This window comes from Halococcus salifodinae DSM 8989, assembly GCF_000336935.1.
Classification (GTDB): domain Archaea; phylum Halobacteriota; class Halobacteria; order Halobacteriales; family Halococcaceae; genus Halococcus; species Halococcus salifodinae.
On record NZ_AOME01000079.1, the window covers coordinates 1 to 54,058 of the forward strand.

At 66.9% G+C, this 54,058-nt stretch carries 64 protein-coding genes, 1 tRNA gene and 1 pseudogene (1 of these 66 cut by a window edge); 22 read left to right on the forward strand and 44 right to left on the reverse strand.

All coding sequences use genetic code 11. The features are described 5' to 3' along the window. From C450_RS23735 to C450_RS17355, 16 genes are all read right to left on the reverse strand, one after another. A partial coding sequence (locus C450_RS23735) for a 30S ribosomal protein S14 (RefSeq protein ID WP_005045604.1) occupies positions 1-187 on the reverse strand: 187 nt, incomplete at its 3' end. Beyond that, complete coding sequence (locus C450_RS17285; RefSeq protein ID WP_005045605.1) at positions 184-702, reverse strand: 50S ribosomal protein L5; 519 nt, start codon at positions 700-702, stop codon at positions 184-186. The genes C450_RS17285 and C450_RS23735, both read right to left, overlap by 4 nt. After that, complete coding sequence (locus C450_RS17290; RefSeq protein WP_049910374.1) at positions 699-1,520, reverse strand: 30S ribosomal protein S4e; 822 nt, start codon at positions 1,518-1,520, stop codon at positions 699-701. The genes C450_RS17285 and C450_RS17290 overlap by 4 nt, the downstream gene beginning before the upstream one ends. Beyond that, a complete protein-coding gene (rplX, locus tag C450_RS17295) occupies positions 1,513-1,869 on the reverse strand; it encodes a 50S ribosomal protein L24 (protein ID WP_005045607.1) in 357 nt (118 codons plus the stop codon). Before rplX ends, C450_RS17290 begins: the two co-directional genes overlap by 8 nt. Before the next feature lie 12 nt (positions 1,870-1,881). Further along, complete coding sequence (locus C450_RS17300; RefSeq protein WP_005045608.1) at positions 1,882-2,280, reverse strand: 50S ribosomal protein L14; 399 nt, start codon at positions 2,278-2,280, stop codon at positions 1,882-1,884. After that, on the reverse strand, positions 2,280-2,705 hold the full coding sequence (locus C450_RS17305; protein WP_005045609.1) for a 30S ribosomal protein S17: 426 nt from the start codon (positions 2,703-2,705) through the stop codon (positions 2,280-2,282). The genes C450_RS17300 and C450_RS17305 overlap by 1 nt, the downstream gene beginning before the upstream one ends. Then, entirely contained in the window at positions 2,696-3,052 is a 357-nt protein-coding gene (locus C450_RS17310; RefSeq protein WP_005045610.1) for a ribonuclease P protein component 1, read from the reverse strand. The genes C450_RS17305 and C450_RS17310 overlap by 10 nt, the downstream gene beginning before the upstream one ends. Continuing rightward, entirely contained in the window at positions 3,052-3,273 is a 222-nt protein-coding gene (rpmC, locus tag C450_RS17315) for a 50S ribosomal protein L29 (RefSeq protein WP_005045611.1), read from the reverse strand. Before rpmC ends, C450_RS17310 begins: the two co-directional genes overlap by 1 nt. After that, the gene (locus C450_RS17320) at positions 3,273-4,391 is read right to left on the reverse strand and encodes a 30S ribosomal protein S3 (RefSeq protein WP_005045612.1); all 1,119 of its coding nucleotides are present in this window, start codon (positions 4,389-4,391) and stop codon (positions 3,273-3,275) included. The genes rpmC and C450_RS17320 overlap by 1 nt, the downstream gene beginning before the upstream one ends. After that, positions 4,391-4,870, reverse strand: a complete 480-nt coding sequence (locus tag C450_RS17325) for a 50S ribosomal protein L22 (RefSeq protein WP_005045614.1) — start codon at positions 4,868-4,870, stop codon at positions 4,391-4,393. The genes C450_RS17320 and C450_RS17325 overlap by 1 nt, the downstream gene beginning before the upstream one ends. 14 nt (positions 4,871-4,884) lie before the next feature. Further along, positions 4,885-5,307 (reverse strand): 30S ribosomal protein S19, encoded by a 423-nt coding sequence (locus tag C450_RS17330; RefSeq protein ID WP_005045615.1) that lies wholly within the window; start codon positions 5,305-5,307, stop codon positions 4,885-4,887. Positions 5,308-5,310: 3 nt separating this feature from the next. Continuing rightward, on the reverse strand, positions 5,311-6,024 hold the full coding sequence (locus C450_RS17335) for a 50S ribosomal protein L2 (protein ID WP_005045616.1): 714 nt from the start codon (positions 6,022-6,024) through the stop codon (positions 5,311-5,313). Positions 6,025-6,026: 2 nt separating this feature from the next. Then, positions 6,027-6,278 (reverse strand): 50S ribosomal protein L23, encoded by a 252-nt coding sequence (locus tag C450_RS17340; protein WP_005045617.1) that lies wholly within the window; start codon positions 6,276-6,278, stop codon positions 6,027-6,029. Then, positions 6,275-7,015 carry a 50S ribosomal protein L4 gene (gene rpl4p / locus C450_RS17345; protein WP_005045618.1) on the reverse strand — a complete coding sequence of 247 codons (741 nt, stop codon included), beginning with the start codon at positions 7,013-7,015 and terminating at the stop codon, positions 6,275-6,277. The genes C450_RS17340 and rpl4p overlap by 4 nt, the downstream gene beginning before the upstream one ends. Further along, a complete protein-coding gene (locus C450_RS17350) occupies positions 7,016-8,029 on the reverse strand; it encodes a 50S ribosomal protein L3 (protein ID WP_005045619.1) in 1,014 nt (337 codons plus the stop codon). Between the two features lie 16 nt (positions 8,030-8,045). Continuing rightward, positions 8,046-8,885: a putative RNA uridine N3 methyltransferase gene (locus C450_RS17355; protein WP_005045620.1), complete on the reverse strand. Its 840-nt coding sequence runs from the start codon at positions 8,883-8,885 to the stop codon at positions 8,046-8,048. Positions 8,886-9,134: 249 nt separating this feature from the next. Between C450_RS17355 and C450_RS17360 the strand changes: the two genes are divergently transcribed. Beyond that, positions 9,135-9,205 (forward strand) — tRNA-Gly (locus C450_RS17360). 137 nt (positions 9,206-9,342) lie between these two features. Next, a complete protein-coding gene (locus C450_RS17365) occupies positions 9,343-10,218 on the forward strand; it encodes a homoserine kinase (RefSeq protein ID WP_005045621.1) in 876 nt (291 codons plus the stop codon). A gap of 45 nt (positions 10,219-10,263) precedes the next feature. Here C450_RS17365 and C450_RS17370 read toward each other — a convergent pair whose 3' ends face one another. The 7 genes from C450_RS17370 to C450_RS17400 all read right to left on the reverse strand — a co-directional run bounded on the left by C450_RS17370 (position 10,264) and on the right by C450_RS17400 (position 15,550). Continuing rightward, a complete protein-coding gene (locus C450_RS17370) occupies positions 10,264-10,779 on the reverse strand; it encodes a PH domain-containing protein (protein ID WP_005045622.1) in 516 nt (171 codons plus the stop codon). A gap of 355 nt (positions 10,780-11,134) precedes the next feature. Beyond that, entirely contained in the window at positions 11,135-12,475 is a 1,341-nt protein-coding gene (gene hemA / locus C450_RS17375; protein ID WP_005045624.1) for a glutamyl-tRNA reductase, read from the reverse strand. Next, positions 12,472-13,182: a precorrin-2 dehydrogenase/sirohydrochlorin ferrochelatase family protein gene (locus tag C450_RS17380; protein ID WP_005045625.1), complete on the reverse strand. Its 711-nt coding sequence runs from the start codon at positions 13,180-13,182 to the stop codon at positions 12,472-12,474. Before C450_RS17380 ends, hemA begins: the two co-directional genes overlap by 4 nt. Positions 13,183-13,480: 298 nt before the next feature. Continuing rightward, a complete protein-coding gene (ahbB, locus tag C450_RS17385) occupies positions 13,481-14,563 on the reverse strand; it encodes a siroheme decarboxylase subunit beta (RefSeq protein WP_005045627.1) in 1,083 nt (360 codons plus the stop codon). A gap of 93 nt (positions 14,564-14,656) precedes the next feature. Beyond that, entirely contained in the window at positions 14,657-15,052 is a 396-nt protein-coding gene (locus tag C450_RS17390; RefSeq protein ID WP_005045628.1) for a DUF5778 family protein, read from the reverse strand. Between the two features lie 106 nt (positions 15,053-15,158). Then, positions 15,159-15,353, reverse strand: coding sequence for a cold-shock protein (locus tag C450_RS17395; RefSeq protein WP_005045629.1), 195 nt, complete (start codon positions 15,351-15,353; stop codon positions 15,159-15,161). 2 nt (positions 15,354-15,355) lie between these two features. Continuing rightward, the gene (locus C450_RS17400; RefSeq protein WP_005045631.1) at positions 15,356-15,550 is read right to left on the reverse strand and encodes a cold-shock protein; all 195 of its coding nucleotides are present in this window, start codon (positions 15,548-15,550) and stop codon (positions 15,356-15,358) included. 122 nt (positions 15,551-15,672) lie between these two features. Here C450_RS17400 and uppS point away from each other — a divergent pair, with 122 nt between their 5' ends. Further along, positions 15,673-16,596 (forward strand): polyprenyl diphosphate synthase, encoded by a 924-nt coding sequence (uppS, locus tag C450_RS17405; protein WP_049910378.1) that lies wholly within the window; start codon positions 15,673-15,675, stop codon positions 16,594-16,596. Between the two features lie 24 nt (positions 16,597-16,620). Here the strand turns inward: uppS and C450_RS17410 are convergent, their stop codons facing one another. Then, the gene (locus tag C450_RS17410; RefSeq protein ID WP_005045635.1) at positions 16,621-17,016 is read right to left on the reverse strand and encodes a hypothetical protein; all 396 of its coding nucleotides are present in this window, start codon (positions 17,014-17,016) and stop codon (positions 16,621-16,623) included. 97 nt (positions 17,017-17,113) lie between these two features. Further along, positions 17,114-17,722, reverse strand: a complete 609-nt coding sequence (locus tag C450_RS17415) for an undecaprenyl diphosphate synthase family protein (RefSeq protein ID WP_005045636.1) — start codon at positions 17,720-17,722, stop codon at positions 17,114-17,116. A 128-nt stretch (positions 17,723-17,850) separates the two neighbouring features. Between C450_RS17415 and C450_RS17420 the strand changes: the two genes are divergently transcribed. Together C450_RS17420 and C450_RS17425 are read left to right on the forward strand one after the other, a co-directional pair. Then, positions 17,851-19,236 carry a DUF92 domain-containing protein gene (locus C450_RS17420; RefSeq protein ID WP_005045637.1) on the forward strand — a complete coding sequence of 462 codons (1,386 nt, stop codon included), beginning with the start codon at positions 17,851-17,853 and terminating at the stop codon, positions 19,234-19,236. Further along, on the forward strand, positions 19,233-19,751 hold the full coding sequence (locus C450_RS17425) for a GNAT family N-acetyltransferase (RefSeq protein ID WP_005045638.1): 519 nt from the start codon (positions 19,233-19,235) through the stop codon (positions 19,749-19,751). The genes C450_RS17420 and C450_RS17425 overlap by 4 nt, the downstream gene beginning before the upstream one ends. Here C450_RS17425 and dnaG read toward each other — a convergent pair. Both dnaG and carA read right to left on the reverse strand, forming a co-directional pair. Then, positions 19,682-21,217, reverse strand: a complete 1,536-nt coding sequence (gene dnaG, locus C450_RS17430; protein ID WP_005045639.1) for a DNA primase DnaG — start codon at positions 21,215-21,217, stop codon at positions 19,682-19,684. The genes C450_RS17425 and dnaG overlap by 70 nt on opposite strands. A gap of 135 nt (positions 21,218-21,352) precedes the next feature. Continuing rightward, positions 21,353-22,417, reverse strand: coding sequence for a glutamine-hydrolyzing carbamoyl-phosphate synthase small subunit (gene carA, locus C450_RS17435; protein ID WP_005045640.1), 1,065 nt, complete (start codon positions 22,415-22,417; stop codon positions 21,353-21,355). Between the two features lie 98 nt (positions 22,418-22,515). Between carA and C450_RS17440 the strand changes: the two genes are divergently transcribed. Then, entirely contained in the window at positions 22,516-22,929 is a 414-nt protein-coding gene (locus tag C450_RS17440; protein WP_005045641.1) for an Lrp/AsnC family transcriptional regulator, read from the forward strand. Between the two features lie 11 nt (positions 22,930-22,940). Here the strand turns inward: C450_RS17440 and C450_RS17445 are convergent, their stop codons facing one another. Both C450_RS17445 and C450_RS17450 read right to left on the reverse strand, forming a co-directional pair. Continuing rightward, positions 22,941-23,645: a hypothetical protein gene (locus tag C450_RS17445; protein ID WP_005045642.1), complete on the reverse strand. Its 705-nt coding sequence runs from the start codon at positions 23,643-23,645 to the stop codon at positions 22,941-22,943. Positions 23,646-23,703: 58 nt separating this feature from the next. Next, a complete protein-coding gene (locus C450_RS17450; protein WP_005045644.1) occupies positions 23,704-24,411 on the reverse strand; it encodes a CehA/McbA family metallohydrolase in 708 nt (235 codons plus the stop codon). A 53-nt stretch (positions 24,412-24,464) separates the two neighbouring features. Here C450_RS17450 and C450_RS17455 point away from each other — a divergent pair, with 53 nt between their 5' ends. From C450_RS17455 to C450_RS17470, 4 genes are all read left to right on the forward strand, one after another. Further along, the gene (locus tag C450_RS17455; protein WP_005045645.1) at positions 24,465-25,463 is read left to right on the forward strand and encodes a diacylglycerol/lipid kinase family protein; all 999 of its coding nucleotides are present in this window, start codon (positions 24,465-24,467) and stop codon (positions 25,461-25,463) included. A gap of 101 nt (positions 25,464-25,564) precedes the next feature. Next, positions 25,565-26,137 (forward strand): NUDIX hydrolase, encoded by a 573-nt coding sequence (locus C450_RS17460; RefSeq protein WP_005045647.1) that lies wholly within the window; start codon positions 25,565-25,567, stop codon positions 26,135-26,137. Between the two features lie 334 nt (positions 26,138-26,471). Then, complete coding sequence (locus C450_RS17465) at positions 26,472-26,819, forward strand: tRNA-binding protein (protein WP_005045650.1); 348 nt, start codon at positions 26,472-26,474, stop codon at positions 26,817-26,819. 68 nt (positions 26,820-26,887) lie between these two features. Beyond that, a complete protein-coding gene (locus C450_RS17470; RefSeq protein WP_005045652.1) occupies positions 26,888-27,787 on the forward strand; it encodes an HFX_2341 family transcriptional regulator in 900 nt (299 codons plus the stop codon). A 21-nt stretch (positions 27,788-27,808) separates the two neighbouring features. On the opposite strand, the gene C450_RS17475 is transcribed toward C450_RS17470, so the two are convergent. The 3 genes from C450_RS17475 to C450_RS17485 all read right to left on the reverse strand — a co-directional run bounded on the left by C450_RS17475 (position 27,809) and on the right by C450_RS17485 (position 30,828). Then, the gene (locus tag C450_RS17475) at positions 27,809-28,522 is read right to left on the reverse strand and encodes a DUF1405 domain-containing protein (protein ID WP_049910394.1); all 714 of its coding nucleotides are present in this window, start codon (positions 28,520-28,522) and stop codon (positions 27,809-27,811) included. 88 nt (positions 28,523-28,610) lie between these two features. Further along, positions 28,611-29,807, reverse strand: coding sequence for a cystathionine gamma-synthase (locus tag C450_RS17480; RefSeq protein ID WP_005045657.1), 1,197 nt, complete (start codon positions 29,805-29,807; stop codon positions 28,611-28,613). A gap of 40 nt (positions 29,808-29,847) precedes the next feature. Continuing rightward, positions 29,848-30,828, reverse strand: coding sequence for a PLP-dependent cysteine synthase family protein (locus C450_RS17485; RefSeq protein ID WP_005045660.1), 981 nt, complete (start codon positions 30,826-30,828; stop codon positions 29,848-29,850). 175 nt (positions 30,829-31,003) lie between these two features. On the opposite strand from C450_RS17485, the gene pdxS reads away from it, so the two are divergent. The 4 genes and pseudogenes from pdxS to C450_RS20980 all read left to right on the forward strand — a co-directional run bounded on the left by pdxS (position 31,004) and on the right by C450_RS20980 (position 34,237). After that, complete coding sequence (gene pdxS / locus C450_RS17490) at positions 31,004-31,912, forward strand: pyridoxal 5'-phosphate synthase lyase subunit PdxS (RefSeq protein ID WP_005045661.1); 909 nt, start codon at positions 31,004-31,006, stop codon at positions 31,910-31,912. Positions 31,913-32,248: 336 nt separating this feature from the next. Next, a pseudogene (locus C450_RS17495) lies at positions 32,249-33,556 on the forward strand (NAD-dependent succinate-semialdehyde dehydrogenase). Positions 33,557-33,594: 38 nt separating this feature from the next. Continuing rightward, complete coding sequence (locus tag C450_RS17500) at positions 33,595-34,041, forward strand: cytidine deaminase (protein WP_005045665.1); 447 nt, start codon at positions 33,595-33,597, stop codon at positions 34,039-34,041. A 40-nt stretch (positions 34,042-34,081) separates the two neighbouring features. Then, positions 34,082-34,237: an acyl-CoA dehydrogenase family protein gene (locus tag C450_RS20980; protein WP_005045667.1), complete on the forward strand. Its 156-nt coding sequence runs from the start codon at positions 34,082-34,084 to the stop codon at positions 34,235-34,237. Between the two features lie 117 nt (positions 34,238-34,354). Here C450_RS20980 and C450_RS17505 read toward each other — a convergent pair whose 3' ends face one another. Then, positions 34,355-35,707, reverse strand: a complete 1,353-nt coding sequence (locus tag C450_RS17505; protein WP_005045669.1) for an MmgE/PrpD family protein — start codon at positions 35,705-35,707, stop codon at positions 34,355-34,357. A gap of 111 nt (positions 35,708-35,818) precedes the next feature. Here C450_RS17505 and C450_RS17510 point away from each other — a divergent pair, with 111 nt between their 5' ends. Further along, a complete protein-coding gene (locus tag C450_RS17510) occupies positions 35,819-36,178 on the forward strand; it encodes a hypothetical protein (protein WP_005045671.1) in 360 nt (119 codons plus the stop codon). Between the two features lie 188 nt (positions 36,179-36,366). Here the strand turns inward: C450_RS17510 and C450_RS17515 are convergent, their stop codons facing one another. The 4 genes from C450_RS17515 to C450_RS17530 all read right to left on the reverse strand — a co-directional run bounded on the left by C450_RS17515 (position 36,367) and on the right by C450_RS17530 (position 40,357). After that, entirely contained in the window at positions 36,367-38,538 is a 2,172-nt protein-coding gene (locus C450_RS17515) for a hypothetical protein (RefSeq protein WP_005045673.1), read from the reverse strand. A 96-nt stretch (positions 38,539-38,634) separates the two neighbouring features. Then, positions 38,635-39,426, reverse strand: coding sequence for a hypothetical protein (locus C450_RS17520; RefSeq protein ID WP_005045676.1), 792 nt, complete (start codon positions 39,424-39,426; stop codon positions 38,635-38,637). A 65-nt stretch (positions 39,427-39,491) separates the two neighbouring features. Next, positions 39,492-39,818, reverse strand: coding sequence for a hypothetical protein (locus C450_RS17525; RefSeq protein ID WP_005045678.1), 327 nt, complete (start codon positions 39,816-39,818; stop codon positions 39,492-39,494). A gap of 245 nt (positions 39,819-40,063) precedes the next feature. After that, the gene (locus C450_RS17530; protein ID WP_005045680.1) at positions 40,064-40,357 is read right to left on the reverse strand and encodes a hypothetical protein; all 294 of its coding nucleotides are present in this window, start codon (positions 40,355-40,357) and stop codon (positions 40,064-40,066) included. A gap of 110 nt (positions 40,358-40,467) precedes the next feature. Between C450_RS17530 and C450_RS17535 the strand changes: the two genes are divergently transcribed. After that, positions 40,468-41,121, forward strand: a complete 654-nt coding sequence (locus C450_RS17535) for a MogA/MoaB family molybdenum cofactor biosynthesis protein (RefSeq protein ID WP_005045682.1) — start codon at positions 40,468-40,470, stop codon at positions 41,119-41,121. Between the two features lie 123 nt (positions 41,122-41,244). Here the strand turns inward: C450_RS17535 and C450_RS17540 are convergent, their stop codons facing one another. Then, positions 41,245-42,048 (reverse strand): HpcH/HpaI aldolase family protein, encoded by an 804-nt coding sequence (locus C450_RS17540; protein WP_005045683.1) that lies wholly within the window; start codon positions 42,046-42,048, stop codon positions 41,245-41,247. Positions 42,049-42,201: 153 nt separating this feature from the next. Between C450_RS17540 and C450_RS17545 the strand changes: the two genes are divergently transcribed. Next, the gene (locus tag C450_RS17545) at positions 42,202-43,182 is read left to right on the forward strand and encodes a Gfo/Idh/MocA family protein (protein ID WP_005045685.1); all 981 of its coding nucleotides are present in this window, start codon (positions 42,202-42,204) and stop codon (positions 43,180-43,182) included. 159 nt (positions 43,183-43,341) lie between these two features. On the opposite strand, the gene C450_RS17550 is transcribed toward C450_RS17545, so the two are convergent. The 4 genes from C450_RS17550 to C450_RS17565 all read right to left on the reverse strand — a co-directional run bounded on the left by C450_RS17550 (position 43,342) and on the right by C450_RS17565 (position 46,765). Next, on the reverse strand, positions 43,342-44,832 hold the full coding sequence (locus tag C450_RS17550; protein ID WP_152424529.1) for a fluoroquinolone export ABC transporter permease subunit: 1,491 nt from the start codon (positions 44,830-44,832) through the stop codon (positions 43,342-43,344). Between the two features lie 58 nt (positions 44,833-44,890). After that, positions 44,891-45,745: an ABC transporter ATP-binding protein gene (locus tag C450_RS17555; RefSeq protein ID WP_005045689.1), complete on the reverse strand. Its 855-nt coding sequence runs from the start codon at positions 45,743-45,745 to the stop codon at positions 44,891-44,893. Between the two features lie 97 nt (positions 45,746-45,842). Next, a complete protein-coding gene (locus C450_RS21295) occupies positions 45,843-46,076 on the reverse strand; it encodes a TrkA C-terminal domain-containing protein (RefSeq protein ID WP_005045692.1) in 234 nt (77 codons plus the stop codon). A 128-nt stretch (positions 46,077-46,204) separates the two neighbouring features. Further along, positions 46,205-46,765: a hypothetical protein gene (locus tag C450_RS17565; protein WP_005045694.1), complete on the reverse strand. Its 561-nt coding sequence runs from the start codon at positions 46,763-46,765 to the stop codon at positions 46,205-46,207. A gap of 172 nt (positions 46,766-46,937) precedes the next feature. Here C450_RS17565 and C450_RS17570 point away from each other — a divergent pair, with 172 nt between their 5' ends. Continuing rightward, a complete protein-coding gene (locus C450_RS17570) occupies positions 46,938-48,113 on the forward strand; it encodes an inorganic phosphate transporter (protein WP_049910382.1) in 1,176 nt (391 codons plus the stop codon). Between the two features lie 113 nt (positions 48,114-48,226). Beyond that, the gene (locus C450_RS17575) at positions 48,227-50,344 is read left to right on the forward strand and encodes a S9 family peptidase (protein ID WP_005045697.1); all 2,118 of its coding nucleotides are present in this window, start codon (positions 48,227-48,229) and stop codon (positions 50,342-50,344) included. A 6-nt stretch (positions 50,345-50,350) separates the two neighbouring features. Here C450_RS17575 and C450_RS17580 read toward each other — a convergent pair whose 3' ends face one another. Then, complete coding sequence (locus C450_RS17580; RefSeq protein WP_005045699.1) at positions 50,351-50,695, reverse strand: hypothetical protein; 345 nt, start codon at positions 50,693-50,695, stop codon at positions 50,351-50,353. A 270-nt stretch (positions 50,696-50,965) separates the two neighbouring features. Here C450_RS17580 and C450_RS17585 point away from each other — a divergent pair, with 270 nt between their 5' ends. Next, on the forward strand, positions 50,966-51,871 hold the full coding sequence (locus C450_RS17585) for an alpha/beta hydrolase (RefSeq protein ID WP_005045701.1): 906 nt from the start codon (positions 50,966-50,968) through the stop codon (positions 51,869-51,871). A 93-nt stretch (positions 51,872-51,964) separates the two neighbouring features. After that, entirely contained in the window at positions 51,965-53,248 is a 1,284-nt protein-coding gene (gene kynU / locus C450_RS17590) for a kynureninase (protein ID WP_005045702.1), read from the forward strand. A gap of 333 nt (positions 53,249-53,581) precedes the next feature. On the opposite strand, the gene C450_RS17595 is transcribed toward kynU, so the two are convergent. Continuing rightward, positions 53,582-53,896 (reverse strand): cupin domain-containing protein, encoded by a 315-nt coding sequence (locus C450_RS17595; RefSeq protein WP_005045704.1) that lies wholly within the window; start codon positions 53,894-53,896, stop codon positions 53,582-53,584. Positions 53,897-54,012: 116 nt separating this feature from the next. On the opposite strand from C450_RS17595, the gene C450_RS17600 reads away from it, so the two are divergent. Further along, positions 54,013-54,058 carry the 5' end (the start) of an aldo/keto reductase gene (locus C450_RS17600; RefSeq protein WP_005045706.1) on the forward strand. Its footprint extends 773 nt past the window's final position, so the window shows 46 of its 819 coding nt (coding positions 1-46); the start codon lies at positions 54,013-54,015; its stop codon lies beyond the right edge, outside the window.

Below are 54,058 nucleotides of genomic sequence, written 5' to 3' on the forward strand. Positions count from 1 at the left end.
TACACGACGCTCTTCCGATCTGTCGATTTAACCCTATGCCGCGCGCGATCTCGCGGAAGCACTGTCGGCAGAGCCAGATGTCGTACTTCCCGACGAGGCCCTGCTTGCGCCCGCAGCGCTGGCAGTCCTCGATCTGGCCTGTTCGCTTCGTCGCGTGTTCGCCGGTGTCGGTTTCGCTCTCGCTCATTGTACCTCCACGTCGAATTCGTTTTCGAGGAACGTGATCGCGTCCTCGACGTCGAGCCGGTGACGGCTCGGCAGCTGGCGTGTGGCCTTGTTCCGTCGTTTCACCCGTGCGCCGGGCCGGTTGAGGTTGACCGTGACGTCGAGCCCGTAGATCCCGATGCTCGGATCGTACTCCTGGTCGGGGAACTCGGTGTGCTCGGCGACCCCGAAGCTCACGTTGCCGGTCTCGTCGAACTGGGTGCGCGAGATATCGGCGAGGTCGAGCGCGGTGGCGAGGAACGTCTCGGCGTCCTCGCCACGCAGCGTGACCTTCGCGCCGATCGGATCGCCCTCGCGGATGTCGAACTCGGGCTCGGTCGCCTTGGCGCGCGTCCGGACGCTTTCCTGGCCGGTGACGGCCTCCAAGATCTCTTCGGCGTTCGCGAGCTCGCGACCACCCTCACCGACGCCCATGTGGACGACGATCTTCTCGACCACGGGTTCGCGCATCGCGTGGAACTCCGCGGCTTCGCTCACTCGTCGTCACCTCCGTCGTCGGCGTCGGTCCCGTCGTCTTCCGCCTCTGCCCCATCGTCCGCGTCCTCGGTGGGGTCGTCGGTGGCGTCGGTGTCCTCGCCGGCGGCCGTGACGGTGTCGTCGTCGTCCTCGTCGACGAAGTTCTCGTCGATGACGACCACGTACTCAGCGACCGTCTCGAACCCGCCGTCGTCCTGGGTGATGGTGACGTTGTTCGAGGAGCTGCCAGGCGTGACCTGGATGTCGTCGATCTCGCCGATCTCGCCGGCGTGACGACCCTCGACTGCGGTCACCAGCGCACCCTCCTCGTAGGGGAAGTGCGCGAGGATCTCGTCGTCCTCGTCGACCACGATCGAGTCGCTGCCGGCGTACTCGCTCGCGTCGTCGATCTCGAGGGTGCGGCCGTCGTGGAGCGCGAGCTGTGTCGCGCCGCCGGGCACCTGCTGTTTGCCCTCGATCTTGCCGAGTTTCGAGTCCGCGTCGTCGGCGTCGATCGTCGTCAGCGCGAGCCGACCGCCCTCGTCGGGGAACACTCGGTAATGCTCGTTTCGCTCGACGAACTCGAGGATGTCGAACATCCCGATCGGACGTTCCTCGTCGTCGAGCGTGTCGCCGTTGACGAGCACCGAGCCCTGATTCAGCGCGTAGCGCGCCTCTTTCCGGGAGTCGACGTAGCCGAGCACGTCCCGCAGAACGACGAGCAGCGGAACCCCGCTCTCGCCGTGCGGGCCCGCGCCCGCCTTCACGGTGAACGTCTCGGTCTTGCGCTCGACGGGCCACGAGTTCGGCACGGAAAGTCGCTTCTGGTGCTTACTCATCGTCGGCCTCCAGGCGCTCCTCGCGCCGGTCGTCCTCCAGATCGAGGTCGGTGATCCGAAGGTTGCTCGCGTCGAGCGGTCGGGCGACCTCCTCGCCGTCTGCGGTCTCGGTGACGACGTCCTCGACGTGGACGGTCGCGTCCTTCAGGTCGACAGCCACGACGTCGGCCTCCTCGCCGGCGAAATCGCCGCGCAGGACCTCGACGGTGTCGCCCTCGTTGACCCGGGCGTTCCGCCGGTCGTACTCCTCGCGGAGGTCGTCGTCGAGCGTCGCACGGACCTGGCGATGCTTCTCGTGGAGCGGCGCGCGCTCCGTTCGTGTCCGTTGTTTGTGTGGTTGTTTGCTCATGCGTTCGTACTCCTAAACGATCATCGTGGCCGCGCTCGCGATCGAGCCGAACCGCTCGGCGACTTCGCGTGCGACGGGCCCGCGGAGTTCGGTCCCCCGGGGGTCCTCGTTCTCGTCGACGACCACCGCGGCGTTGTCTTCGAACTTCACGCGGGTGCCGTCTGGTCGTCGGATCGGCTTTCGCTGGCGGACGATCACGGCTTCGAGCACCTGACGGCGCATCTCGGGGGTGCCTTTGGTCACCGAGACCGACACCTTGTCGCCGAGACCCGCCTTCGGGTGGCGATTTTTCGTGCCGGAGTAGCCCGACACGCTGATGACCCTCAGCTCGCGCGCGCCCGTGTTGTCCGCACACGTCACGAGCGAGCCCTTTTCGAGGCCCTGCGTGACGTCGGCGGCGAGGGCTTCCATCAGGCGTCACCTCCGGATTCTCCGGTCGACGCCTCGATCTCGTCGAGGGCGACCTCCGAATCGGGATCGGAGGGGCCGGAGAGACTGCTCGCGCCGAGGTCCCGGGTCGTGTCGAGCGTGCCGACGACGACGTGGGCCTTGGTCTTCGAGAGCGGCCGGGTCTCGGCGATCCGGACCGCGTCGCCCACCGAGAGGTCGAGACAGTCGGGCGCGTGCGCGGGAGTGCGCGAGCGCCGCTTCATCTTCCGATCGTACTTCGGTACGGTGACGTCGTACTCGCGTTCGACGATCACCGATCTATGCATCTCCGTCGAGGCGACCATCCCGTCGACCGTCCCGCCACGCACCGAAACCGTGCCGTGGAACGGACAGTTCGGGTCGTCGCAGGTCGTCTCGGGTTCGTCGACGTTCAATCCTAGCGCCATGTCGAATCACTGCTCCGTTCGGTGCGGCGGGCCGGTGTCGCGACCAGCCGCTCGCCCTCGACCGTCACGTGGACGGTCTCGGCTGCTTCGGGGTCGGCCGGGGTGACGTCCGCTGGGGCGACCGACTCGCCGCCGAGCGCGAACTCGAAGGTCGCGCCCGCCTTCGGTACCTGTTTCGCGGCCGTGGCTCCACCCGCGGTCGCCGCCGTTTCGACCGACAGCGTGTTTTTCGTCTCGCGCACGACCCGTCCCTCGATACCCGTGAGAGTGGCGTTGTCGGCCGCTGCGACCCGCGTGTGCAGGCCACAGAGTTCGTGTCGCGCGAGCGTTGCGGGAGTGAGCGCCATCAGGCGTCCTCCTCGCTCTCGTCGTCGCCTTCCTCGTTTCTGATCGTCTTGAGTCGCGCGATGGTCCGCCGGAGCTCCCCGATCCGGCCGGGGTTCTCTGGCGCACCGCCGGCTGCCTGCACAGCCCGTGTGTTGAGCAGCTCGGTCTCGAGCTCTTCGAGCTCGGCCTCGCGCTCGGCGGGCGTCATGTCGCGCATCTCCGCGGCGTGGAGGATCGCCATCAGGCGTCACCTCCGTCGAACTCCTCTGCGCCCGCCTTGATGCGCTCGGCGAACGCCGGGCCGACGCCTTCGGCCTCGGCGAGGTCGTCCTCGCTCGCCGCGCGCACGTCCGCGACCGACTCGAAGCCGGCCTCGACGAGTGCGTCGGCCTTCGCGTCGCCAACGCCGTCGATGACGGTGAGGTCTCCACCGGCCTCGGCGTCGTCCATCTCGTCGATGATCGCCTCGGCCGCGGCGTCGGTCTCCTCGGAGAGCTCCTCGTCGATGTCCTCGCCCGCTTCGGCGGGCTCCTCTGGTGAGGTTTCGGCCGAACCCTGCTCGGACTCGATCTCCTCTTCGATGATCTCCTCGGCCCCAGTGGCTTCCGCGTCACCTTCAGGGGGCGTTTCGGTCACCTCGAAGTCCTCGTCGCTCTCGGACTCGTCGGGACCGGCAACGGGCTCGTCGGCCTCGCCCTCGCCGCTGAGGAGTTCCTCGACGTCGTCGCCCTCGACCTCTTCGGGTTCGAGCACGCTGGTGTCGACGTCCTCCTGGATGCGGAAGTCGTCGGGCAGCTCCGCGTCCGGCGGGATGATTCTGACTGTGACGCCGATCGTCCCGAGCTTCATCACCGCGACACCGTCGCCGCGGTCGACGATGCTCTGGGCCGGTTCGCCGTTGTGCTTGATGTAGCCCCGGTTGAACTTCTCGTTACGCGAGCGTGCACCGGTCACCTTCCCGTTGAGGGTGATCTCCGCACCGCGTGCGCCCGCGTCCATGATCCGATCGATCGTGGTGTGGCCCGCCTTCCGGAAGTACCAGCCACGTTCGAGAGCGTTGCCCAGTCGATCCGCGACGATCTGGGCGTTGAGGTCGGGTTCGTCGACCTCCTGAACGTCGATCTGTGGGTCGTCGAGGTCGAAGCGCTCTTCGAGCTGGGTCGTGATCTTCCGGATGTTCTTCCCACCCTTCCCGATCACCATGCCGGGCTTCTCGGCCCGCAGCACGATCTGGGTCCCCATCGGGGTCTTGGCGAGATCCATCCCGCCGTAGCCAGCGCGCTCCAGCTCGTCGCCGAAGAACTCGTCGATCTGGGTCCGCTGCATCCCGTCCTCGATGAACGTCTGCTCGGAGCCCATCAGTTCTCACCCTCCTCGTCCTCGTCGGGTTCCTCGACGATCAGTTCGACGTCGACCTCGGGCGTGTTCCACGCGCTCGCGCGGCCCATCGCCCGGGGCTGTCGGCCCTGCACCTCGCCGATCTTGTGGGCGGCGACGTGTTTGATCGTCATCGGATCGGGCTCGAACCCCTGGTGTTCGGCGTTCGCGCCGACGTTTTCGAGCAGATCGAGAAAGGCCTTCGAGGCCTTCTCGGGGTAGCGACCGGCGTCCCAGCCGTCGATGTCGCTGCGATGGCCCACGCCCGTGTTGTGCGAGCGGAAGGGGACCGACCGATCGCCGGCGATCACGGCTTCGAGGTACGTGCGTGCGTCGGCGACGGTGCGGCCCTTCAGCTCCCGGGCGATCTCCTTGCTGTGCTTGTGGCTCATGTGGCGCTCCCGGAGCATGGCTTTCGCCGTTCGCTCGGGGTCCGCGTCCACGCTGTAGCTGATTCCCATGTGTTATGCCTCCATCATTTGAGCGGCACGAACTTCGAGGAGCGTGTCGCGCCGATCCCCGCCTGGCCGTGCTCGACCGAGGTCCGGGTGAGCTGGAACTCGCCCAGGTAATGGCCGAGCATCTCGGGCTCGACACGGACTCGCTCGAACTCTTGGCCATTATGAACCGCGAACGTCTTGTTGACGAACGCGGGCAGCACCGGCATGTCGCGCAGGTGCGTCCTGATCGGATCGTTCGCGGTCTCCTCGGTGCCGCTTTCGGCGGCCTCCTCGATCAGCTGTTCCTGTTCGACCGAGAGGCCGCGCTCGATGGTGCGGCGCAGGCGTGCGGGTAGCAGCTCCGCGACCGCTTCTCGGTCCATCTCCTGTAGCTCCTCAACTGTGTGGCCGCGGTAGGTGAACTCGCCCTCGCGACCGGTTCTGTAGTCCGAACTCATGTGTCACTTCCTCCCGGTCCGCTTGCTGGCGATGTCGCCGACCTTCCGGCCGGGCGGCGCGTCACGCGAGACGCTTTTCGGCTGGCCGGGATGCTGGCGACCGCCGCCACCGAACGGGTGGTCGACGGCGTTCATCGCGACGCCGCGCACTCGCGGGTACTTGCTCCCGCGCGAACGCATCTTGTGATGCTTGTTGCCCGCCTTCACGAACGGTTTTTCAGTACGGCCACCGCCCGCGACCACGCCGATCGTGGCGCGACACTGCGGATCGAGGCGTTTCACCTCGTCGCTCGGCAGTTCGACGACCGCCGTGCGGCGGTCGTGGGTGATGAGCTGGGCGTTCACGCCCGACGCGCGGGCGAACTTTCCGCCGTCGCCCGGCTGGCTCTCGACGTTACACACCGGCACACCCTCCGGAATCTCGGCGAGTGGGAGCGTGTTGCCCGGTTTGATCTCGGCCGAGACGCCGACCTGCATTTCCTCGCCCACGCCGATGCCTTCCGGCGCGAGCACGAGGCGCTGATCGCCGTCGTCGAACTCGACCGCCGCCACGGGCGCGCTCCGGGCGGGGTCGTGCTCGATGTCGACGACCGTGCCCGTGATCAGATCGCCCTCTTCGGTCGATTGATGCGACAGGTCGGCCTTGTATCGGTGGGATGGCGCGCGGAACGTCGGTCCGCCCCGGCCCCGGCGCTGTCCCTGAATGCGTCGTCCCATGTTCAGAACACCCCGATTCGCGAGGCGACTTCGTCCGCGTCGTCGTCCTCGCTGAGTTTGACGGTGGCTTTCTTCTCGCCGTTCGGCGTCACCTGCGTGGTGACGTCGACGATCGAGACGTCGAAACGCTCCTCGATCTCCTCGGCGATCTCGGGTTTCGTCGCGTCGAGCGAGACCATGAACTGGAGCTTATTTCGATAGTCCATCTCGTTCATCGCCTTCTCGGTGACGTGGGGGTAGCGGATCGAGCTCATCGGTCCGCCACCTCCTCGATGGCGCTCTCGGTCCAGATCGTCAGCCGGCCGCCCTGTGCGCCCGGCGCGAGATCTTCAGTATTGACCTCTCGTGCGGTGGCGACGTCCGCTCCCGCAAGATTTCGCGCCGCGCGCGAGGGCTCGTCGCTCGTGACGAACAGGATCGACGACGCCCGCTTGTACTTCCGGCCACGCGTCGTCCCGCGTCCCGCGCGGATCGTCTTGTCCTCGGCGCGCTCGATGTCGTCGTGGACGCCGAGCGCTTCGAGCAGCGAGACGACCTCCTGGGTCTTCACGAGATCCTCGAACTCGTCGCTCACCACGAGCGGGAGATCGCGGTCTTCGAACTGGTGGCCGCGGTCGGCCACCCGCTCTGCGTCGGTGGTCGCGGCGATCGCGCTCTGAGTGGCGAGCTTTCGCTCTTTCGTGTTGATCTGCTTCGAGCTGTCCTTCTCCTCTTTCGGCGGGTGGGCCTTCCGGCCGCCCACGGTCTGGGGGACGCGGCGGCCCTGGCCGTTCGATCGGGGAACGTGGGCCATACCGCGACCGCTGCCCTGTGACTCGGCGGGCGTCCGCATCCCGGCGTAGTCGTCGGCACCGGTCGCCTGGGTGCGGTTCGCCTGTGCGGCGCGCACCGCATCGCCGATCAGGTCGGGCCGGTACGGCGTCTCGAAGATCGCGGGGAGGTCGACCTCGCCCGCCTCGCCGCCGTCGGTGTCGTAGACTGTTGCGTTCATTTATCCTTGCCCCTGGTTCGATGCCGTCGAAACGTACCGGACCTCGGGATCGAGGCGCGGCTGGTCGCCGGGTCTGACCGCCGGCCGGAACCGGAGCAGTCGCTGGTCCGGACCGGGGAGCGATCCCTTCACGAGCGCGTACGGCCCGTCGATCTCGCCGTAGTTGACGAACCCGCCGTCGACGGAGGGCTCGTCGCCGTCGCCCGAATCGACGAGGCGTTTGTTGAGCTCGGTGCGCTGGTGGTAGCCCGTCTGGCCCTGCTGGGGGACCGTCGAGCGAACCCGCGAGGGGTTCCACGGGCCGAGGTTGCCGATCCGGCGCTTGTAGCCCTGGCGGAAGTGTTTGCCTTTGCGTTTCTGGACGCCCCAGCGCTTGACGGGGCCCTGGGTGCCCTTGCCCTTGGTGACGCCAGCGGCGTCCATGTACTCACCGGGGCGGAACACCTCGGTCAGATTGTGTTCGCCGCCACCGGTGATGAGTTCGAGCCCGAACTCGACTCGATCGTCGAGTGAGCCGCCGCCGATCCGGGTCTCCATCACGTCCGGCTTTTTCTTCGGAATGTTCACCATCTCGCCCGGCACCGTGTGGGTGATCGCGCGGACGTCGCCGATATCGGCCTCACTGATGGCCTCCCGGAACGCATCCGGGTCGGCCTCGCCATCGGGGACGTCGAGCGCGCGGTCGAGATCCGCGTGGAACTCGTCGGTCCACGTCTCGGTCAACGGTCGGAGCCCGTAGGGCGTGTCTTCGTACGCCCGGAGCGCGACCGCCCGCATCGGCGGCGTCTCGACCACCGTCACGGGTACTGTCTGTTCCATGCCTTCGCGCGGGGAGTTGGCCGCGTCGTCGATCATCACGACGTGGCTCATTCCGGCCTTGTAGCCGGCAAAGCCCTGAAGCCCGGGCTGGCCGTCAGCCTCGGGCCACGAGCCGAAGCGCGGGACTTCGCTCGACGCGCGTTGTCGCGGGCCGTATCCCAACGAGCCCTTGCGTGGTCTGCTTGGTTGTACCATGTGTTTTCTCCTCCTGCTATCGCGGTAGGGTGAGACAGGCGAGGGTGGCGAACACCGCTTCTTCGGTGCGCACGACCTCGCTGCCCTGGTTCGGAACCGTGTCGAGCCAGCGATCGAACCCCGCAGGCTCGTCGGTCTCGCTGCCACTCGCCACCGACCCGGTGTCGATGCCAAGCATCGCCGGCAGCCCTCTCTCGGGCGCGCCGAAGGCGACGGTCATGCCGTCTTCGACCCGTCCGGCCAGCACTCCGAGTCGATCCGTCGTGAGCGCCTCACCGTGGCGCGACGTGGCGATCCGGAGCCCGGCGTCCTCACGGCCGAGCGCTGCCGAGAGGTCCGCGCGCTCGACGGCGAACCCGGGTGCGGGCTCGTCGACGATCCGCGCGCGGACCGGCTCTCGCGAAGAGATCCTGACGGTCACACGCTCTCCCTCGTCGAGTCCCACGTCGGTGGGATCGACCAGTGAGATCGGGTGTTGCAGTCCGCAATTGACCCGAACGCGTCCATCAGGGCCGACCTCGGTCACGATTCCCTGTCTTGACGACCCCGAACCTTGCGATTCGGAGCCGGTCCGTGAGACGGCGCGAAGCGGTGGCAAGACGCCCGCTTGCTCCAGTTCGTCCCGCGTGCCCCACGCCTCCTTTCGGAGGTACGGAGCGGTCGCGGCGTACCGCAGTACCGTGGAAACGAACCCGCCGCCCCATCGCCGGTCGCCGTCGGGATCCGGGAAGACCGTAACGCGGTCGATCCGGAAGACGGTGGCCGCGCGGGCAACGAGACCGACCTTGTGGGTCGCCTCGCGCTTGTCGGCGGCCTCCCGGCAAAGGGACGACGGCACGAGCAGGCTGACTGTCATGCCGTGACGCTTTCGTGCCGTGCCACTAGACTGTAGCGCTTCTACCGTAGTGGGTTACAAAAACGTAGCGTTTCATCGCGAGCGAAGCGAGCGTGAAGCCTGTCGTGAGCGGAGCGAAACGACAACGCTTCGCGTGAGGGGTGTGTGGCGTTCACAGGCGATTCGAGGGACTGTACGGCGTTGGGTACTGCCACAGTCGGGCGGGTTCGGAACGTTTTTATCTCTCACCGGAATATGAACAAGTGCAGGGCGCTGGTAGTGTAGTGGTATCACGTGACCTTGCCATGGTCACAACCCGAGTTCAAATCTCGGCCAGCGCACTTCTATCGAATCCACCGTCGAGTAGTTCGTCGCTCGGTACGTCGAATGTAGTGTGGGTGGCGAGCTGACGACAAACGATCCTCAGGAGAGGACAGCGTCCGCTATCCTTTTGCGCCCCCTCGCACAATCCGCGGACATGCTCACCGTCCGGGCCCCCGCGACGAGCGCCAACCTCGGCAGCGGGTTCGACGTGTTCGGCGTCGCCCTGGAGCGCCCGGCGGACGTCGTTCGGGTCGAAAAGGCCGACCGGACGACGATCGAGGTCACGGGCACCGGGAGCCAGTACATCCCCGAGGACCCCGAGAAGAACACCGTCGGGGCGGTCGCTGAGGCGCTCGACGCGCCCGCGCACATCGAGATCGACAAGGGCGTACGGCCGGCTTCCGGGCTCGGGTCGTCGGCCGCGAGCGCTGCTGCCGCCGCGGTCGCACTCGACGAACTCTACGCACGCGGACGCACGCGCGAGGAACTCGTTCCGATCGCGGCCGAGGGCGAGGCGGTCGTTTCTGGAACTCCCCACGCCGACAACGTCGCACCCGCGATTCTCGGTGGGTTCACGATCGCCGCGGGCGAGGGCGTCTCGCAGGTCGACACCACGATCCCGCTCGTGGCGTGCCTGCCCGAGATCGTGGTCTCCACCCGTGATGCGCGCCGGGTCGTTCCTGAAAGGGCGACGATGGAGGAGCTTGTCGAGACGGTCGGTGCGGCTGCGACGCTCACGGTCGGAATGTGTCGCGGTGATCCCGGACTCGTCGGCGCGGGGATGGACGATCCGGTGGTGACGCCCGCCCGCGCCGATCTGATCGACGGGTACGACGCGGTCAGGACTGCGGCGCTCGAAGCGGGCGCGACGGGCGTCACCGTCAGCGGTGCGGGACCGGGTGTGATCGCGGCGTGCGAGGCGGACGACCGGCGGCAGATTGCGAGCGTGATGCTCGACGCGTTCGCCGAGCGCGGGATCGACGCGCGCGCGTACCCGACGCGAGTCGGGCGAGGCGCGACGATCCACTAACGGACGTCTCACTCACACGACGTCTTCATCCGGCGTTCGTTCGACTCAGAGTCCGTCTCGCTCTCCGGTAGCGATGTCGTCGAGCGCCTCCGTCAGGGATTGATTGACCTGCTGGGGATCGGAAACGCCGTTGAAAGAGACATCCATGGTGTCCGAGCCGGCGGTGTAGATCGTGATGTGGCCGTACGAGAACAGGCGTTCGAGCACCGACTGGTCGTAGGTCGTATTTTGTACGCGATCGAGCCTGACCTGGGCGACGTTGCGGTTCACGATCCCGGTCTTGCGGTAGACCTCCTCGCTCGTGATGATGTAGTGGGTGCTCCGCTGGGAGACGTACGCCCATGCGACGATCACGAGCCCGATCGGAACCCCCACGAGGGGGAGCCACCGGACCGGCGGCTCGGTCAGAACGACGGCCGTCAACACGATCCCGGCGATCGCGATCACGAGTCCGATCACGATCGATGGCAGGACCAACCGGAGACTGGGGTGGCCATCCCACCGGACTTCCTCGCCCTCTGTGAGCGTGACCCATTCCGGAACGTCAGCGTTCTGTGACATGCTCGCTGATACTGAGCCGGTCCGGATAGATGTACCGACGATCGATGGACCGGATGGCGATTCGCTACGCGTGAGTGATTTTTGTGGAGCTGCGCCGCGTGGCTGCGGGGCGGTAGCGGGGCGGTGGTCCCTGACGGATGAAAGACGAAGCTACGAGCGTAGCGAGTAACTGAGGGCTCCGGCGGTGCTGTGTGGCTGCGGAGAAAATCGTCTGTGCGAGCGAAGCGAGCGCGGCTCGCCGTGAACGAGCGATCGTCGGGAGCGAGTGTTTTCAATCCAGGTTTTGCGGGGAGGGGTGCCCGCAGCGCGGCGAAGCCGCGTGAGGACCACCCCCTCTCCGTAAAAATGTGGGTGCTTAGTCGTCCAGTTCGTCGTAGACGGCTGCGGCGAACGCACGTTCCATCTCGGAAGCCGGCTCGTCGGCCGCCAGCTCGTCCTCGTCGGCAGGCTCGTCGCCGTCGAACGTGGGATCGAACAGCTGGAGCGCGGTGTTGATCGTCGACCAGTCGTCGGCTTCGGCGGCGTCGCGCAGGCTCCGGGTGGGAGCGGCGAGCAGCTGGTTCACGAGCGTGTCCGCGAACGACTCGACGACGGCGTGCTGGTCGTCGGTCAGCCCGTCGGTTTCGAGCTTCGAAACCGCGCGCGCGAGTTCGCGCTCTTTCATGCGTTCCGCACCCGCGTACATCGTCCCGATCACCTCGTCGGCACGCTGGCGCTTGTAACGGGCGAGCAGCCGATCGAACTCGTCGTCGATCAGCGTCTCGACCCGCGCCGCGGCCTCCCGGCGACGTTCGTGGGTCTCGTCGGTGACGGATTCGAGCGCATCGAGGTCACACACTGTCACGTCCGGCCGGTTGCCAGCACTGGGCGGCACGTCGCGCGGCTGGGCGAGATCGACCACGAGCGTCTCGCCAACCGCCTCGAACATTGTCCGCTCGAAGACCGGATCGGGACTGCCGGTCGCCGAAACCACGACATCGGCAGCGTCGACCGCCGCCGCTACCCCGTCGAGCGTGAGCGCGGTTGCCTCGACATCGACGGTGCTGGCGACGTGCTCCGCGTTCGCCGCCGTCCGGTTCGCGATCAGGAGTTCGTCGACCGACTCGGCGAGCGCGGTAGCGACGAGCGTTCCCATCTCGCCCGCGCCGACCACGAGCGCGGTCGCGTTCGCGAGCTCCGCCTCGTTCGTGGCGAGTTCGGCGGCGGCGCTGCCGAGCGAGACCACGCCCTCGTTGATCGCGGTTTCGGCCCGCGCGCGCTCGCCGACGTGGAGCGCTTTCTCGATCCCCGTCTCGAACAGCCGCCCGATCCCGCCGGCCGTCCGGGCGGTCGCGTAGGCGTCTCGGAGCTGGCCGAGGATCTGATCCTCGCCGAGCACGATCGATTCGAGGCCGCAGGCGACCCGCATGAGGTGACGCAGACTCTCCTCGTGGCCCAGATCGATCACCGCTTCGTCCGGTACGTCCTCGACGACCGACGCGACGATCGCCCGCCCGCGATCGGGATCGTCGGTGACGACGTACGCTTCGACCCGGTTGCACGTCTCGACGACGAACGCCTCGCAGACGTCCTCACGGTCGAGCAGCGCCTCGACGGCCGCGCGTTCGTCACGGACGCCGGCGGCCTCGATCGTTTCGACGTTCGCACGCCGGTGCGAGACGCTGACGCCGGAGATGACACCGGTGGCCGTGGTCATTGCTTTCCCGTCGACGAGAGCACGTCGCTGATCACTGATTCCGCCTCTGTCTCTGTTTTGTGATCCGGATCACCTAAACCCTTCCAAACCCGTTCCGATCGGACGACCGCCCGGATGGCTGCCCGACGCTGGGAGGGGCCGATGCCGCGCTCGCGGAGCTCCGTGCGGAGCTGTCCGGAGAGATCAGCCATCGCTCCCACATCTGCGAACTCCGCCTCGAAGCGCTCGCGGAGATACCGGCTGAGTGCTGGACTCCGGCCACCGGTGGCGACCGCCATCGTCACCGGATCGTCCCGGACCGTCGCTGGCACGACGACCTCCCTCGCATACCTATCGCTCCCGCCGTCCCCATCGTCAGTTGGCTCGCCGTTCGATTCATCCGCATCTCCACCCTTGCTTCGATCGGCACGATTCAGGAGGACGCCGCGTTCGTTTGCCGCGCTCGCGATGGCGTCGTTCACCGCGTCGTCGTCGGTCGCCGCGACCGCGAGCGCCGGGTCGGTCCGTTCGAACCAATCCGGGACGACTGTGGGATCGGGGGCAGCCCGAACCCGCTCCGCACCGCCGAACTCGTCGCCAGCGAACGACGGGCTCACGACCACGACTTGCGCCTCGCGGGCGAACCGGCGGGCCTTGCGCGCACCGACCGACCCGCCACCGAACACCAGCACCGTCGCTCCAGTGAAATCGTGGAGTAGCGGTATCACGACGCTACCTCTGGTGTGCCGTTGCGGTGTGGCGCACGGCGCGGTCTACGGTGCGGTCGGTGTGGCGGTCTGCGGTGGCGGTCCCTGGTGGACTGGAAGGGCGAGCGGGCTACGCGAACCCGGACGAAGTAAGCACCGCAGGGAGTGAGCGAGCGGAGCGAGGCGCGAACGAAGTGAGCGTGGTTCGAAGGACGCGAAGCGTCTTTCATCATCACGAGAGAGCTTCGCTCTCTCGGACGACAACGAGTCCCGGGAGCGTACCCGCGAGGGCTTCCGCCGTCATCGCGGTGGACGTTCTTCATTCGTCGTCTTCGCCGTCGGTGTTCGCTGCGGCGCGTTCGTCCAGCCGGATGCCCGTCTTCTTCAGGATGCGCGTCGAGAACAGCGTGTCCCAGTCGTCGTCGCTGACGTCGAAGAACGCCGTCATTCGCTCCGTGACCTCAGCAACCCGCCGTTCGCTCTCGGCCTCGGAGCGGCCGTGAGTCATCGCGAAGAAGTTGTACGGCCAGACGCCCTCGTGGCGCGGGCGCTCGTAGCAGTGGGTGACGAAATCGAGGTCGGCGATCGCTGGCCCGACCTCGCCGACGAGGTCGTCGGGGACGTTCCAGACCGTCATCCCGTTCTCGGTGTACCCCAACGAGTAGTGGTTCGGGACGACGCCCACGCGCCGGATCTTCCCGCCGCGCTCGAAGCGTGTGATCGTCTCGATCACCCACTCGACGTCCGCGTCGATCGCTGCGGCGACGTCGCGGTACGGCGTTTCGGTGATCGGCAGCCCACCCTGGAGTTCGACGACGAGATCGCGTTCGGCGGGCGTGAGCCGGTCGTCGGTCGCGGGATCGACATCGGGCCCGAGATGCGATAGATCGAGGTCGCCGTCGTCCACCGGCCCGTCGAGCAGGAACTTCGCCTCGACCCGGAACTCCTGCTGCTTCGGGAGATTGTAGGTTTCCTGGCCGGTCTCGGCCTCGATCTCGGCAAGCACCTCGTCGACCCGCTCCGAGTCGGCGACGCTCACGACGAACCACATGTTGAGATGGGGATGCTCGCGCTCGTAGTTGTGCGCGACCTCGCGGTGGGCGTTGACCTGCTCGGCAACCTCCTCGAATCGTTCTTCGGGTGCGTGCATCGCCACGAGGGTCGCCGTGCCGCCGATCGCCTCGGCGTCGATCAGCGCACCGAACCGCGAGAGGGTGCCCTCCTCGTCGAGTCGTTGTATCCGATCGAGCAACTCGTCGGCCGAGCAGTCGACGTCACGCTCGCGGAGGGCCGCGGCCGCGGGCTCGAACGGCCGCTCGACCACCGGGAACCCGCCCTGGAAGGCGTTGAGAATCGCGCGATCGCGACGATCGAGATCGACTGCGACGTCCGCCTCGTTCATGATCGTTGTCGGTGCGCATCGGGGATAAACACCCCGTTCGGCCGGTCTTCGATACCGCGAACTCTGTCGCCGTCGTCCCCCGATCGTCCGTCGTCAGCCTTCGACGCCAGTCACCGTGTACCCTTCGTCGCGGAGATCGTCGAGGATCGCCGCGTGGTCGGCGCTCGCCTCGTAGTAAAACACCACGTCGTGGGTCCCCTCCCGGAGGAGTTGCTGGCACTCCCAGACGAACGCGTCGCCCTCGATCGTGAGTCCCTGGTGTTGGTTCAGTCCGAACTCGGGGTCGTCGGTGCCCGAGTGGACGTAGGTGTCGCCGGCGTCGGCGTGGCTCGCGATGGTCTCGCCGATCTCGATCGTGGCCTGGTGGAGCAGGCTCTCCTCGGCGCTCGAAAACTCGGTGTGGACCACGACGCCGTTGAGTTCGATCTCGCCCGGTTCGAGCAGCGCCGCCGCCCGCCGATAGAGGTCATCGTCGATGGATTCGCTCATACCGGAGGCTCACGGGCGGGACGTATAGATGCTGTCGATACCGCCGGCGACCGACTGAACAACGCTGTCGCTCGCCGGGAGCAAATATTGTGTTCGAAGGTCGCCGTTACAGCCGTTCGAGGTTCTCGGCGCGCGGACCCTTGTCCGCCTGCACGATGTCGAACTCGACCTCCTGGCCCTCTTCGAGATCGGGGCCGCCGATGTCCTCCATGTGGAAGAACACGTCTTCCTCGGAGTCGTCGCTGTCGATGAAACCGTACCCGCCCGTGTCGTTGAAGAAGTCTACTGTGCCGTTCGCCATGATTACAGCCGTTCGAGGTTTTCCGCGCGCGGACCCTTGTCTGCCTGCACGATATCGAACTCGACCTCTTGGTCCTCTTCGAGGTCGGGGCCGCCGATATCTTCCATGTGGAAGAAGACGTCCTCCTCGGAGTCCTCGCTGTCGATGAAGCCGTAACCGCCCGTGTCGTTGAAGAAGTCGACCGTACCTGTCGCCATTGCACTCGGTCCGAGGCACTGGGGACATAAAAACCTGCGCAAATCCTCGCCGTCCATGCCACCCTTTCGCGCCCGCATGTCGTGGCATAAGACTCATTTCACCCGCGCGAGTGCGAAGCATAATGCCTTCCAGTGCGCGTCGCTTGCTCGATCGGACGTACGAACGTCTGCTCGAACGCGAGGTCGACGGCGCGCCCTCCCACGTCGCCGTGATCCAGGACGGCAACCGACGGTACGCCGACGAGCGTGGCAAGGACGCCTCCGATGGCCACCGTGCGGGGGCGGAAACCACCGAACAGGTCCTCGATTGGTGTGCCGATGTCGGCGTCGAGGAGCTCACCCTCTACACCTTCTCGACCGAGAACTTCGATCGCCCGCCTGAGGAGAACGAACGCCTCTTCGCACTGCTCGACGAGAAGCTCCGGGAGTTCGCCGAAGCCGAGCGCGTCCACGATCGGGAAGTCTCGATTCGTGCCATCGGCGAGACCGATCAACTGCCCGAGCACCTCCGCGACGCCGTCGAGTACGCCGAAACCCGCACCAGCGGCTACGATCAGCTCCGCCTCAACATCGCGCTCGCCTATGGAGGCCGCGCCGAACTCCTCGGCGCGGCCCGTGACGCCGCTCGCGCGGTCGAGGAAGGCGATCTCGCGCCACACGAGATCGGCGCCGACGAGATCGATCGTCGGCTCTACGAGGGGCCGACGCGCGACGTCGACCTCATCATCCGTACTGGTGGTGACGAGCGCACCTCGAACTTCCTGCCGTGGCACGCCAACGGCAACGAAGCAGCGGTCTTTTTCTGCACGCCCTACTGGCCGGCGTTCGCGAAAAAGGACTTCCTGCGGGCGATCCGGACCTACGAGTCCCGCGAGGAATCGTGGCGGCGCACCCGTGCGCGGCGCGCGCTCGCGCTGGTGCGGGCGGTCGGCAGTGCGGAGCTCGACGAGGCGAGCGCCATCGTCGATCGGTTCCGCGAGTATCTCCCGCGTCGCGAACTCGAACGGGTCGACCGCGACGAGGGCGAGTCGGCGACCGCCGACTGACTGGCGACGCACTGCGGGCGTTCATCACGTCGCACGACGCTCGACGGTCAACAGCGTCGCGGCAAGCACCGACAAAACCGCGAACGGGACGATTGCGTTGCCGATGCTGAACAGCGAGAGCACCGAAAGCATCGACGCTGCCACCGCGAGTCCCCAGACGCGCCACACGCGTTCGGTCCACGCCCAGTACCCAACGCCGAGCGAGAGCGCGGCGACGACGACCGACCAAAAGAGGATTATCGGTGCGTTCTCGGCGGCGAGCGTTGTGCCGTCTACGAACAGATATGGAATCGCGGACGTGACGAGCAGATAGCCAGCACCGAACAGTCCGGCGAGGGCCGCGAGCACGCCGACGCTCCTCCCGACGAGATTGAGGCGGGACCCGTCCGCCCGGTCGCGGTCGGTCGTGACGTTCACCACAGCCGACTGTTCGTTTCAACGGCACATAGTTCTTGTCGAGCCATGAAATCCGCTCGCCTTCCGGCCCTGGAGACATCACGGCGGCCGCTCTCCGGCCTCACTTTCCGTACCGGCGCTGTCGGTTCTGATAGTCCCGAAGCGCCCGCAGATAGTCGCGCTTCCGGAAGTCCCGCCAGTTCACGTCGGTGAAGTGGAGCTCCGAATACACCGACTGCCAGATCATGAAATCCGAGAGGCGCTCCGCGCCGGTCTTGATCACGAGGTCGGGATCGGTCGGAAAGACCAGCCGCTCCTCGATCGCGTCGCCGTCGACGTCGTCGGGCGCGAGCGTCCCGGCCTCGACCTGGGTTGCGACCCCGCGGACCGCCGCCGCGAACTCGTGTTTGCCACCGAGACCGATGCTGACCTGAATGGGGGCGTCGGCGCGCTCGGCGTCGTCGGGGCCCCGAACCGCGAGCTCGCGCGGCGCGTCACACCGCTCGAAGACCTGCCGGATGGCGGGCACGGCACCGGTGTCGAGCACGCTGACGTACACCATCACGCGGTCGGCCCCGTACTCGAACGCCCACGCGAAACAGTCCTCGAGGGTGCGGTAGGCACCGTCCTCCAGGAGGTCGCGCTCGGCGATAACCACCGCGATCCGCTCGGGCAGCGTGGCCGGGTTCCGGCGGACCCGGGCGGCGAGATACCTGTCGTAAAGTCCCACACCCCGACTACTCGCGGGGTGCGCCTAAAACTCACGGCTCGTCCCGGCGAAATCGGCGATTCGCCGCGTCACACCTGTCGGTTCCGGGCTTCGGGAGTGTTAAGTGGCCATCGGCGAAACGACGGGCAGTGACATCCACCGTCCGGCGGGCGGGCGCGTTCGCACTCGTCGGCGCGCTCTCGCTCGCCGCGCCCTTCCTCGGGCCCGCGATCGCGGCCCCGTTCGTGCTGATCGCCGGCCTCGCGGCCTTCGTGATCGACGACGGGCCGGTGTTCGAGCTGTTCGCCCGCTCGGGCGATCGCCAGGAACGCACCCTCTACGGGCTCGCGGGCTTCGCACTCGCGATCGCGGGGCTCGCGCTGTTCGCCTCGGTGTTCGAAATGCCGACGTTCGTGTTCGTGGCGAGCGTCCTCGTCCTCTCGGGTGGCACCCTCGCCGAGGCGGTGGCCCAGGAGTGGCGGGGCACACCGATCGCGGGCGTCGTCGGGTTCGTGGTCGGCGGAACTCTCACAGGCGCGGCGGGCCAGCTTGCTGTCGGACTCGCGGCTCCTGCGCCCCTGCCCGCGCTCGCGGTCTTTTACGCTGCCAGCGGGGCGTTGCTCGGCGCGCTGGTGCGCTCGGTGCTGTTCGAGCGCGACGATCCCCTCGTCCTGTTCTCGATGGGACTCCTGCTCTGGCTACTGGCCGCCCTCGAACCGTCGGTCCCCGCCACCGGAATCGGTCTCGCGCTCGCGGTCACCGCCGGGTTCGGCTATCTCGCGTACGCGCTCGACACCGCCTCGATCCCGGGGATGGTGACGGGCGTGCTCTCCGGCCTCCTGATGATCGTGCTCGGCGGGTTCGGCTGGTTCGCCCTCCTCATCGCCTTCTTCGCGGGCGGCGGGCTCGCCACCAAGTTCCGCTACGACCGGAAACGACAGCGCGGCATCGCCGAGGACGACGGCGGCGCACGCGGCAGCGGGAACGTGCTCGCGAACGCCGCGGTCGCGCTGGCTGCGGTGCTCGGCTACGCCGCGGCCCCGCTGCACCCCGTCGGCGGCGAACTGTTCCGGTTCGTCTTCGCGGGATCGATCGCCGCCGCGATGGCCGACACGCTGTCGAGCGAGATCGGCGGTCTCTACGATACCCCCAGGCTCATCACGACGCTCGAACCCGTCCCTCCCGGCACCGATGGCGGCGTGACGTGGCAGGGTGTGGTCGCCGGACTCGGTGGCGCGGCGCTGGTCGCCGGGCTCGCTGCCCTCGTCTTCGACGTGACACCTGCGGGCGCGGCGATCATCGCTGCGGCGGGCGTCGCGGGGATGATCGTCGACAGCCTCCTCGGGGCGCTGTTCGAGAACCAGCGCTTCGACAGTCTGCTCCCGGGTACGAGCGGCGTTCCCGGAGCCGAGCCCGGCGGCGGCTCGCTCGGGAGTCTGGAGTTCGACAACCGGACCGTGAACTTTCTCGCGACGCTCGCGGCCGCGATGATCTGTGCCGCGCTCGCCGTGAGCATCGGCCTCGCTCCGGGATGATCGAAATCCGCGAGGCGACCCGCGACGATCTCACGACGCTGCTCGCCATTCAGTCGGTGTCGCTCGACTCGACGTGGCCCGATCTCCTGCATGCGGGAATCGACGGCCCACCGTTGGTGCTGGTTGCCGGACAGCCGCCGGTGGGCTACGCGCTCGCGATCACGGGCGATCCAGCCTACCTCGCCGAACTCGCGGTCGCGCCCGATCACCGAGGAACGGGCCACGGCTCGGCGCTTCTCGGTGCACTCGTCGACCGCGTGGGTGGAAGCGAACTCCGACTCACGACCCGTGCGGATGCGAGGCGTGCGAAACGGTTCTACGAGCGCCACGGCTTCACGGTCGCCGAGCGGTTGCCGGGCCACTACGACGGCGACGACGGCCTCCTGCTCGTCCGTCAGTCCGAGGCCGATCTGCCGGACGGCGACGACGGCCTCCTGCTCGTCCGTCAGTCCGAGGCCGATCTGCCGGACGGCGACGACGAATCGGCCTCCCCGTCGGATTCGGGCCGGAGCTGAGCCGGCGTCCGCACCCGAACGCCGGTGGGTTTCTTGACGAACTCGCCCTCCGAACGCGCGACGACCTGCTCGACGCCGCGCTGGGCGGCGATGTCGAGTACGCGCTGGGAGAGTTCGCCGTCGATCACCACGCTCGCCGGCACCGCTGTCGCCTCGGCGATGGTATCGAACGCCTCTGCCGCCGGGGCCTCGGCTACCGTCTCGAACTCGGTGTCGAGCAGCCGAACACGCTCCGTTCCATCGTCGATGACTGCTCTGACGTGCCCTTGGAGCGTTTCGGGCTCGGATGTGGCGTCCGATTCGGTGTCGGCCGACTCGTCGTCCGCTGGTTCGTCGCTCGCCGGTTCGTCCGTGTCGCCGGTCGGTTCGCCGTTCGCGTCGCTCCTGGCCGATTCGGCTCCCTCGGTCGGTGCCTGTGCTCCGGGTTCGTCCCTTTCGTCCCCTTCGTCCGTCGAATCTGGTCCTGTCGAGGGCGACTCCGCCGAATCGACCGACTGGGTCGCCGGATCGCCGGCAGCGTCGTCCACCGACGTCTCGATCTGGCCAGCGAGGGCGTTGGATCGGGCCGCACCATCGGATTCGACCGGCGGCGCGGGCTCGGCGCTCTCGGGCGCGGGCCGCAAACTGCCGTCGGTGGCGGCGACGGCCTCGCGCGGGCTGCTCGCGCCCGCAACGAGATCGTAGGCGACCTTCTCGCGGAGTGCCGACAGCGCCGCCTCGCGCGCGAGGTCCTCGACGCTCTCTCCCGTTGGCGCGACCGCGACGTAGTCGACATTGCCGACCTGATCGAGCTCCTTCAAGATCAGATCGCCCCCGCGGTCGCCGTCGAGGAAGGCGGTCGTCGTGCGCTCCGTGGTGAGCGCGGCGACCGCGTCGGGGACGTTGGTGCCCTCGACCGCGATGGCGTTTTTGACGCCGTACCCGAGCAGGGTGAGCACGTCCGCACGCCCCTCAACCACGATGATCGCGTCGGCGTCGGCGACCCGCGGGCCGGCCGGCAGCCCCTCGTAGGTGGTGATCTCCCCGGTGCGTGCGCTCTCGCGGACGGCCTCGACGAGCTCCGCCGAGCTCATCGTGCTCTCCTCGAACGCGCCCAGCAGCGCCTTCGCTCGATCGACCACCTCGCGGCGTCTGGCCGCCCGAACGTCCTCGATCCGGTCGACGTCGACGATCGAGCGACACGGCCCGATCCGGTCGATGGTTTCGAGCGACGCGCCGAGGATCGCGGTCTCGACCTTGTCGAGCCCGCTCGCGATGGTGATCCGGCCGAACGACTGGCCGTTTTGAGAGTTGATCGTCACGTCGATCCGGCCGACCTTCGAGGCGTCCTGAAGCGTCCGGAGATCGAGGTCGTCGCCGAGCAGCCCTTCGGTCTGGCCGAAGACTGCGCCGACAACGTCGTTGCGCTCCACCACCCCCTCGGCGGTGACGTCCGCGTGAATCAGATACTTCGCTGAGTCCTCCATGATTGTGAACTGCCCCAGTGGGGCGTACTCCGTGAACCGCGTTGAAACCGCGTCACTGATGCAGCAGATATTGCCAGTCCGAACGCATATACCTACCGCCACACGGCTCCGTCGTAAAAACCGGACGTGAAACGCTCAGTCCGCAGTCGGGGCGACTCGTTGGGCGTCCGCCATCGCGAGCACGTCGTCGAAGAAGTCGAGCGAGTCGTGTGGGCCGGGGTTGGCCTCGGGGTGGTACTGACGGGTGATGACGTCGAGTGCGTCGCTCGCGAGCCCTTCCGGCGTGTCGTCGTTGACGTTGATCTGTGTGACGTCGAGCTCGCCCGGCTCGGTCACGGTGTAGCCGTGGTTCTGGGTCGTCATCACCACACGGCCCGAATCGAGGTCACGAACCGGCTGGTTCACGCCGCGGTGGCCGAAGGCCATCTTTTCGGTGGTACCGCCGAGGGCCGCCGCGACGATCTGCTGGCCGAGACAGATCCCGGCGAGCGGGAGGTCGCCCGCGAACTCCTCCACGAGTGCCTGAGCGGCCTCGAAGTTCTCGGGATCGCCGGGGCCGTTCGAGACGAACAGGAGGTCCGGATCAGTCCTCGAAACGTCTTCGGGGGTGGCGTCGTACGGCAGCACGGTGACGTCCGCACCACGCTCCATGAGCGACGACCGGATCGAGCCCTTCGCGCCGCAGTCGATCAGCGCGACGTCGTACGCTCCATCGCCCTCGTAGCGCGCGGGTTCGTCGACGCTGACCGTCGCGCCGATGTCGGTGTGCTCGCTCATTCCCCTGCACCGATCGAGCTCGGCGAGTGCGTCCTCGGGGGTCGCGTCGGGGCCGGCGGCGATCCCACACTCCATCGCGCCCTCCTCGCGGACGTCGGTCACCACGTCGCGGGTGTCGAGGTGATCGATCGCGGGGATTTCTTCGCTTCCGAGCCACTCGGCAACGTCGTCGGTGAGTTCGCGCGCGAGGACCGCCGTGGGCTGGACCTGATCGGATTCGAACCGCTCGTCCCGAACGCCGTAGTTGCCGATCAGCGGGTACGAGAAGGTGAGCACCTGCTCGGCGTAGGAGGGATCGGTGAGACTCTCCTCGTAGCCGGTGTAGGCGGTCGTGAAAACCAGTTCGCCACGGGCCGTGCCCGGGGCGCGCGCACGCCCGGTCAGGACGTGGCCGCCCTCGATCGCCACGTAGGCATCCGTCATTACGATATGCGTACAGACGCACCCCTAATAACCGTTGTGTTCGAAACAAGGTTACGATATTCGTAATCGTGAAGTGCCGGCGATCGGTACGGTCACGAATGGACGACCTCGATCGCCGCATCCTGAACGTCCTCCGACGCGATTCGCGGACACCGTACACCGAGATCGCCGAGGAAGTAGGAACGTCGGAGGGGACGGTCAGAAATCGCGTCGAGCAGCTCGTCGACGATGGGACCATCGAGCGCTTCACCGTGACCACCCGGACGGGTAACATCAAGGCGATGATCGAAGTCGGGGTCGCGGTCGACGTCGACACCTCGGCAGTCTCGAAGCGGATGACCGAGTGGCCCGAGGTGGATTTCGTCTGGCAGGTTTCGGGCGAGGAGGACGTGGTGCTCGTCGTCGACGCGGCCGATACCGCCGCGGTCAACGCGCTGATCACCCAGGCCCGCGAGCTCGACGACGTCGTGAGCACCAAGACCCGGCTGATCCTCGACGAACGCCGCGGGTAGGGTGGTCGTCGTCAATCCCCGAGCGCCGCGATCCCGGCGCGGAGCTGTGTCCAGCCGCTCGTGACCAGTGCCTGGGGAAATCGTCGCCGTGCGCCGTCGAGTGTCTCTATGAGCGCCGCCGTGGCGTCGTCGAAGATTCCGGTTCCGTGGCCGAGGAGAATTCGCTCCGGACGGAGATCACCGAACAGGTGTCGTGGTGGAAACAGCCGTCCGGGGAGAAACAGCGCGATGCGCTCGTCGCCCACGGTCGCCGAAAGCTCGGTGCTCAGCACGTCGGGGACGTAGAGCGTCCCGTTCGATTCGTGGTACGCGATCGATTCTCGACAGCCCGGGAACGGCCGCGCGTTCCGCACCCGAAAGCCGGAATCTCCGATCTCGTCGGTGAACTGCTCGATCGGTGCGTCGATGCGCGCCGTGGCCCGGTTCAGCCACCGCGGGACGTGAACCGACACGCCATAGCGCTCCGCGAAGACGGCGGCATCTCGGGCATGAAAGTCCGACAGAACGGCCACACCGACGATTTCGCCGATCGATTCGATGAGGTCGTCCACGCCCGGTGCGTCGAGCGGGTCGACGAGCCACACGCCGTCGTCGCCACCGATTGCGTGACTCGCCCGCCGACCGTCCTCGTGGGGATGCGCCAACCAGCCGACGCCACCCGCCCACCGATCGATGGGGCGACACTTGGTCGGCTCGTCGCGTGCGTACATCGGCATGGCCGACCCGTCGGCGGAACTGGTCAAGAGTATTGTGCTTCGGCCGGAACGAGCGCCGTCAGTCGTCCTCGGGCGGCGCGCCGACGCCCGGGGTGGCCCACTCGGGACGGTCGAACTGCTCGCTCTCCTCGTGGATGTATCGATAGAGCCGGCCGATGACCTGGTAGGGGAGCCAGTCGTCGACTCGTGGCTCGACCCGTCCGTCCTTGATGGCTGCGACCACGTTTTCGGGGGTGGGTTCGGCGACGTCGACTGCGGTGTACGCCCGGCCGACCTCCGGGGGGTAATGGACGTCGCTGCCGCCGGTCATCGGGAGTCCGTGGCGGTCGGCGAGGCGTTCGACCCACGCCCGCGTTCGGGGGTGTTTCCCGTTGACCTCGATGGCGTCGAACGACGCGTCGACCTCTCTGACCGTCGAGTTTCGGTAGGGATGAGCGACGATCGCGGCACAGCCCCGATCGTGGGCGATTTCGACGACTTCCGTTGGCGTGAGCTCTCCGCGCACCGTCTCGGACGGTGGATCGGGGCCGACCACGAGCACGTGACCCTTCGTCGTCGAAACCTCGATTCCGGGAATGACCGCGACGCCGGCGAGTTCGTCGCCGAACTCCCGATAGTAGTCGTGGTTGGTGGTGGCGACCCCGTCGAGCCCGCGAAGGCGTGCGGTCCCGGCGAGCAGCCGGGCCCCGAGCGGGTCGTAGGCGTCGCCGAGCCGACGATGACCGTGGAAGAATCGCGTGTGTGCGTGGAGGTCGATCCGATACACACTGGACGGTGGAGCCGGCAGGCCTTTGCTGTTCCGTCCGCAATCAGGGGGCCATGAACGGACGATCGGTGCGCAGAGGGCGTGGTCCCGAACCCCCCATCCGCACCGACGGCGGCCGCGCTGCCGACGGGCACGCCACCGATACCGGGAGCGAGGGATCGCGGGTGCTCGTCCTGAACCCGGTGAGCGGGAGCGCCGATCACACCGAGCGGATCCACGAGCTCGCCGCCGATCACGACTTCGCCGTCCGCGAGACCAGCGAGGCCGGCGACGCCATCGAATTCGCCCGCGAAGCGGCCGACGCCGACCTCGTCGCGGCCGCCGGGGGCGACGGGACGATCCACGAGGTGGTCCGAGGCCTCTACGACGCCGACGCGCTCGATTCGACGACTATCGGGGTCGTGCCGACGGGAACGGGCAACAACTTCGCCGGCAACATCGGGGTCGGCGATGTCGAGGAGGCGTTCGCGGTGCTCGAAACCGGCGATACGCGCGATATCGATTGCGGGATCGCGAACGGTCGGCCGTTCGTCAACTCCGCGATCGCGGGGCTGACCGCCGACGCGAGCTCCGAGACCACCGCCGACATGAAAGACAGCTTCGGCGTACTCGCATACGTCGTGAACACCGTCCAAACCGCCGCGTCGTTCGAGGGGCTCACGATCGACGTCGAGACCGCCGCGGACGAGGAGTCGTGGCACGGCGAGGCGGCGTTCGTCCTCATCGGCAACGGCCGCCGGTTCCCCGTCGAGGGCCACACTCAGGCCGACATGGAGGACGGCCGGTTCGAGGTCACCATCATCGAGGACCGTCCGACCGGGAAGCTCGTCGGTGAGGCTGCCATCCGGCGGCTGCTGGGGACCGACACGTCGAACATCACCCGACTCGAAACCGCCGCGCTCTCCATCTCCGTGCGGGACGGCGAGCCGGGAACGTTCAGCCTCGACGGCGAGATGCTCTCGGCGCGCGAACTCGATGTCGAGGCGGAGCGCGAGGCGCTCTCGATCCGGGTCGGCGAGGGCTACGAGATCGACCCGGAGCCGCTGGACTGATCCCCACTCGTCGACGTTCGGATCGGCGGCCGCACAGCTCCGGCGGCGACCTTCCTCCCGGGAGTCGAAGCCGCTTTGAGTCCCCTCCGCGAGACCCACCCATGAGCACGCCCGAGTCACCCAGCGCGGACGCCGACGCGGCCCACCCGAACGCCGGCCAGGACGTGATCGCGGTCGACGCCGACGACGAGCCGACGGGGACGGTCAACCGCCTCGACGCCCACACCGGCGACGGGACCCGCCACCGCGCGTTCACGGTGATGGTCTTCGATCAGGACGGCCGCATTTTGCTCGCCCAGCGCAGCCCCGACAAGCGCCTCTGGGACACCTTTTGGGATGGCACCGTCGCCTCCCACCCAGTCGAGGGCCAGACCCAGGTCGAGGCCACTCGCGAGCGCCTCGTCGACGAGCTCGGCATCACCGCCGACCAGTACGAGGAGGTCCGGGTGACCGATCGCTTCGAGTACAAACGCTACTACTACGACGAAGGCATCGAGCACGAGGTCTGCACCGTGCTGAAGGCCACGCTTGCCGATACCGACCTCGACCCCGACGAAAGCGAGGTCGCCGGCCTGCTGTGGGTTCCCTACGAGCACCTCCACGAGAACCCGCGGTGGTACCGCCAGCTCCGACTCTGTCCCTGGTTCGAGATCGCGATGCGCCGCGATTTCTAGAACGTACCTTTTTACTTCGTCGGGTGTCCTCGCGCTCGCTGCGCTCGCGCTGCGGGCACCACTCCTCGCAAAAATCTACGCTAAAAACACCCGCTCGCTCACCCCTTTGGGGTTCGCTCGCGGTAGACCTGCTGGCGCTTTCCGCGACCGCACGGCAACCGCCTCCGCGGCCGCACAGCACCGTCGAAGCCCTCGGCGCTCCCCCGCTGGTCGCGCCTCGCCCTTCATCCGCCAGGAACCGCCGCCGCACTGCTCCCGCCACCGAAACCACACCGCAGCCGCCGGCCGCACGGTGGTCCGGTGCAGTCATGACACCGGCGCACACACGAAACGCATGGGCATCGACGAACCCGACATCGATTCCGCAGCGTTCCTCGACGACGTGGAGATGCGCGTTGGCGAGATCGTCGCTGTCGATGAGTTCCCCGAAGCGCGAAAAGACGTCTACAAGCTTGACGTCGACTTCGGCGGCGAAACCCTCCAGTCGGCAGCCGGACTGACGCGCTACGAGCAGGACGAACTCCTCGGTCGCCAGGTGATCGCTGTCGTGAACCTCGGCACCGTTTCGATCGCGGGCTTCGAAAGCCAGTGTCTCGTGACCGGCGTCGACGCGGCCGACGGCGACGGCGTCGTGCATCTCCAGCCCGAGGGTGAGGTCGAGAACGGTGCGCGGGTGTACTGACCTATCCTCGCCGACGGTTCGCGATCCGCTCGACAAGGTTTATTCGTCGCTCAGGGGAACGAACGACCATGCAGACACACATCGTCCCGGTCGGGTTCGACTACGACCGGCTCATCGCGCCCCTCGTACGGGACAAACTCGATGTCGATCACGTGATCCTTCTCGAAGGCGCGGTCGGGAGCGCCGCGAACGTCGAATACTCCCGCAATCTCGCGGCGAAGCTCGAACAGGACTTCCGGAACCTGCTTGGCGCGGAGACCGAGCGGTTCGTCGTCGACGACGTCTACGACTACGACGCGGCGTTCGAGCAGGCCTACGAGATGATCAACACCGAGCTCGACGCGGATCGGGAGGTCTGGGCCAACATCAGCGCGATGCCCCGAACCGTGAGCTTCGCTTTCGCTACCGCCGCCCACTCGATCGGCGTCGAGCGCAGCGAGGACCGCGGACAGATTCACACCTACTACACGATCCCCGAGAAGTACTTAGAAACCGAGCTCGCCGAGGAACTCCACAGACAGATCGACCTCCTCGAGGATCTCGCCGGCGAGGTCGACGACGAGCGCGTCGACGAGCGCCTTCGGAGTGCGCGCGACCTGCTCGCGGAGTTCGACGAGCGCGGCACCACCATCGGCGCGAAGGCGGTCGACGGCAGCCATATCATCGAACTTCCCGTTGCTTCCTTCTCGAACGTCAAACCGTTCGAGGAGCTGATCCTGTTCAAACTCGGCGAGGACGGCCCGTTCGAGTCGGTAAGCGAACTCGCGCAGGCGCTCGCGCGCGAACTCTCCGAGGAGTACACCGACAGTTTCCGATCGAAAGTGATCTACAACGTCGATCGGCTCGGCCCCGGCGGGAAGGGGTACATCGAACAGGACGCGCAGGGGAAATCCCACCGGACGCGGCTCTCGCGGATCGGCGAGCTGTGGGTGCGCTCGCACGCGAACGGGGAGACACGAACGGAGTGAGTACCTCGGAGGCGGAACCGACTACTGCCCGGTTTCGAGCTTCTTCACCCGGGTCGCGAGCACGAGAAACGTCGCGAGCAGTGTCAGCGTCACCGCTGCGGCCGCCGCGAGGTCGTGGGCAGGCAGCGAGTGACCGATCACGCCGTCGACGAACTCCGCGCGCAGGAGGGTATGGTGGTAGTCGCCGACGAGCGGGACGAAGTAATCGACCACGTCGTTGAACCCGTACCATGCCACGGCGACCGCGACCGCGCCGACCGGAAAGTCGGCGTAGCGATGGATCACGAAGGCTTGCAGCGCCATCGCGAGATGGCTCAGGATCAGGAACCAGTAGAGCCACGCCGCGATGCCACTCGGGCCGTTGACGAACAGTTGGACGAACGGCGTCCAGAGGCCGAGTTTGAGACAGCCGAAAAAGGCGAGCGCGTTCAGCCACTCCGGGTCGTAGCCGAACTTCCACGCCGCGAGCGACAGCGCGACGAACAGCGTCGCTGCCGGACTGTCGGGCACGAACGGCCACATCACGATCGGGGTTCCGGCGAACTGGACTCGATAGTACCAGAAACCGAAGGCCGTGCCGACGAGGTTCACCGTAATGACGAGCCACACGAGCCGAAACCCGAGGTCCTCGATCGCACGTGGCACCGGCGCGACGTACCACGGCAGCGCGTCGCGGTCGGGAACCCGTCCGTCGAGGACGCGCCCGAGCGGGCCGACACCGGGTTCTCCGGCCATTGTGTGGTCGAAGGGTGGCCGTGGCAAAACGATGGCGGTCCGATCGGAAGACGGCGTGCCGTCGAGACCGCCGAACCGCAGCGACTGGTCAGTCGAGTGCGGCGTCGATCGCGCAGTCGAGATCGCGACGCTGGTCGTCGAGGTGTTCGATCCCCACCGAGACACGAATCAGGCCGTCGGTCAGCCCCGCTTCGAGGCGCTCTTCGCGCGGGATCGCGGCGTGGGTCATCGCGGCGGGCTGTTCGATCAGGCTCTCGACGCCGCCCAACGATTCGGCGAGCGTGAACACCTCCGTACTCTCGACGACCGTACTCGCCTCCGCCAGGCTGCCGTCGAGCTCGAAACTCAACATCCCACCGAAGTCGTCCATCTGCCGTGCGGCGAGGTCGTGCTGTGGGTGTGAGTCGAGCCCGGGGTAGTACACCTCGCTCACGTCGGGATGGTCGTCGAGCCACGTGGCGAGCGCACGGGCGTTCTCGCAGTGGCGATCCATCCGCACCGGGAGGGTCTTGGTTCCCCGGAGGACGAGAAAGCTCTCGAAGGGACCGGGTGTCGCGCCGACAGAGTTCTGGTAGAACCCGATCCGTTCGTCGAGGTCGTCGCTATCGACCACGAGCGCGCCGCCGACCACGTCCGAGTGCCCTCCGAGATACTTCGTCAGCGAGTGACTGACGATGTCCGCGCCGTGTTCGAGCGGGCGCTGGAGATACGGCGTGGCGAAGGTGTTGTCGACCGCACACAGCGCGTCGTTCGCGTGGGCAAGGTCGGCGAGCGCGGCGATGTCGACCACTCGCATAAGGGGGTTCGTCGGGGTTTCGAGCCAGAGAAGTTCGGTATCGGGTCCCATTGCCGACGCGACCGCATCGGGATCGGTGGTGTCGACGAAGTCGAAATCGAGATCGTACTCCTCGTAGACTTGGGTGAACAGTCGGTGTGTCCCTCCATAGACATCGTTGCCCGCCACGACGTGATCGCCCGCTTCGAGCAGGTTCAGCACGGTGTTGATCGATCCCATCCCGCTCGCGAAGGCGCGACCGTGAGCGCCACCTTCGAGGCTCGCGAGATTGGCTTCGAGGTCGGTGCGGGTCGGATTCCCCGTCCGGGAGTACTCGTAGCCACGATCCTTGCCGGGAGCGTCCTGGACGTACGTGGAGTTGGCGTGGATCGGCGTCATCAGCGCGCCCGTCTCCGTGTCGGGTGCCTGGCCGGCGTGGATCGCGCGGGTCTCGATGTGATCCTCGTGACCGTCGTGGTCCGTGTGATCCGTACCGTCGTTGTTCGCCATGAGTCGACGTGGGTGGCGCGAACCGTGACTCTTGTCGTTTCTACCCTTCCCAGTTCTCGAACTCGTCGTAGATCCCCTTCGAGAGGTAGCGCTCCGAGGAGTCGGGAAACACCGTCACCACCGTGTCGTGGGGGGCGTCGATCTCACCATTCGAAATCCGTTCGGCCACGTCGCGGGCGGCGACGCTCGCCATCCCCGCGCTCGCCGCGACGAGGTGACCTTCCTCGCGTGCGAGCCGTTTGAGTTCGTCCTGGGCGGTGCGATCCCCGACTCGAAGCACTTGATCGACGATCGCGGGATCGAACAGCTCGTTCTTCGAGGGGTCGTGCGTGCCGATCCCCTCGGTTTTGTACTCGCCCTCCTCGACATCGGTGCCCATGACCTCGGCGTAGCGCGATCCCTGGGGTTCGACCGCGGCAACGAACGTCTCCGGGTGCTGCTCGCGGGCGTAGCGTGCGAGTCCCATGAGCGTCCCCGCCGTGCCACAGCCTGCGACCACCGCACCGACCCGCCCGTCGAGCGCGTCGTGGATCTCGGGGGCGGTGGTCGCGTAGTGCGCCTCGGCGTTGAGCGGGTTCGCGAACTGCTGGGGGACGACCGCGTTCTCGTGTTCGGCGGCGAGCTCGTCGGCGCGATCGATCGCGCCGCCCATCCCCTCGTCGGTCGGCGTGTTGACGACCTCCGCGCCCAGCGATCGCATCAGCTGCTGCTTTTCGAGGCTGAACCGCTCGGGCACCACGAACACCGCCTCGACGTCCAGCTGGGTGGCGGCGAGCGCGATCCCGATTCCGGTGTTGCCGGCCGTGGGTTCGATCACGGTCCCACCAGGATCGAGGTCGCCACGGTCGAGCATTGCTTCGAGCATATACTCCCCGATGCGGTCCTTGACGCTCGCGCCGGGGTTGAACGATTCGAGCTTCGCGTACACCGGGACCGATTCGGGGGCGGCGTGAACGCGAACCAGCGGGGTCTCGCCGATGGCCTCGTTCACCGAGTCGAGCGGTTCTCGGTGGGTCGTCATCGGCCGTGCGGGGACGACGGGCTGGCTTTGGGGATCTGTGCCGGGGACATGAGCGGTATCATCGTTACGACTGAGGCAGTATTCGCGCGGGCGACGTTTGTTCCTTCTGCCTTCGGCGGCCGAACGATCTGTGGCCGAAGAGGAGGGTTAAGTGCGTCGGGCGGCAACTCCGGTCATGGCCGACGAGACCGACTTGGAGGAACTGAAGCGCGGTACCGACCTCGTGAAACGGGGGTTCGCCCGGATGCAGCAGGGCGGGGTCATCATGGACGTCGTGAACGCGGAGCAGGCACGGATCGCGGAGGACGCCGGCGCGGTGGCGGTGATGTCGCTCGAAGCCGTCCCCGCCGACATCCGCAAGCGCGGCGGCGTCGCCCGGATGGCCGATCCCGCCGACGTGACCGAAATCATCGAGGAGGTCTCGCTCCCGGTGATGGGCAAGTCGCGGATCGGCCACACCAAGGAGGCCCAGATCCTCGAAGCCACGGGCGTCGACATGATCGACGAATCCGAAGTTCTGACGCCCGCCGACGACGAGTACCACATCGACAAGCGCGACTTTACTGCGCCGTTCGTCTGCGGCGCGCGCGATCTCGGCGAAGCACTCAGGAGAATCGGCGAGGGTGCGGCGATGATCCGGACCAAGGGCGAGGCCGGCACCGGCGACGTCAACCAGGCAGTCTACCACCAGCGCACGATCAAGGGCGCGATCCGGAAGCTGGAGGGGATGAACCACGAGGAACGCGAGGCCTACGCCCGCGAGATCGAGGCCCCCGCCGACCTCGTCCACGAGACTGCCGAGGCCGGCCGGCTGCCCGTGGTGAACTTCGCCGCTGGCGGGATCGCGACTCCTGCGGACGCCGCGCTGATGATGCACCACGGCTGTGACGGCATCTTCGTCGGGTCGGGCATCTTCGGTGCGGAGAACCCCGCCGCGATGGGCGAAGCGATCGTCGAGGCCACCAACTCGTGGGACGATCCCGAGACGCTCGCGGAGATCGCCACGAACGCCGGCTCGGGGATGAAAGGCGACGCGAACGCCGACCTCGCCGAGGAAGAGAAGCTCCAGGGTCGCGGCGTCTAGTCACCCACTTTTTTACACGGGGTCCTCGGCTCGCTTCGCTCGCCTCAAACCCCGTCCAAAAACCTGGACTAAAAACACCCGCTCACTCACTCGCTCCGCTCGTTCGTTCACGGTAGGACTGCTGGCGCTCTTCCGCACCGCAACAGCCCCGTGACCGCACAGCACCGCCCGAGCCCTCGACCGTTCGCTTCGCTCACGGTCTCGCCCTCGATCCGCCAGGACCGCCCCGCAACCGCACCACAGCCACGCTGCACCGCTCTGCGCCCGCACCGCCATGCGAACAGCCGACGAATCACAGGCCGAAACTACAACTACGTCCCCGTCCCAACGCGGCGCATGGATCGTGTGAACCCGGCCACCGGCGAGGCGCTCGAACCCGTCGAGGGACACTCTGACGAGGAGGTCGACGACGCGCTCGGGCGCGCGAACAGGGCGTTCGAATCGTGGCGCGACCGCTCGATGATCGAGCGCCGCGAACTCCTCGCCGACGCCGCAAGCGTCCTCCGCGAGAACAAACACGAGTACGCCGAGGTCATGACCCGAGAGATGGGCAAACCCATCTCGGGGGCGCTCTCGGAAGTCGAGAAATGCGCATGGGTGTGTGACTACTACGCCGAGACCGCCGGCGAGCAGCTCGCTGACGAGGCCCTCCCGAGCGCGTCCGAGGCGTCCGCATTCGTCTCCTACGAGCCTCTCGGCCCGATCCTCGCGGTGATGCCGTGGAACTACCCGTTCTGGCAGGTGTTCCGGTTCGCCGCGCCCCACCTCACCGCTGGCAACGTCGGCCTCCTCAAGCATGCCTCGAACGTCCCCGAATGCGCGATGGCGATCGCGGACGTCTNGAGATGTGTATAAGAGACAGGGGCCGCGACGCTAACGGGAAGCGAATACGCCGGCCGGGCGGTCGCCGAGACCGCCGGCCGCGAACTCAAGAAAACCGTCCTCGAACTCGGCGGGAGCGACCCGTTCGTGGTGCTCGACGACGCCGACCTCGACGCCGCCGCCGCGACCGGCGCGGGCGCGCGCACCCTGAACTCCGGCCAGTCGTGCATCGCCGCGAAGCGGTTCATCGTCCACGAGGACGTCTACGACGAGTTCCTCGGCAAGTTCTCCGACGAGATGGAGGATTTGGTTATCGGCGATCCCACCGACGAGGACACCGACATCGGCCCCCAGGCCCGCGAGGACCTGATGAACGACCTCCACGACCAGGTCGAGCGCACGCTCGACGACGGGGCGAGCCTCGAACTCGGTGGCGAACCGATGGATCGGGAGGGGTTCTACTACCCACCGACCGTCCTCACCGATGTCCCGGAGGACGCCGCTGCGGCCTGCGAGGAGACGTTCGGTCCGGTCGCGCCGGTCTTCCAGGTGGCCGACGAGGACGAAGCGATCGAACTCGCGAACGACGTCGATCTCGGGCTGGGTGCCTCGGTCTGGACCGAGGACCTCGAACGCGGCGAGCGGGTCGCCCGTCGGTTCGAGGCGGGGTGTTGTTTCGTCAACGAACTCGTGAAATCCGATCCCCGAGTGCCGTTCGGTGGGATCAAGAATTCGGGGTACGGCCGCGAACTCGCCGGCCACGGCATCCGGGAGTTCGTCAACAAGAAGACGATCTGGGTCCAGTCTCCTGAAGGCGAGTAGACCGGAAGACGTTCGTTCTTGCTGGCGTTCGATCGGGCATGGACGTCCAGCCGCCGCCGTCCGATGCGGAGCTGCTGACCGATCCCGGCCAGCGACTCGTTGAGCACGCCCGTGAGGCGACTGAGACTGCATTTGATCCCGAGCACTTCGACGGCGCGCACATGGTCGGCGCGGCCGTTCGGACGACCGACGGCGATGTGTTCACCGGTGTTAGCCAGCCCGCCGGCGTCGGCCGTGCGTCGGTCTGTGCGGAGCCGTCAGCGCTCTCGGCCGCTCGGATTGCCGGGGCCGACGGGTTCGCCGCCAGCGCCGCGGTTCGTCATCCACTGCCGGACGAGGATCGCGAATTCGAGGTCGTGAGTGCTTGTGGCGTCTGTCGCGAACTGCTCTGTGACTACGACGAGTCGTGTGCCGTGATCTTCCCGACGACTGACGGGCCACGAAAGGCTCCCGTGGAGTCGCTGTTGCCGACGCGACACTGGTAACGTCCCGTACAGTCAAGCGTCGTACCATCGATACGCCGGTATGGGATTCGGACCGACGGACGCACAGCGCGACCTACGGGACGACGTGCGAGAGTACGCACGAACCGAAATCGTGCCACTGGCCGCCGAAATCGATCGAAACGAGGAGTATCCGGCGGAGATTCTCGACGTCACGGATGCGGTTCTCGACGACTGAACTACTCTCGACCACCCAGGGTCCGTCAGCATCGAACGGTCTTCCGGATGTACCCGTTCCGTGAGGATTGCCGGCCACTTACTGATCGGTGACGACGGTGATCACCGGGTGACTTCATCACCCCAGTAGCGCGACGAGATCGGCGACATCGTGGGTTTCGAGGGTTCTGACGGCGTCGACGATCCGTTCTCTATGATCCTCGTCGTAGCGTTCCTCGGTCATCGTGTGGAACTTCGTCTCTACTTGGCCCCACGTCATCGGATCGGTCGGATGGCCGCTGAACGCGTCCTTTGCGACGTGGCGGGTCGCGTCGTTCGTGAGCTCGATGTCGACGACTGCGGGCATCTCGCCGTCCTCGAAGCGCCGGGTGAGTTCCTCGTCCTCCTTGACCTCCACAGTTCGAAGGAGTTCCTGAACGTCCTCTCGCTGAATGCGCTCGGGATCGTAGGCATCGTTCGTGAGCTCGCGGTCGATCAGCGCCGCCGCGAGCATGTATGGGAGGGAGTGGTCGGCCTGGGCTTTCGTCTCGACCTCGTATCTCGATCCCTCGCCGCCGCCGATGATGAGTTTCGCGCCGTGGAAGGTGTCGAGGCGGATCGCGTTCACCTGGTCGGGATCGATGTCGGCCCGCTCGGCGAGTTCGATCACGCCCTCGACCGCGGACTGGGCGTAGGTCTCGGCGACGTAGCGCTTGGTCATCGTGTCGAACACGCGCCCACACCCGGGATCGAGATCCACGGTGAAATCGCCCGCAATGATCTGTTTCCATCCCTTCTGGCCCTCGAAGAGGTTCGTCGGCCCGCCCATCCCGTTGCTGGCGAGCAGCGCCGAATAGATCGCGTTCCGGGCGGCGTTCGCACTCGCGACGCCCTTCCACTCGTTGATTCCTCCTGTGCGGGTCACTCGAAGTGCGTTGTGGGCGGTCCCGGCGATCCCGACCGCGTTCCGGAGTTCCTCGTGGCTGAGCCCGAGCACCTTCCCCGCACCCGCTGCGGCCGAGATGACGGTGTGGGTCACGTGATCGTACCCGCGGTCGCGGACGGGCGCGTTCCACGCGAGTTCGCCCTGGATCTCGTAGCTCACGCCGATCGCCTCGACGAGCTCCGCGCCGGTGGCGTCGGTGTGCTCACCGCACGCGATCAGGCTCGCGATGTTGTCGCTCGGATGTGGGGTCTCGCCGGGCGCGAGAAACGAGTCCATGAAATCCAGATATCTGGTGAGCGTGGTGTTGTACATCGCCGCTCCCGTCGGACTGGCGCGCATCGCCGATCCCCACAGCCGGGCAGCGTCGCCCGATGCAGTCGTTTCGACCGTCTCGCGGACGGCCTCGACTGGCTCCGCGCCGAGCGCACCCACCGCGATCCCGACCGAGTCGAGCACGCGCTTTTTCAGTTCCTCGATCGTGTCGTCGTCGAGATCGTCGAACGCAACCGCCTCGGTGAACGACGCGAGCTCGTCGGTCGTGGTCATAGTTCACATATTCCTGACGCCGGCAAAAGCTTTCGCCGCCGACCGTCACACTGCATCGCATCGCACTACCGCGACGATTTATTCCGACCGACGGCCAACCACGTCCGAACCATGAGCGAGAGCGTGGGGCCAGCGGTGAGCGGGACAGGATCGCCGGTACGGATCACCGAGCGTGATAGCCAGAAGGTCAAGCTGGTGTTCGGCCACGCAGACTCCGGGGAACTGCTCGCTACCGCCGACGGGACGACTCTCCCGATCCCCGAAACCGACGAACCGATCCGCTTCGGTGAGATCGGGCCTGACGAGACGGGTAGTCAGGCCGCGAACGTCGGCGACGAAACGTACGTCGTGGTGGGTCGAGAGTACCACTACTTCGACGTCGACATCGCGGACGTCCCCGAACGCGAGGAATCGGCGTGTCTCGTGACCGTCGTCGTTCGGGTGCTGCCGGAAGCCACCATCGAGAAGTGATCGAGCAGCGAACGATGGTTCCTCGACGACGATGGATCGATGACTGAGGGGCCGACACGCGGTCGTGTCGCCCAAAAACACTCGTCACGGTGTTCCGAGCGACGACTATCGAGCGACGGCCGCTCCTCGCTGGAACCACCGATCTGTTGTGAGTGCGGCTGAGGACGAGGACGAAAACCGACTGTCAGTTAGGCACCGGTCCGGAGGTCTTTCACACCGACCTCGGTGCCGTCGCGGTAGAGCGTCACCGGGCCGTCGGCGGCGACGAAAACGCGTGAGGCCCCGTCGATCCGGTAGCGATGTTTCGTTCCGTCGAGTTCGCCGTGCGCTGTGCCGAGGACGGGCTTGCCCCCGTCGCCGTTTCCTGAGCCACGTTTTTCGACTGCACCATCGCCTCCGAGGACGTAGACAGTCTTTCCGGCCGCGGCCTCGACCGCCAATTCCCACGGCTCGTCCTGTGTGGTACTTCCTTCATCGCCCGGACAGTCCTTGTCGGTGGTGAGGTTCTCGGTCGCGGCTCCCTCGACGGGCGTGCCGCTCACGTTCACGTTCGAGTTCCGGACCGTCGTGCCGGACGAGCCGGTACATCGTACGCCGGTCCGGTTCTTTCCGTCACACGAGACGCAGAGTTCGTTGATGGTCGAGTTCGGCCGATCGACCAGTCGGATCGCCGGGGCCGCGCCGCCTCGGCCGATGACCGAAACCTGCTCGATCGTCGCGGCGTGGGGCGTCGGTGGTGGACTTCGATTGCCGATGCCACACGGCTGTTTTCCGACCACACCGCGGACGCCGCCGGTATCGATCCGGATGCGGACGTTGTGGACGCCGAACGCGCCGGTGTCCTGGTTCGCGACCACCGCGCCGTCGGAGTGAGGTGTGTCGGCGATCCGGATCGTGGAGTCGCGTGCTTCGGCTCCGTGGACCTTCGATTTCGGGCCGTCGAAACGGACGCCACGGGTGTTGAGCGCCGATTCGGGGTTCGGCGAGCGCGAATCCCGCATGTCGACCTCGAGCAGCGCGTTCTGGACGTAGCTGCCCTCGCTGCCGAGGCGGACCTGCGAGATGTCGTTGTTCCGGAACAGGCCACCCTCGACCTGGACCGCGCCGTTGGTCCGGCTGGTGTAGAGACCGTTGTTCGGGAACCCCTCGATGTTACAGCCCTCGATGGTGAGAGTGCCCTCGTTCGCCCGACCGGTGAAGATCCCGACGCGGCCGTCGCCCTCGTTGTACGCCCCCATCAGGCCGGCGTTGTGGGCGATGACGTGTTTGACCCGGCCGGTGCCGTCGGGCGCGCGGACATGAGCGTTGAGCGCGTTCGTCACGTCGGGATTGCCCGATCCCTCTCCGCGGGGCGTGGAGTCGGGGTGGATACCCTGACCGCGATAGCGGACGTGTCGGACGTCGAGACCGTCCTGGGCAGCGAGATGCAGCCCGGGCGTCGCGTTGTTCGCCCGGAGGTCGACGTCGATGTTCTCGAACAGCGTGTTCATCCCGCGATCGATGACCACGAACTTCCCGTTGAACCCTTCAGGCGCGACGAACCGCGTCGCGTCCTGCCCGCACAGCCCGAAGTTCTGGAGCCCCGTGTGGACCGTCTTCTCGTGTTTGGCGAACGCCCCGTCCGGGAAGACGATCAGCGTGTAGTCGGCGGCCGCGTCGCTGAGTTTCTCGTCGATAGGCTCGTTGCCGTTGGGATCCATCCCGAGATCGTTGACGGCGTGGAGCACGGTTTTGAACCGGATGCCGTGGCGCTCGATCGGTCCGTCGCCGCTTGCGGGTAGCGATCCTGCGTCGCAGTTGCCGCCGCTGCCACCGCTCCCGCTACTGTCACCGCTACCGCCGTCCCCACTGCTGCCACCGCCGCCCCCACTACTGCCACCGTCCCCGCTACTGCCGCCGCCTCCGCTACCGCCGCTGGCGCTGTTGTTATTCCCTTCGCTGCCGTCGTTACTGCCACCGCCGCTACTCCCGCTACCGCCACTTCCGCTACCGCCACTCCCGCTACCGCCGCTACCGCCACTCCCGCTACCGCCACTACCGCCGCTTCCGCCGGACCACGATATCGTCTCCCCGAACGCGCTGGGGGGCTGCCAGTCCTGGTCGTTGATCTTGATTCGGATGCGCTCGGGATGCTCGAACGCCATTCCGAGGCGCTTTCCGTAGTAGCGGTAGGCGTCGCGGCCGCCGTAGACTTCGCCTTCGACTCGGTACCCCTCCGCTGTCTGCGTGATCCCATCGCTGTCGTCCGTGGTCGCGCCGTGGACGGTCCCCTTTTCGGGTCGAGTGTCGCCGCTGAACGCGACCCAGTAGCTGTTCGCCTCGCCGTTGCCGTCGTCGCGGATCGTGATCGTGTGTCCCATCTGTTGTCTCTGATCGAATTCACTCGCCGTTCGATTCGCGTACGCCGTCCACCGTTCTCCTGCGGCGATCGTGGTCGGTCCCGTCGCTCTCGTGGGCTACGTCCGCGATCCCACTGTGGCTGCCGTTTCCGGCGCGTGTTCGTTCTGTGGGTCGGTTTCCGGTTCCGCAACGAGGGACACGTCGCGTGCGCCGTCGATGCGGACGGCGCGCTCGTCGGTGACGGTGATCGACTGTGCCGCCGCGATGTGGAGGATACGCCCGTCCATCGGTGCGGCTACATCCTCGTCCGTGCTCCCCGTAGCGGCCCTCGTGCGGTCGTCGGTGGCTCCGTCTGGTTCCGGGTCGGAGCCGTCACTCGCCGGTGCCGACGTCGCCGTTGCTGTCTCTGAATCGCCCCCTGTCTCGCCACTGGACACGTCGTTCGCCCCTGTCTCGGCCGTACCGCTTGAGGCGTCGGCTGCGCCGGTCCGCTGTGCGTCGGCGGTCGTATCGGCTCCCGCGACCGCTGCTCCGTCCACACCGATGTCCGCAGCCACGTCGTCCTGTGGGGCTGACGTACCGTCGTTACGGCCCGGTTTGCCGCGTTTCGCTCGGCCGCTGTCCTCCGTTCCGAGATCGGCCGCCACGTCGTCGCGCGGCCCGTCGTCGTTGCGGTGCTCGCTATCGTCTTTCGTCGCTGTCTCGACCGAATCCGCCGCACCTCCGCTGTCTCGGAACGCGAACGTGTCGCTGCGTGCTGCGTCGTTCGTGGGGGATTCGGTCGTTCCGGCGGAGTCGTCCCTGGCCGTACCGGTGCCATCGGTCCGTTCTCGAGACGCCGTTCCCTCGTCCGTCGTTCGATTCGTTGTCGTCTCCCCGTCGCCGAGTAGCTTCTCGGTGAATTCCATCGTATGCTGTGAGTTTCGTCGTGTTCGTTCGTCGGTCGTATCGCTGTTCCGCCCGGGGATGGTGGTTATTTCCCGCCGCCACCGCTGCGATCGCCCCCCCATGTTTCGAACGCCATCTCGCCGAACGCCCAGACGCCGGCGGCCCCGACGAGACTCACGTAGACCACTCGCATCTCGACCGGGATGGCCCCCAGGTCGATGATACCCCGCCCGGCGATCGCCAACAACCCGACGAACGAGAGGGTGAGGACGATCGCGAGGATGTCGTTCGTCAGCCAGAACCGCGCCCTCGTGGACGTCGTGTCCTCCGACGTGCCTTCGACGTCGACGATCTGTTTCTTATCCGTCTCGCCTCCGGTGTTCGATGGCTGTCCGCTTTGATTGGATGACATTGGTTGCGCTCCGGTGTCCGCGTCGAACGGCGCTGTGATCGCTCCGCTATGCGTCGCTGTTGTGCTCTCCCCGTCGGCGTCAGTTCGCTCGGTGGCTGAAAGCGGCCACCGAGACCACCGACTGTCGGCTCGGGAGTCATCCGCGTCCGCAACGCGTCGTCCGGGGCGTACGTCTCGGAGTTGTCGTGTACGAACAAAACCTCGTCGTCGATCTACAGATCAGCACTGTTCGCACCGATCGTTCCCTACGCCCGTGCAGCCGCCCACACTGCCGTCAGTCCGAGCGCGAGTGCGGGAAGCAGCGGGAGCACGAGAAAGGTGTCGCGCCACGTCAGCCCGAACGCACTCAGCGTGCCGCCGGCGTACGGTATCGCGAGGATCAGTCCCGGTGCGATCAGGAAGGCAAAAACGATCACGCCGACGAGGGCCCAGCCACGCCAGTCGAACGACCGGTCCTCGCCGCGCGCAGCGGCCTCGTCGTACTCGCTCCGCGGGGCGTCCTCGAACGCCTCCGGGTCGTGGACGTACTCGTCGGTCATCCCGACACCCCACGCCCCGCCGATCGGCGTTCGGAACCGCGCATACCCGAACCACGGCCGGTGTGGGCAAAAACCCGGCGGGTTTTGGTCGCGCAGGTGTAGTTTCGCCCATGCGACGCACCGACGGCGGCGATCCCGACGACGCACACGGCGCGGACGACCACGAGCACGGCCACGCCGATCACGGGGGCGACCATGCTGCCCACGATCACGACGAAGACGCCGTCCACGCTCACGCTCACGATTTCGGCTCGATCGGTATCGGGGTCGTGACGATCTCGACCAGCCGAACGCTGGAGGACGATCCCGCGGGCGACGCGATCGCGGCCGCGATCGAGGACACCGAGCACGAGGTCGCCACTCGCGAACTCGTCGACGACGACCACGACGGCATCCAGGGCAGCGTCGACGCCCTCGTCGGGCGCGAGGACGTCGACTGCGTCGTCACCACTGGTGGCACGGGCGTCACACCCGACGACGTGACCATCGAGGCCGTCCGGCCGCTGTTCGGGAAGGAGCTTCCCGGGTTCGGCGAACTGTTCCGCGCGCTCTCGCGCGAGGAGATCGGCACACGGGTCGTCGCCACCCGTGCGACCGCGGGGATCGTCGACCGGAGTTCGAGCGGCGGCGGGACCGAGGACGGCGGCAACGGCGTGCCGGTGTTCTGTCTACCCGGCAGCGAGGACGCCGCCCGCCTCGGCGTGGACATCGTGATCGAGGAAGCGCCACATCTCGCCGGGCTCGCCACACGCGACGATCAGTAGATCCGATCCTTCGGATTCCTGTCGTCGGTCGCTGACTAACCAGCGAACCCGTCACCGCTCCAGTACCTGGTTGAGTTCGGCTTGCACAGCCGCTGCCGACTCCGTGACCGTTGCCACTGTCGCTTAGCGCTGTGTTCCGTCGCATTCGGCCGCTGCTCGCTCGAAGGCCGATCGCATCGTCTCGTTTCGCTCCACGAGGAACGCCGCATCGAACCCCAGGATCGCGAAGTCGAATCCCATCGCCAGCCAGTCGTCGATCCGGTCGGGCTCCGTCGCGAACACTCCGACCGGCACGTCCTCGTCGGCTGCAGCGTCGATCACCTCCTCGACCGCGGCCCGGAAGTCGTCGGCGTCGAAGTCGAGATGAACGTCGAGCGCGGCGGAGAGGTCGGTCGGACCGACGAACAGCGCGTCGACTCCCTCGACGCCGGCGATATCGCCGGCCGCTGCCACCGCCGCTGCCGTCTCGATCTGGATGATCCGAGTCAGCACGTCGTCGGCCCGTTCGAGGTACGTCGGGAACGTCCGGCCGTACCCCGAGGCACGACCCGCGGCGGTCCCCCGGACCCCCGTCGGCGGATACCGGGTGGCCTCGACGACCCTGGCCGCCGTCTCGGCGGAATCCACCCGTGGCACCATGATCCCTCCAGCACCGGTGTCGAGAACCCGCTTGATCGCGACCGGATCGGCGGCCGGCGGGCGGACGATCGGGACCGCGTCGCCCGCGGCGTCGACCGCCCGGACGAGGTTCTCGACCGTCTCGATGCTGTTCGCGGCGTGTTCCGTGTCGATCGTCACGAAATCGTAGCCCGCCGCTCCGGTGATCTCGGCGACCGCCGGGTGACCGATCGACACCCAACCGCCGACGACGCGCTCGCCCGAGCGGACCGCCTGCCGGAACGCCGCCATGTCCGCCGTTGGATCCATGTCTCCTCACCCGGGTCGGGTGGTCTTAACTCGCCCGTCGATCCCGGATCGTCGGAGGCGAACCCCTGCCTCCAGACCGACGCGACACGCAGGTGGAGATCGCTGCGGGCGTCCGGCGGATGGTTTTTCTCACTGGCGCTGTCGAGTGACGCCATGCGATTCGGCATCCTCGGCACGGCGAACATCGGACGGATCGCGGTGCTCCCGGCCATCGAGGCCACGGAACACGAAGCGCTCGCGGTCGCCTCCCGCGACGAGGAGCGCGCCCGAGCCTTCGCCGACGAGTGTGACGTTCCCCGGGCGTACGGCTCCTACGAGGCGTTGCTTGCGGACGACGACATCGAGGCGGTGTACAACCCGTTGCCGAACGCCCGCCACGCCGAGTGGACCAGGCGGGCGGCCGATGCCGGCTGTCACGTCCTCTGTGAGAAACCGCTGACCGTCGACGCGGCCGAAGCGCGCGAACTGGGTGAATACTGCGACGAGCGCGGCGTCACCCTGATGGAGGCGTTCATGTACCGTTACCATCCCCGGACCGAGCGCGCGGTCGAGGTGGTCCGCGAGGAGCTCGACGATGTCCGGTTCGTGAAATCGTCCTTCCAGTTCCCGCTCGGCCGCGACGCCGAGGACATCCGGCTCGATCCCGACCTCGCCGGTGGGAGCCTGATGGACGTCGGGTGTTACGCCGTCACCGCCGCGCGGCTGTTCCTCGGTGAGCCCGATCGTGCGTACGCGAGCGCGGCCGACAGCCGGGATTGCGGCGTCGACACCCAGCTCGCGGGACTCCTCGAATACGCCGAGGGCGCGACCGCCGAGGTGTCATGTAGCTTCGACACCCAGGACACCCAGTTCTACCGGATCGAGGCCGAAAACGGGTGGCTCGAAGCCGACCCGGCGTTCGTCCCGCGTGAGGACGACCAGGCCACGCTCCGATACGCGGTCGACGGCCGCGAGGTCATCGAACGGTTCCCCGACATCGACCAGTACCGCCGCCAGGTCGAACACTTCGTCGACTGCGTTCGCCACGACCGCCGGCCGCGAACCGACGCCCGCGAGGCCGAGCGCACGATGGCTGTCATGGATGCGCTCGCCGAGAGCGCCGAGCGGGGGGAGCCGATCGAACTCGCCGAGTGAGTGCCCTCAGTACATCCCCTCGACCGAGCGTGAGTGGATCAGAGCGTCGTGCTCGGCATCGCCTCGATATCGCAGAGCACGTCCGTCGGACGTCGTTCGTGGTTCTCGATAGCGCCTTCATTCACGCACACCGGCAACGACTCGATTATCGGCGGTCTGTTAGTCGGCCCGCCGAGCGAACGTCCGTCCGAGCCACGCGAGCACAAGCAGGTGTGAAACGCCACCGACGAAGAGATACAGCGGCCAGATGGGTTCGCTGCTGGTGCCCGCTACGAAGGCCTTTACCGGCCAGTACGTGGGAAGTGCTCCTGCGACGAACTGGAGTGGCTCCGGCACCACCGCGATGACGACTGCGGGACCGAGGACGAGTACGTTGACGAGCTTACTGATTGCGAGTCCCTCGATAGTGTTCGACGCCAGCGTGCCGAACCCCAGGGCAAGGACTGGCCCACCGAGCACACTGACGGCCGCCGTCCCGATCAGGACCGCCGGTGAAACCGGAACCAGGCCGATGACGGCCAGCGCCGGGAGGGTCGCCAGCAGACTCAGCACGTACGCCGTCCCTCCTCGATACAGCAGATATCCGCGGGCCGACAGCGGACTCACGCGGTATGCAGCGAGTACGCCTTGCTCGCGGTCCTCCAGGACGAACATGCCGACGACGAACCCGTAGATCGCAGGCCCGAACGCCGCCATCGATCCCGCGACTACCGGGTAGTACGGGGAAAGTTCGAGTACCGGCGCTGCCATGTCCGCCACGATCGGTGTACCGAACCTGATGATCACCGAAAGCACGAGCGGACCGACGGCGGCGATCGACAACATCGGGTCCCGGACCCAGTTGCGGAGATCCGCGAGTGCCAGTCCGACAGCCGGCGAGCGAGACGCGAGCCCGCTTCGATCGCTCCGCTCTCGGCTCCGGGGCACTTCACCGCGACCGAACTGATCTCCGGGGTCACCGCCACGGACGACGTGACGCCGGAACGCCCGACGTGCCCACACGTACGCGACGGCGTTGCCGACCAGCAAGTACCCGGTCCCGTAGGCCACCTCCCACGCGGCCAGCGGCTCGAAGCCGCCCGTGACGAGCACCAGCGTCGGCTGCACGGGCAGCACGTAGAACAGTTGCGTGTCGAGAACTCCGACGTAGCCGAACAGCGGCAGGAACAGGATCGTCCCCCAGCCGACGGCGCTGATGAAGTACTCGTTGATCGAATCGAAGCGCGCGACGGCCACGAACCCCACGAGGACGAACAACGATGCCGACAGCGCGACGCCGACGACCAGTATCGCCAGTCCCCATGGTGAGCCGTGTCCGAAGACGGCGACCGAGGTTGCAGCGACGACCGCCAGCAGCGATAGGGAGATGACTTTCGAGACGAGGTAGCCCCGATCGCCCAGCGGCGACACCGTCAGCGCGTCCAACACGCCTTCCTCTTTTTCGAACAGCACTATCGAAGCGATGAAATAGAACCCAAGCACTGTCGGGTCGGTGACGATCAACAGCACTGCGGCGTCGGTCCGGAGCCCGGGTCCCACCGCCCGGAGGCCGAGGACGAACACCACGGTGAGAACCGCATAGACTGCATAGAAGCCGTAGCGTCTCTGTAGACGAACGTCCCACGCCAGCATCGACCGAAGTGCGCTCACGCCACTGCCTCCGGTACCACGGGTTCGATGGCCGCGACTCCCTCGTTCGGAGGTCCATTCACGTTAGTTCCTCCCCGGTCACGGCGATGAACACGTCCTCGAGAGTGGCCTCCTCGGTGTGGATAGTCTCGACGTGACCGCTCCGCAACAGGTCGTGGAACGCCTGGTCGTCGTCGAGGGAGGTCAGCGGGAACGCACGGCGTTCGAGTGCTCCGTCGGGGCGATATTCCACAGCGACGGTCGGTTCGCCGTGAGCGAGCTTCAGCGCCCGAGGCGTGTCGACCACCGGGAGCCGGCCGTCGACGATGAACGCCACCCGATCACACAGCTGGTCGGCAACGGCCATGTCGTGTGTAGTGAGGAAGACGGTTGTGCCCTCTTTTCTGAGCTCCTCGACGACGGTCTTCACCGCACGGGCGTTCCCTGGATCGATACCCGCGGTGGGTTCGTCGAGGAACACCAACTCGGGCTCGTGAATCAGCGCCCGGACGAAGTTCAGACGCATCTGCATCCCTCGTGAGTAGGTGCCGACCCGGCGATCGACTGCGCCGGCCATTCCGACCCGATCGAGCAACTCGATCGGGCTGCGGGCTGCACCGCCGTACAGCGAGGCGAACAGTTCGAGGTTTTCTCGTCCGGTCAGTTTGCGGTAGTGGTTCGGTGCCTCGGCGGAGATGCCGATACGTTCGTACAGCTCTCGCCCCCATTCGCTGACGTCACGGTCGAACATCCGAACCTCGCCCGCGTAGTCATCCAGTAGACCGATCAACACCTTCTGAGTCGTGGTCTTACCGGCCCCGCTCGGGCCGAGGAACCCGAACACCTCGCCGTCTTCGACGTCGAAGTCGAGCCCGTGTAGTGCGGGCTCGTTCGCCCCGGCATACGAGTACTGGAGATCCCGGACGCGAATCATCACCTGTTCGTACGGCGCTCGGGGAAATAGCGTTGGTGGCGGATGGAGCACGGCTAGCGGTCCCCGTCTGCACTATCGGACCGGCCCGCGGCCGCGCTCACCCGCGCAGGAGGTTCATCACCTCGTCGGCGACGCCGGACTCGACGGCGACCACGTAGCGATGACCCGCTTCGAGCACCGTGTCGGGCCCGCCGATCCGGCCGCCGCGGGCGTCGGAGATGATGAGGCTGCCCCGGGGGAGTCGGATCTGTTCGAGAGGTTTTCCGGCGGCCGGGGCGTCCTCTCGCACCTCGATCTCGACGATCTCCAGATCGTCGGTGACCTCCTCCATGGTGCGCACGCCGATCCCGCTGATCTCGTTGGCGGCGACCCTCGCGGTGGGGGTGCCGGGAAAAACGATGCCGTCGACGAACGCCGAGTACTGACCGCCTGGCTCGTGCGGCCGAACGCGACGACGACTCAGTTCGTGTCGCTATCCTCGTCTCGGCTCTCCTCCTCGCGCTGTTCTTCGGTCAGTTGGTCGATCTTCTCCTCGACCTCCTCCTCGCGCGGTCGTCGATCGACGCGCTCGTTGACCTCCTCCACTCGTTCCGTGACCTCGTCGACTTCTTCGGAGACCGTCTCCTCGACCCGTTCGTCGACCTCTTCGGCGACGGTTTCCTCGACACGCTCGTCGACCTCCTCCGAAACCGTCTCTTCGACCCGTTCGTCGACCTCCTCGGTGAGCACTTCCTCGACCTCGTCCTCGCGCGGTCGTCGGTCGACGCGCTCGTTGACCTCCTCGACCCGGTCCATGATCTCGTTGACTTCCTCGGCGAGCGTTTTCGTCGTTTCCTCAGTCATCCACCGGGGGTCGAACCGGGCCATTTTCCACCCGACGTGGATGGCGTAAGCGACGAGCACGCCCAGGCCGAACGCGACGCCGACCGCGGTGCCGACGGTGAGGATCAGGGCGACTGCGGCGAAGATCAGCACGCCGTAGGTGAAGTCGACGATGGAATCGACGCGGTTCGGATTCATTGTCTATCATACGAGTAGGTGTCGAGGATAGTTATACCGTCGATCGTGCATCGTCGCGCGAAGTTGCAGGACAGCGAGGACGAACCTCCTCGGTTGTTCCCTTGGAGAGCCGTACTCGAAGAGACCGCCGGCCAGGCGGGTCGTTTAAGCCACCTTGCCCGCTCTTTTCGGTATGGTCGATCCTCTCCTCGTTGTGGGTCTCGTCGTCGCGCTCTTTGTCGGCTACAACATCGGCGGTGCGAACACCGGCCCGGCCTTTGGCCCGGCAGTCGGCGCGGGGGTGCTCTCGAAGGTCGGCGCGGCGGGATTGATGTCGGTGTTTTTCTTCCTCGGCGCGTGGACCGTTGGCCGTCGGGTCGTGGACACACTCGGCCAGGATTTACTCACTGATCCCGGCGTGTTCACGATCGAGACCAGCATCGTCGTCCTGTTTTTCATCGGCGGCGCGCTGTTCGTAGGCAACTACTCGGGAGCCCCCGCTTCGACGTCGATGACCGCCGTGGGCGCGATCGCGGGTCTCGGGGTCGCCACGGGAAAACTCGACTGGGCCGTGATGGGTGAGATCGCGATCTGGTGGATCGTCGCCCCGCTCGTGGGCTTCTGGGTCTCGATGGTGGTCGGTCGGTACTTCTACCCCAGGATCAACCGTTGGATCGCGATCACGAGCACCGAGGGGGCGCTGCTCGAACTCGATCGAACGGGAACGGTTCCGACGCCCCAGCGCGGAGCGAACACCACGATGCGAGAACTGGCCGGCGCGGTGGTCGTCGTCGCCATCGCATGTGTCATGGCCTTCTCGGCGGGAACGTCGAACATGGCGAACGCGATCGCGCCGCTCTATGGGGCCGGCGTCTCGCTCGACCCGCTGATGATCCTCGGCGGCGTCGCGGTCACCATCGGGGCGTTCACGATCGCGCGCCGGACGCTCGACACCCTCGGTAGCGACATCACCACCCTGCCGCTGACCGCGGCTATCGTGGTTGCGGTGATCTCCTCGGGCATCGTGATCGGGCTTTCGGCGATCGGCATCCCCGCCTCCTTCGTCATCATCGCCACGATGTCGATCGTCGGACTCGGCTGGGGGCGGGCGACCCGCACCGTCACCGTCTCGGAGGGGCTCCGCGGCGAGGAGACGCCCCCGCTCTCGAAGGACGCGCTGGCCGCCGACGAACCCGGCGAGGAGCCACCCGAGATCGGCGAGGAGGAGCCCGAAGACGTGGCCGACGCGGGCGAGCTGTTCGACCCCGGCACGACCGGCCGGGTGATCGTGATGCAGAACGTCGTGCCGGTGCTCTCGACGCTCGGCGCGTACGGCACGTTCCGGGTGACGTTCGCGTTCTGGTGGTAGGTCCAGAACGAGCGAGGCGGGACGCCGCGGACGCGACGCGGCGAGCGCACGCCCCGGTGAGTCGACTGCCGCGGGGCACAGTCTGATTACCCGGCCACTCCGTGCGTGGTAGTATGGCACCCGACACCGCCCCGCTTCCGGCTGACGCGTTCTACGAGTACACCGCGATCCTCGATATCGCCACGTCGCCGAACGGCGAACGGGTGGCGTTCGTCGCCACCGAGTCCGACGAGCGTGAGGACGAACGCCGACGATCGGTGTTCGTCGCACCCACCGACGGCACCGACGAGCCCTACCGGCTGACACGCGCCTCGGACGCGGGCAGCCCGCAGTGGAGTCCCGACGGATCGAAACTCGCCATCACCGCTGCCCGCGAGCAGGACACCGAACTCGCGGTCGAACCGAGCGACGACGCCGACGAGGAGGACGCGGCGGACGGAAACGGCGACGACGGAGAGGGTGGGGATGGCAACGGCGGCGGGGACGACGGACCGGAGAGCCAGGTCTGGGTGTTCGATCTCGTTCGCGGTGGTGACGCACGCCAGATCACCGACCGATCCGAGGGAGTCACCGGGTTCGACTGGGGGCCCGACGGCGACCGGATCGTGGTCGCGGCTCCCGATCCGACCGACGAGGAAGAGGGGTATCAGGAGCAGGTCGACGACGACGGTCCGATCGAGATCGAGCGCCTCCAGCACAAGGTCAACGGATCGGGCTGGACCGACACCGTCACCACCTATCTGTTCGTCGTCGACATCGAGAGTCGGGAGGAAACCAGGCTCGACCGCGCCAACGACGGCGAGATGGGGAGTCGCCGTCCGCTCGCGCCCGCATGGAGTCCCGACGGCGACCGGATCGCCTTCACCGCCTACCTCGGCGACGATCCCGACGACACGATGGCGCTTGATCTCTACACGATTCGGCCCGACGGCACCGGCCGCGAGCGCCTCACCGACGCCGACCGCCGGCTCCAAGCACCGACGTGGAGCCCGGACGGCGACCGGATCGCCTTCGTCGGCGGCGACCCGACCAACTGGTACATCCCCTCGGAAGTGTTCGTCGCCGACGCCGCATCGGGCGAGGATCACAGCGTGTCGGCCTCGCTGGATCGCACCGTCGCGTGGGGCGGTGGTCCGCAGTGGATCGACGAGGACACGCTTCTCGCCCTGATCGCCGACGAAGGAAACTCCGTTCCTGTCCGACTCGACGCCGACGCCGACGACCCGGCGTGGCTCGCGCCGTGGCAGGGCGACGACCGCGCGATCCGCGCGCTCGATACGAGCGACGACGGTGAACAGGCCGCCGTCCTCGTCAGCGAACCGTCGGCCGCCGACGTGTACGCGCTCAATGTCGCCGACTTCGGAACCATCGACGGCCACGCGAGCGCCGATGACGATCCCCTCGACCGCGTCACGACGGCAAACGAGGGACTGCTCGACGAGGGACAGGTTCCGGGCTTCGAGCGGGTGACGTGGGAAGATAGCGATGGAATCGAGATCGAGGGGCTCGTCTACCTTCCGTCCGGTTTCGATCCCGACGATCCCGACGCTCGCCCGGTCGTCGCGTCGGTCCACGGCGGGCCGATGTCCTACGATGCGCCGGCCTTCGGCTTCGACACTCCCTACTGGACCAGCCGGGGGTACGTCGTGCTCCGGCCGAACTACCGGGGATCGACCTCCTACGGCCGGGAGTTCAGCGAGCGGCTACGGGGAACGCGGGGCGAAAAGGAGGTCGACGACGTGGTTTCAGGAGTCGATCACCTCGTCGAACGCGGCTGGGCCGACGGCGACCGCGCGTTCGTCACCGGTTTTTCATATGGTGGGATCACCACCGCAGCGACCGTGACGTCGACCGATCGGTTCGCGGCGGCGGCCGCCGAACACGGCATCTACGACTTCTACTCGGTGTTCGGCACCGACGACAACCACAACTGGCACGAAGACGAGTTCGGGCTGCCGTGGGAGAACCCCGAGGCCTATCGCGAGCTCTCCTCGCTCACCGACGTCGGTGAGATCGACACGCCGCTACTCGTGACCGCTGGCGAGCGCGACTGGCGGTGTCCACCCACGCAGGCCGAACAGCTCCACGTCAGCGTCAAAAAGCAGGGTGTGGACTCGAAGCTCGTGATCTACCAAGACGAGCACCACAACATCGGCGATCCCGACCGGGCGATCCACCGGATCGAGGCGCTCACCGACTGGTTCGACGACCACGATCCCGGAACCGAGTAGCCGAGTCTATGCTTTCTGTTGCTCGATGTGAAACGCGGCCTTCTCGCCGCGGGCAGTCACGCCGAAGATCGGCCCGTCAGACGCCTCTTCGGGGACGAGCAGCTCGACGAGATCGCGTTTGTGGAGCTCGGTCAGCGCCCGATGCGCTCGGCCGGCGCTGATCGGCGTGTCCGATCCGATCGCTTCTGGGGACACCGGCCCCTCGATCAGCCGGAACAGCACCACCGCACGCGCCGATCGCGTCGACTCCGCGGTGCTCACCGACGCTGTCGATGCACCCTCTGCCTCCGTGATGAACCCGGCGTCCGCTGCCATCTGCTCCCGCTCGGATTCAATGGCATCGTTCGGCATGTCTCGGGTTTCGACCCTCACGACACTAAGTGTATCGCCCAGCCCAACCATTTTTGAAAATATGGTATGATGACACGACACGTTCACTCTCTTTCAGCGATGGCGTCACTGGCGGAGCTGGCGAATCGCTGTACGGAGCAGCGGGACGGAACTAGGTGTCTCGATCGAGCGGAACAGTGATGACCGATGCGGCGGAACGGATCGATACATCGACCAGTGACCCGACGACGAACCGATACAGACTCCCTGCGATCGACGCTCCACCCCGCAATGGCGGCCGCCATCGCGGCGATCCGCCGCGGGGAGGGACTGCCGGCGTGGCACGAGATGTCGATCGATCGGGCACGCCAGCGCGAGAACGATGTGTTCACCGTTACCACCGACGCCCCTGCCGTCGATCGCGTCGACGACCGATCGATTCCCGGTCCGGCGGGCGACATCCCGATCCGTCTCTACCGGCCAGCGGTCGCCTCGCCCGCGCCGGTACTCGTCTTCTATCACGGCGGCGGGTGGACACTGGGAACGCTCGACTCCGCGGGATCGATCTGCCGACGCCTCGCTCGCCGCACAGGTCATATCGTCGTTTCGGTCGACTACCGCCTCGCCCCCGAACACCCGTTCCCGGCAGCGGTCGCGGACGCCGAGAGCGCGCTCTCGTGGGTGGCCGCGAACGCCGAGACGTTCGGCGGCGATCCCGACCGCCTCGCGGTCGCCGGGACCAGCGCGGGCGGCAATCTCGCGGCGGTCGTCGCGCGTCACACACGCGATACCGATGTCGATCTCCGCCACCAGCTCCTCCTCTACCCGATCACCGATCACGCCGCCGACGCCGATCCCTGTGATGACTGGTCGGGCCTCCTCACGCGCGCGGACATGAACTGGTTCTGGGAGCAGTACCTCCCGACGCCCGCCGACGGGACCGATCCAGACGCCTCGCCGCTCCACGCAGACGACCTCTCGGAACTCGCTCCGGCCACCGTCGTCACCTGCGGGTTCGATCCGCTCGGCGCGGAGGGCGTCGCCTACGCCGATCGGCTTCGCGACGCCGGTGTCGCCGTCGATCACGCCCACTATCCCCGGATGGCTCACGGGTTCCTCAGCCTCGCAAGCTCGATCGACGCCGCCGACGAAGCGTTCGACGACGTAGCGACTGCCGTCCACGAACGACTCGGATGAGTGTGCGCATCCGCTGGTCGGCGGGAACAAGGGGATGTGCGAGCGAACCGAGCGCCGACAGGACATTGTACCCTGAACGAGTAGCCCGGGCACATGGACGAGTCCGACGCCGACAGAGCGTCCGCCGAGCGGCTGGATCGAGACGATCCGTTGGCGTGGTGCGCAGAGCGATTCGCGGTCCCCGACGAGATCTATCTCGATGGGAACTCACTGGGACCGCTGTCGGCCGACGCCGAGCGAGCGCTCGACGATACCGTTGACGAGTGGCGGGAGCTGGGAATCCGGGGCTGGACCGACGCCGACCCGCCGTGGTTTCGCTACGGCGAGCGGCTCGGCGACCGGCTCGCGCCGCTCGTCGGCGCACGCGAGTCCGAGGTGGTGGTCGCGAACTCGACCACCGTCAACATCCACACGCTGATCGGGACCTTCCTCGATGGGCTCGACGGCAGCTCGAAGATCCTGGTGAACGAACTCGACTTCCCGACGGACCACTACGCGATCAGGGCGCAGTTCCGCCAGCGCGGTCTCGACCCCGACGAACATCTCGTGGTCGTCGAGAGCGATGACGGTCGGACGATCGACGAAGAGCGTGTCGTCCGAGCGATGGACGACCACGACGTGGGCATCCTGTTCATGCCGTCGGTGCTCTACCGGAGCGGTCAGCTCCTCGATATCGAGTATCTCACCAGAGCAGCCCACGAGCGGGACGTGCTCGCCGGATTCGATCTCGCGCACTCGATCGGCGTCGTTCCGCACGAGCTGTCGAACCACGACGTCGACTTCGCGGTCTGGTGTTCGTACAAGTATCTCAACGCCGGCCCGGGCGCGATCGCGGGGCTCTACGTGAACGAGGAGCACTTCGGCGCGACGCCCGCCCTCGCCGGCTGGTGGGGCCACGAGAAAGAAACTCAGTTCGAGATGAACCCCCAATTCACCCCGGCGGCCGACACCGGTGCGTACCAGATCGGCACGATCCCGATCCTCAGCGCCGCGCCGCTCGACGGTGCGCTCGATCTCATCGAGGAGGTCGGGATCGACGCGATCCGTGAGAAGTCGCTCGCCCTGTCGTCGTATCTCGTCGCTCTCGTCGACGAACGCCTCGACGACTCCTTCGAGTGTTCCGTCGGCACTCCGCGAGACCCCAACCGACGGGGCGGACACGTCGCGACCGAACACCCCGAGGCCGAACGGATCGCCCAGGCGCTCACCGAGGACGGTGTGGTGGTCGACTTCCGCCCGCCGAACGTCGTCCGGCTGTGTCCGTCGCCGCTGTACACCGGCTACGCCGACGTGTGGGACGCGGTCGAGCGCTGGCGGGAAATCCTCGATTCGGGAGCCCACGAACGGTTCGACGCCGATCGCTCGGGCGTCACCTGACGAATACGGAACGGGATCGGTGTGGATCGTTTCGCGGTCGTTCGACTCGTCGGACCGACCACTCGTCGTCGGGTCGCTCACGACAACGTCTTTCACATATCTCTATAGAGCGGTGCCGAAAGTACGGCCGTGAGATTCATTGGTTCCGACGGTCTCTTTCGAGATGCGGCACCGCCACCGCTACTGCCAATCACGTCGGGCGGGCGTTCGAATCGACCGACCTACCGCCACCACCATCGTCGGTCGCTCGATCCCGCCACGCCGTTTTTCCGGCCGAACGACGTGCTCCCGAGAACGTCGGCCGCGAACGCAGTCCTTCGATCGGTCGTTGCCTCAACTTGGCAGCGGACACAGACTCGCGGTGAGCACCGCCCGTTCGTCGGTTTCGTTGCGCGCACCGTGGACCGCCCCCCGTTCGTTGGGGACCACGCCGGGTGCGCTCACCCGTTCTTCCTCGTCGCCTCGCGTCACGACGACCGTCCCGTCGAGCACGTGGAAGACGTTGGTCGCGCCGGGGTGGTCGTGGGGATCGACCGCCGCGCCGGGACCGAGCACGAACGCCTTCACGAGCACGTCGTCGCTAACGTGGAGTTCTTCGGTTAGAACTTCGCCCGCGTCGGGATCGAGGTCGGGATACTGATCGAGCACACCCCGACGACGGTGGCGAGTCACGTAGCCGTTTCGCCCGTCTGAGCGGGTGGACGACGGGACGGTGGAATGCCACGAGACGGGAGCGTTTTACGCGCGCCGTTCCCCGTTACAGTATGGAACACGTCACTATCCAGGATGTCTCGGTCCCGGCCATCGGGC

Bases quoted from the DNA above. Each gene is read 5' to 3' on its own strand.
- C450_RS17290 (WP_049910374.1), bottom strand. From the start codon at position 1,520: ATGAGTAAGCACCAGAAGCGACTTTCCGTGCCGAACTCGTGGCCCGTC.
- rplX (WP_005045607.1), bottom strand. From the start codon at position 1,869: ATGAGCAAACAACCACACAAACAACGGACACGAACGGAGCGCGCGCCG.
- C450_RS17300 (WP_005045608.1), bottom strand. From the start codon at position 2,280: ATGGAAGCCCTCGCCGCCGACGTCACGCAGGGCCTCGAAAAGGGCTCG.
- C450_RS17305 (WP_005045609.1), bottom strand. From the start codon at position 2,705: ATGGCGCTAGGATTGAACGTCGACGAACCCGAGACGACCTGCGACGAC.
- C450_RS17310 (WP_005045610.1), bottom strand. From the start codon at position 3,052: ATGGCGCTCACTCCCGCAACGCTCGCGCGACACGAACTCTGTGGCCTG.
- rpmC (WP_005045611.1), bottom strand. From the start codon at position 3,273: ATGGCGATCCTCCACGCCGCGGAGATGCGCGACATGACGCCCGCCGAG.
- C450_RS17320 (WP_005045612.1), bottom strand. From the start codon at position 4,391: ATGGGCTCCGAGCAGACGTTCATCGAGGACGGGATGCAGCGGACCCAG.
- C450_RS17325 (WP_005045614.1), bottom strand. From the start codon at position 4,870: ATGGGAATCAGCTACAGCGTGGACGCGGACCCCGAGCGAACGGCGAAA.
- C450_RS17330 (WP_005045615.1), bottom strand. From the start codon at position 5,307: ATGAGTTCGGACTACAGAACCGGTCGCGAGGGCGAGTTCACCTACCGC.
- C450_RS17335 (WP_005045616.1), bottom strand. From the start codon at position 6,024: ATGGGACGACGCATTCAGGGACAGCGCCGGGGCCGGGGCGGACCGACG.
- C450_RS17340 (WP_005045617.1), bottom strand. From the start codon at position 6,278: ATGAGCTCGATCCGCTACCCCCACGTCACCGAGAAGGCGATGAACGAG.
- rpl4p (WP_005045618.1), bottom strand. From the start codon at position 7,015: ATGAACGCAACAGTCTACGACACCGACGGCGGCGAGGCGGGCGAGGTC.
- C450_RS17350 (WP_005045619.1), bottom strand. From the start codon at position 8,029: ATGGTACAACCAAGCAGACCACGCAAGGGCTCGTTGGGATACGGCCCG.
- C450_RS17355 (WP_005045620.1), bottom strand. From the start codon at position 8,885: ATGACAGTCAGCCTGCTCGTGCCGTCGTCCCTTTGCCGGGAGGCCGCC.
- C450_RS17365 (WP_005045621.1), top strand. From the start codon at position 9,343: ATGCTCACCGTCCGGGCCCCCGCGACGAGCGCCAACCTCGGCAGCGGG.
- C450_RS17370 (WP_005045622.1), bottom strand. From the start codon at position 10,779: ATGTCACAGAACGCTGACGTTCCGGAATGGGTCACGCTCACAGAGGGC.
- hemA (WP_005045624.1), bottom strand. From the start codon at position 12,475: ATGACCACGGCCACCGGTGTCATCTCCGGCGTCAGCGTCTCGCACCGG.
- ahbB (WP_005045627.1), bottom strand. From the start codon at position 14,563: ATGAACGAGGCGGACGTCGCAGTCGATCTCGATCGTCGCGATCGCGCG.
- C450_RS17390 (WP_005045628.1), bottom strand. From the start codon at position 15,052: ATGAGCGAATCCATCGACGATGACCTCTATCGGCGGGCGGCGGCGCTG.
- C450_RS17395 (WP_005045629.1), bottom strand. From the start codon at position 15,353: ATGGCGAACGGCACAGTAGACTTCTTCAACGACACGGGCGGGTACGGT.
- C450_RS17400 (WP_005045631.1), bottom strand. From the start codon at position 15,550: ATGGCGACAGGTACGGTCGACTTCTTCAACGACACGGGCGGTTACGGC.
- uppS (WP_049910378.1), top strand. From the start codon at position 15,673: ATGCCTTCCAGTGCGCGTCGCTTGCTCGATCGGACGTACGAACGTCTG.
- C450_RS17425 (WP_005045638.1), top strand. From the start codon at position 19,233: ATGATCGAAATCCGCGAGGCGACCCGCGACGATCTCACGACGCTGCTC.
- dnaG (WP_005045639.1), bottom strand. From the start codon at position 21,217: ATGGAGGACTCAGCGAAGTATCTGATTCACGCGGACGTCACCGCCGAG.
- carA (WP_005045640.1), bottom strand. From the start codon at position 22,417: ATGACGGATGCCTACGTGGCGATCGAGGGCGGCCACGTCCTGACCGGG.
- C450_RS17440 (WP_005045641.1), top strand. From the start codon at position 22,516: ATGGACGACCTCGATCGCCGCATCCTGAACGTCCTCCGACGCGATTCG.
- C450_RS17445 (WP_005045642.1), bottom strand. From the start codon at position 23,645: ATGCCGATGTACGCACGCGACGAGCCGACCAAGTGTCGCCCCATCGAT.
- C450_RS17455 (WP_005045645.1), top strand. From the start codon at position 24,465: ATGAACGGACGATCGGTGCGCAGAGGGCGTGGTCCCGAACCCCCCATC.
- C450_RS17460 (WP_005045647.1), top strand. From the start codon at position 25,565: ATGAGCACGCCCGAGTCACCCAGCGCGGACGCCGACGCGGCCCACCCG.
- C450_RS17465 (WP_005045650.1), top strand. From the start codon at position 26,472: ATGGGCATCGACGAACCCGACATCGATTCCGCAGCGTTCCTCGACGAC.
- C450_RS17470 (WP_005045652.1), top strand. From the start codon at position 26,888: ATGCAGACACACATCGTCCCGGTCGGGTTCGACTACGACCGGCTCATC.
- C450_RS17475 (WP_049910394.1), bottom strand. From the start codon at position 28,522: ATGGCCGGAGAACCCGGTGTCGGCCCGCTCGGGCGCGTCCTCGACGGA.
- C450_RS17480 (WP_005045657.1), bottom strand. From the start codon at position 29,807: ATGGCGAACAACGACGGTACGGATCACACGGACCACGACGGTCACGAG.
- C450_RS17485 (WP_005045660.1), bottom strand. From the start codon at position 30,828: ATGACGACCCACCGAGAACCGCTCGACTCGGTGAACGAGGCCATCGGC.
- pdxS (WP_005045661.1), top strand. From the start codon at position 31,004: ATGGCCGACGAGACCGACTTGGAGGAACTGAAGCGCGGTACCGACCTC.
- C450_RS17500 (WP_005045665.1), top strand. From the start codon at position 33,595: ATGGACGTCCAGCCGCCGCCGTCCGATGCGGAGCTGCTGACCGATCCC.
- C450_RS20980 (WP_005045667.1), top strand. From the start codon at position 34,082: ATGGGATTCGGACCGACGGACGCACAGCGCGACCTACGGGACGACGTG.
- C450_RS17505 (WP_005045669.1), bottom strand. From the start codon at position 35,707: ATGACCACGACCGACGAGCTCGCGTCGTTCACCGAGGCGGTTGCGTTC.
- C450_RS17510 (WP_005045671.1), top strand. From the start codon at position 35,819: ATGAGCGAGAGCGTGGGGCCAGCGGTGAGCGGGACAGGATCGCCGGTA.
- C450_RS17515 (WP_005045673.1), bottom strand. From the start codon at position 38,538: ATGGGACACACGATCACGATCCGCGACGACGGCAACGGCGAGGCGAAC.
- C450_RS17520 (WP_005045676.1), bottom strand. From the start codon at position 39,426: ATGGAATTCACCGAGAAGCTACTCGGCGACGGGGAGACGACAACGAAT.
- C450_RS17525 (WP_005045678.1), bottom strand. From the start codon at position 39,818: ATGTCATCCAATCAAAGCGGACAGCCATCGAACACCGGAGGCGAGACG.
- C450_RS17530 (WP_005045680.1), bottom strand. From the start codon at position 40,357: ATGACCGACGAGTACGTCCACGACCCGGAGGCGTTCGAGGACGCCCCG.
- C450_RS17535 (WP_005045682.1), top strand. From the start codon at position 40,468: ATGCGACGCACCGACGGCGGCGATCCCGACGACGCACACGGCGCGGAC.
- C450_RS17540 (WP_005045683.1), bottom strand. From the start codon at position 42,048: ATGGATCCAACGGCGGACATGGCGGCGTTCCGGCAGGCGGTCCGCTCG.
- C450_RS17545 (WP_005045685.1), top strand. From the start codon at position 42,202: ATGCGATTCGGCATCCTCGGCACGGCGAACATCGGACGGATCGCGGTG.
- C450_RS17555 (WP_005045689.1), bottom strand. From the start codon at position 45,745: ATGATTCGCGTCCGGGATCTCCAGTACTCGTATGCCGGGGCGAACGAG.
- C450_RS21295 (WP_005045692.1), bottom strand. From the start codon at position 46,076: ATGGAGGAGGTCACCGACGATCTGGAGATCGTCGAGATCGAGGTGCGA.
- C450_RS17565 (WP_005045694.1), bottom strand. From the start codon at position 46,765: ATGAATCCGAACCGCGTCGATTCCATCGTCGACTTCACCTACGGCGTG.
- C450_RS17570 (WP_049910382.1), top strand. From the start codon at position 46,938: ATGGTCGATCCTCTCCTCGTTGTGGGTCTCGTCGTCGCGCTCTTTGTC.
- C450_RS17575 (WP_005045697.1), top strand. From the start codon at position 48,227: ATGGCACCCGACACCGCCCCGCTTCCGGCTGACGCGTTCTACGAGTAC.
- C450_RS17580 (WP_005045699.1), bottom strand. From the start codon at position 50,695: ATGCCGAACGATGCCATTGAATCCGAGCGGGAGCAGATGGCAGCGGAC.
- C450_RS17585 (WP_005045701.1), top strand. From the start codon at position 50,966: ATGGCGGCCGCCATCGCGGCGATCCGCCGCGGGGAGGGACTGCCGGCG.
- kynU (WP_005045702.1), top strand. From the start codon at position 51,965: ATGGACGAGTCCGACGCCGACAGAGCGTCCGCCGAGCGGCTGGATCGA.